Here is a 45459-nt window from a genome sequence, read left to right as displayed (position 1 = left end):
ATCCCTTACAGGTTGTACCCTCACTATTGATGCAATGGGCTGCCAAAGAGAAATAGTAAAGACTATAGTAGACCAAAAAGCTAACTATGTTATTGCTGCTAAAGGTAATCAAAAGGAATTATGGGAAGCGATCAAAGATACTGATCAGTTAGAGAAACCTTATAGTGTTGATATCACAGAGAATGTTGATCATGGAAGGGTAGAGAAACGTACAGCAAAAGTATTCAACAACTTAACCCACTTTGAAAAGGCTAACCAATGGAAAGATCTTTATTCTTTCATAGTCATAGAGAAAGAAAGTTACTCAAAAAGTACAAAAAAAACAGCTTGTGAAACTCGGTACTATATATCAAACCTGAATCTAAATGCACAGCAAGCCAATGATATAGTAAGAAGTCACTGGGGTATAGAAAACAAATTACATTGGTCTTTGGATGTGATTTTTGGAGAGGACTATTCAAGAAAAAGAACAGAAAACACCCCTGAAAACATGAATGTGATCATGAAAATTGTATTAACTCTTCTAAATCAAGAACAAACCTTCAAGAAAAGTAAAAACAAAAAACGACTCAAAGCATTGTTGAATACTAAATACAGAGAAAAAATCTTAGGGTTTTAAATGAAATTGCCCTGAGCAACTACCCTTTTGAATTCTTTATTGAATTCGATAATTTGGAATTCTGCTTCATCTCCTTTACCTAACTTACTTCCATCTTCTTTTTCAAGGTGACGAGAAGGAACAAAAGCAACGATATCTTCATTAAATTCGATCGTAGCACCTTTGTCTACAATATCACTGATTTTTGCAGTATGCTTAGTACCTAATGCAAATTCAGTTTCATATTTATCCCAAGGGTTATCTTCTGTTTGCTTATGTCCAAGGCTTAATTTACGTCCTTCAACATCCAACTCAAGAACTACAACTTCTAATGTATCTCCTACATTTGTAAAGTCTGATGGGTGCTTTATTTTCTTAGTCCAAGAAAGATCAGAGATGTAAATTAATCCATCGATACCTTCTTCTAACTCTACAAATACACCAAAGTTAGTGAAGTTACGCACAATACCGCTGTGTCTAGAACCTACAGGGTATTTTGAAGTAATATCTGTCCAAGGATCTGGAGTTAATTGCTTGATACCAAGAGACATTTTACGCTCTTCTCTATCAAGAGTAAGAATAACAGCTTCTACCTGATCTCCTACTTTTACAAAATCTTGTGCAGAACGTAAGTGAGTAGACCAAGACATTTCAGAAACGTGAATCAATCCTTCAACACCTTCTTCTACTTCAATAAACGCACCGTAATCTGCGATTACAACAACTTTACCTTTTACTTTATCACCAACCTTAAGGTCTTGATCAAGAGCTTCCCACGGATGTGGCTTTAACTGCTTAAGACCTAACTGAATACGTGTCTTAGCTTCATCAAAGTCTAAGATTACTACGTTTAGCTTCTGATCAAGCTCAACGATTTCATTAGGGTGATTAATTCTAGACCAAGAAAGGTCTGTAATATGTACTAATCCATCAACTCCTCCAAGATCAACGAATACACCATAAGAAGTAACATTCTTAACAGTACCTTCTAATACTTGACCTTTTTCTAATTGACCAATAATTTCTTTTTTCTGCTCTTCGATATCTGCTTCGATAAGCGCTTTATGAGAAACAACAACATTTTTGAACTCATGGTTAATCTTAACCACCTTAAATTCCATTGTTTTCCCTACATATGCATCATAATCACGAATTGGCTTCACATCGATTTGAGAACCTGGTAAGAATGCTTCGATACCAAATACATCAACGATCATACCTCCTTTAGTTCTGCATTTTACAAAACCGTTTACGATTTCTCCTGTATCGTGTGCTCCATTAACTCTATCCCATGCTTTGATTACACGAGCCTTACGGTGAGACAAGATTAACTGACCTGTAGCATCTTCACGCACATCAATTAATACTTCTACTTTATCACCAACCGCTAAGTTAGGATTGTAACGAAATTCGTTTAATGAGATTACACCTTCACTTTTTGCGTTGATGTCGATGATCGCATCACGATCTGTAATATTGATTACAGTTCCTTCTACTACTTCATCATTTAAGGTGTCAACAAAATTTTCTGCCACTAATTTCTCAAACTCTTCAAGTTTTGAATCTGCGATAGGATCAATACCCTCTTCGTAGTTGTGCCAGTTAAAATCTTTTAGAAATTGCTCAGGATTTGCTTGTTGAGGAGTCTCTGCTACTACTGCAGCTTCTACTTCCTGAACATCTGTGTTTTTTGTTTCTTCAGACATTGAAGATAAAATTTGTATCCTGTATATTATTGAGAATCAATGCGAAAATTATACAGAAGTATTAATTTAAATTAAATTGATCCCTTTTTAATTCTCTTACTCGCTAAAAAGGAGTGCAAAAGTACAATTTAATTTATTAGAAAACAAACACATAAAGAGTTTATAAAAACCTCTATTTGTTAGTTTTACTGATTATTTAGTTTTGATAATTGAATTTCTTTCCTAAATCCTGAACTTCAATCTTAACAACAGTATCCATAAACACCTTTCTTCTTAATTTCTACACAAACCTTATTCTCATAAACTTTCTATATAAATAGCTTATGACATAAAATGATAACTTCCAACAAACTTATCTCAGTCTATTAAATACAATAAGATCACATCTTTCTCTTAAAAAAACAATGAGATGTTTGTTTAAAACTTCACAATCTCAAATTCACTCCTTCTATTGATTTGATGATCATCTTCTGTACATGTTTTTGTATCACAATCTATCAAAGGTTGGCTTTCTCCAAATCCCTGGAATTGCATTCTTCTCGCATTAACATATCCAATAAGAGCCAAATAGTTTCTTGTAGATTCTGCCCTCTTTTCTGATAACACTTGGTTATATGAATCAGTCCCTCTACTATCCGTATGAGATCCAATTCTAATATAAACAGTTTTATATTTTTCTAATTTCAAAGCAAATTCGTCTAATACTTTTTTAGAATCTGCTCGTATATTCCACTTATCATAGTCAAAATATATAGGTGGTAAGTCAAAGTATAACTTACCATTTTTCTCAATTACCGGAGGTCCCTTTTTATCAGCAAGAAGCATCTCCCTAAGTTTCACTTTATTAATTTCGGTTTCTTTTACCTTTTCTTTGGTCGCGGTCTGTGTATTACTATTCTCTTCGTTTACAATATCGCTCTCGGTGCTTTTATCTTTATTGTCATTAGGATTCTGTACATCTTCGACAAGATCTTCACTACTTTCCCTATCCAAATAAATTACATACACCGCTTCATCTTTTTCCTTTACAACAACAGGTTTCGTTCTCGTTTTATAACCTTTTGCAGAAGCCTTAAAATCGTAACGCCCAGGAAAAAGCTTCATATCAAAACCAGCAATAGAATCTAATTGATTCTTATATACTTCTTTCTTATCTGCATCAAACAAAACAACTTCTGGGTTTGCTATATAATTATCAGTTGCAAAATCTCGTACCTCAAAACGCGCCATATATTCTCTAGGAAAAATATCTCCTATCTGATCAAACGCATAAATATCATCTCCTTTTTTAGAACGGTTAGAAGCAAAGAAACCTTTTGTTTCATTGTAATACGTCAAAGAAAAGTCATCATAACTCGAATTAATTGGTGCTCCCAGGTTGATAGGACTAGCAAACTCATCTTCAATTAGTTTAGCAACAAATATATCCATCATACCTAACCCTAAATGCCCGTTAGAAGAAAAGAACAAATGTCCTTCGTCTGACACAAAAGGGAATTGCTCTCTTTGACTGGTATTAATTTTTGCTCCCAAATTCTCTGGGTTACCATAACTACCATCTTCGTTTACCGCTACAGCATAGATATCAAAGCCACCATAACCTCCCGGCATATTAGAACTAAAATACAATGTTTTACCATCGCTACTTAACGACGGATGCTCTATCGAATAATTCACATCATTAAAAACCAGTTTTTCTGGTTTTGACCATTCTCCTTCTACCTTAACCGCTTTATATAGGTGAATAGCATTAGCATGAATACTATCAAATTTCTTTTTTCCTTTTTCAGAATTACTTTTGGATATATATATAGTATTTCCATCACTGGTAAAACAAAAATTACCCTCATGAAGTTTCGAATTCACTTCTTTGGAAAAAGTTTCTACTTCTGAAACGGGTTTATTATCCTTATCTACTTTTACTTTATAAATATCTAAAAAGGGACGATGTGTCCATTTAAATTTTTTATCCAAAGGACTATAAGCTGTTCTATCTGTAGTAAAATAGATACTACTATCTCTTTTAACTGCTCCAAATTCTGAAGCCTCAGAGTTAAAAGAAACCCGATCTATTGTATAGTCATCATCTTTTAACTTAAAATCTTCTATAATCGCAATAGCATCTTTTTTGTTAAAATCCGTAATCTCTTTTTCTGTATTGTATTTCTCAAGATAATCCAGAGATCGTTCATACTTCCCTAACGCAGAAAGTACTTGATACATCATAAAATCATACTTAGGATCATAGGTTTTGTCACTTTCATAAAACTTACCTGCTGTCAGTATTTTTAAATATCTATACGCTTGTTTATATTGAAATGTATTATAATAAGAAGTCGAAATATTATTAAGAATATGTTTCGAATACCCTTCTTGGTTTAATTCTTCTTCGTATTGAAGTGCCGCATTTATATAATCTCCTTTTTCAAAAAAACGGTCTGCTCTACTTTTTTTCTGCGAAAAAGCTAACTGAGTAATCAGTACAGTCAATATCAGTGTTATCTTAATCTTTATCATTTAGAAGAATCTTGGTGAAGAATATTTATTACTAAAATTAAGTAGATCGAAATTAAAAAGTAATATAATTTCGTGGCTTCCGTCATTATAATCGCCTAGATCACTAACACTAAAATCATAAGAATACCCTATTTTAAGGTTCTGAGTGATATTAAATCCGGCCAATGCTATAAAAGAATCGGTATATCGATACGAAACTCCTAATTCAAACTTATCATATAACAATGAATTTAATGAAAAATCAAAAGTTAAAGGAGAATCTATTACCTGTTTTATCACAGTAGATGGCTTTAATTTTACTTCATCAGAAATATCAACAACATATCCTAGGATACCATATATATGGGTTTTAGTTTCTGCCACTCCAACACCATCAATATCCACACTGCTAGGCAACAAATTAGGTGTTGAAACACCAGCATAAAAATTATGTGTAAACAGATATACTCCTGCTCCTACATTTAGATTGGTAGTAGCAGTATTATTAGCAAAAGCTGGATCGCTAATCACATCAGAATTGGATGGATCTATTTTTAAGCTATTGATACCTGCTTTTAATCCATAGGATAATCTTGCCTGATCAGAAATTTTGGTTATATATGCAAAATCAACATTAACATAATCATTGGTTACAGGGATTGCATCTCCTATTTTATCATTTACATAATTAACACTCAACTCTATCTTATCACTCATAGGAATGTTTGCAAATACGTTTGCTGTTTGAGGAGATCCTTCTATACCTGTCCATTGTTTCCTGTATAAAAGTCCAGTAGAAATCAAACCGCTCTGCCCTGTGGCATAAGCTGGATTTACTGTACTCATATTATACATATATTGCGAATATTGAGGTTCTTGCTGGGCATATGTTACCGAGCAGAAAACTACCGTTAGTATAAAAATTAACTTTAATTTCATGGTTTATCTGCTTAGGTAAAAACTACCTTGAATTGGTAAATTATTTTCAAAATTAGGGTTAAAAACATAAAAATAAGTTCCTGTAGGAAGGTCATCACCCAAACTCAACGAAACGTTACTTCCTCCTCTAAACTCCTCTGTATCGATATTTCCTTCGTACACCAGACTACCGTATCGGTTATAAATTTTTAAATCGAAATCAGGAAACGCTTCTGGTATATTATACGTTTCGTCAATCATCAAATCAAACGTATCATTTTGCCCATCACCATTAGGAGATACCCCATCTTGAAAATCCAGTGTACATAACTCTCCGTTTTTAAATTTTTCTCCAGTATTTAAAATAGTAATCTTAACCTCAAGGCGTTCTGATTCGCAATTATCAGCATCCACGGTAGCTACATAATAAACTTGTTGATCAAATAACAAAGGATTATCTATTATAGGTGTTTCACTTTCCAACGCATCATACCAATTATAATTTAAAACATCTACCTCTATATCCTCTAGTCGTTTTGCATCCAAAATACAAAACTCTGGATCAGGTACATTAGGTATGGGTAAGTCCACAATCTGCACAGATACAATTAGAGATGATTCATCACATGGTAGTGTATTTGCTATCACATACCTAAAATCATAAATATCATTGGTAAGTGTTTCGAACTCTAAAACTCCATCTGCACTTAGCGCCATGGTATTATCTGTATCTTCAAAAACACCAGTTCTTGGCGTATCTCTATCTAAAAGAGAATACAAATTCACACGACCATCTAGTTTACAAAAGGTTTCACTTCTATCGGTCCCAATAGTAACCGGGCTTACAATAGAAACAGTTATTGTTGATTCATCTGTACTTGCACATCCAGCACTACCGGGTACTGTATAGGTATAAACACCTTCTCCTAATATAGGTAACATGGTGTCATCCTGATCAAAAACACCCAAATGATCTCCATTAGAGTTATATCCAAAAGGACCGGTCCAACTTCCTGTTGTATCTGGGTTACCTCCTAAAAGATCAAAAAGTGTTACTGTAAGATCATCAGAACAAACCGTAATTGTACTACTTGTACCTGCATTAGACTCCGCATAAATAGTAAACTCTAAATCCGCAACATCAATACAACCATCTACACTATTGGTCGTATAGGTAAAATTAAACGTTTGTGAACCAGATATATTAGGAAACACAAATGGATTGGTAATTGTACCTGCTCCATCTGTCCATACACCAGTGGTAGCCACGGTACTCCCGTTAGTATTTAAAAGAGTTACAAGGTCTACCTGCCCTAACGATTCACATAGATGAACATCTATGGTATCTTCTCCTGCATAATCAAACGCTAAAATATCTATACTTACCAAAGTAGATTCTGCAGGACAAGGATGTGGACAATAATTAAGGTCGCCCATACTAGCAAATGGATCACATAAAGTATTAGTTGCATCACAATTTATATTGGGGTGTACCCCATATTCAAAAATATAGGTCCCGGGTTGTGCATTAACAACACTAATTTTTCCTCTATGAGAATAATCTTCATCACTTAATGTTAATAACCCCAGATCAGAAGGGCCAGAAACCAATCTCCAATTCGTTTTATAATCACTATTATATACAAAAGATTGCCCTCCTTCTACCGCAAAGTCTAATGTAGAGAACAAATCAAAAGTTGATGGATCTCTATTAATACATAACTGAGGTAAGTTAATTTGTATAAAAGGTCTTACTTGCTCATAAAACGTAAAAGGAATGGATGTAGACATATCATTACAAACAGCTGATCGTGATTCTGCTGTATAAGTAAAGTTATATGTAGCGCAACCAAATCTCAAATTATTTCCACCATCAATAAGATCATCATACACCTCTCTTAGGTTTACCATAGAATCTTGTTCATTAGAAATTTGCATGGTTGGATCATCAACAGCACTCCACACCCCTTCATTATCTTCTCCTACAAGATAAGCATCATCTCTAAGGTTTATATCAGCATCATACAATCCTGCTAATATATCATCTTCACAAATTTGTGTTGGATTTGCGGTTCCCGGATCAACCTGTCTAACTACAGAAATTCTGATAGTGGTTTCCTGAACAGGATCGCAAGGAGTCATTCCTGGCACTACATAAAACACCTCAAAAACTTCTTGATCTACTAATGGTAATCCTGGTTGGTAAGGAATTTCTGCATTAAATAAATGTCCATCATTAATTGCTATAAAATTAGGACTAGTCCCTCTGTACTCCCATACTCCATTAAGGTGTGGTGGCGGAATTCTTGAATCTGACACTAAAGCTTCGAAAAGATCAAACTGTCCTTCATCGCAAGTTTCAACATTTATATTATTAATCCCAAAAGGAGGTAAAGCAACTCCAGAATAAGGGCCTAAAACAAGCCTAACTGTCATTGCAGGGTCTGTACCACAGGTGGCATTTCTTAACTCGAAGGTATAATCATTTATATTGCTTAAGGTTGTCGAGTTTTGCAACGCCCACATAGCCAAGTTACCAGTGGCAGGATCAAAAGCACTAGTAAACCTTGGGTCTATAGACCAAACACCATCTACTACTGTAGTACCGGTTTCTATATAAATATTTATAATACCGTCTGGATCACCATTTATATCAAAATCTACATTCTCCATATCACATTGTGTAATATCAGGAAGCACCTGATTACATTGTGAATAAGAATGATAGCATGATACAAACAAGATGCTTAAAATAACTAGTTTTTTCCCCAAAAACACTAGTTTCTCATTTGTTAGTTTCAAAATTGATAGATTTAGAGAGCTAAATTATTAAATAAATCTTAATAAAATAATAACAATGAGTTGTTTTTACTGAAACTACTGCAATCTATCTCTTCTTTTAGCCTCTTGATTTCAAAACTTCTACAATATCATTTAATGCATATCCTTTGGCTTGTAGTAAGATTAAATAATGAAACAACAGGTCCGCACTTTCATTTAGAAAAAGGTTTTCATCATCATCTTTGGCTTCAATAACAACCTCTACAGCCTCTTCTCCAACCTTTTGCGCTATTTTGTTAATTCCTTTTCTAAATAAAGAAGCTACATACGACTTTTCATCTTCCTTATTTTCTTTTCTGTTCTTGATTACAGATTCTAATTCTGATAAAAAACCAAACTCCTGATTATTATCTTCTCCCCAACAAGTACCTGTTCCAGTATGGCAAGTTGGGCCAGCTGGATTTACAGTAATTAACAATGTATCATGATCACAATCATTTTTGATACTTACAAGATTCAAAAAATTACCACTCTCTTCACCTTTGGTCCACAAGCGTTGTTTAGAACGACTAAAAAAGGTTACTTTATTTGTTGCTATTGTTTTATCATAAGCTTCTTGATTCATATACCCTAACATCAATACGTTTTTTGTTAGTGCATCCTGAATAATTGCTGGTATCAGTCCGTCTTGATTTTTATTAAAGTCTATTTTCATGGCCATTTCCCCAACCATATTTCTTTTAAAGATGGTATTTTACGGGTATTTTAATTAATATTTCTTTTTAGTCAACTTTATGACAGTTTTCTAAAGTCTTACAGGAATATCATTACTCCGTAATTCTTGTTTCAGCTTTTTTATTTCAATTTCTTTAAAATGGAAAACGCTGGCCGCTAATGCTGCATCTGCCTTCCCTTCTTTAAAAGTATCCACAAAGTGTTCGATATTACCTGCACCTCCTGAAGCAATAATGGGTATATTAAGCTCTGCAGACAACCTTGCTAGTGCCCTATTTGCAAATCCATCTTTGGTACCGTCATTATCCATAGATGTAAATAAAATCTCTCCAGCTCCTCTTTCTTCTACTTCTTTTGCCCAATCAAACAAATTTAGCTCGGTAGGCACTTTACCTCCCACAAGATGCACAATCCATTCTCCATCTATTTGCTTTGCATCTATAGCTACTGTAATACACTGACTACCAAATTTACCTGATAAATCATTGATCAACTGAGGATTTTTTACAGCTGACGAATTTATAGAAACCTTATCTGCACCATTCTGTAATAATATATCTACATCTTCTATAGAAGAAATCCCTCCACCAACGGTAAATGGTATATTCACTTTCTCTGCTACTCTAAGCACCAAATCTGCCAAAGTTCTTCTTCTTTCTTCGGTAGCAGAAATATCCAAAAACACCAATTCATCGGCTCCAGTTTCAGAATATATTTGTGCTAATTCTACTGGGTCACCTGCATCTCTTAAATCTACGAAATTAACACCTTTTACGGTTCTTCCATTTTTAATATCCAGACACGGTATAATTCTTTTTGTTAACATATTAAGCGATTTTAGTGCCGTTTTCAACGTTTCTTTCCGTTTGTAACAATATTACTTCTTTATCTTCTCCTAATCCTCCTAAAACCAAGCACTCACTCATTAAGTTAGCAATTTGCTTTGGAGGAAAATTAACTACTGCAACTACCTGTTTCCCTACAATATCTTCGGGTTGGTATAACTTAGTAATCTGTGCTGAAGACTTTTTTACACCTAGAGCTCCAAAGTCAATACTCAACTTATAGGCAGGATTTCTAGCTTCTTCAAAAATTTCTGCAGTAAGAATGGTACCAACTCGTATATCTATTTTAGAAAAATCACTCCAGGATATTTGTTCTTTACTCATGATTATTAAGAATATAATTCTCTAATTGTTTTAGACTAATTCTATTTTCATAAATTGCTTTCCCGATAATAGTACCTTCACAACCTAATTCTGCAAGTCTAGGCAATTCATCAAATGTAGAAATCCCTCCAGAAGCTATTAATTTAAGATCGTTTGTTTGCGATAAAATCTTTGCATACAAATCAAAAGAAGGACCTTCTAACATTCCATCTTTACTTATATCGGTACAAATCACATAAGAGATTCCTTCCTTTTGATATCCTTGTATAAAAGGTATTAACTCTTCATCACTTTCTTCCTGCCATCCGCTTACAGCAATTTTTTCATTATGAGCATCAGCTCCCAAAATTATTTTGTTATTCCCAAATTTGGTAATCCAGGATTTAAAAGTTTCGGCATCTTTTACCGCAATACTTCCTCCTGTTATTTGATTTGCCCCACTTTCGAAAGCAATTTTTAAATCTTCGTCTGTTTTCAAACCACCTCCAAAATCAATTTTTAAGTTTGTTTTGGTAGCTATTTGTTCTAAAACACTATGATTTACTATATGCTTTGATTTAGCCCCATCCAAATCTACCAAATGCAGGTATTGGATTCCGTGCGCTTCAAATTCTTTTGCTACTTCAAGTGGGTTTTCGTTATATATTTTCTTTGTATCATAGTCTCCTTTAGAAAGCCTCACACATTTTCCATCTATGATATCTATTGCTGGTATGATTCTCATTGTTTTATGTATCTAGTTATTAGTATGGAGTACAAAGTATTAAGTTTTTTCAATACTTCTCTGTAATGCATAATTCATCTTCTTAAGCTCAGCACATAACTCTAATATTTCTTTAATTTTTCCTTTTGCAACAAATTTTAATCTTGTAATTAAAATTAACTGAGTCTCTAGTTCTGTTGTTGAACCATTAGCAATACTTAAAAACCGAACGAATTCTTTGCTTGAATTTCTTCCCGCTCCTTCGGCAATATTTGATGGTATAGAGACACTACTCCGTTTGATTTGAGCTATCAAACCAAACTTTTCTTCATCTGGTAACAATTTTGTGAGAGAGTATACTTGTTCAACTAATTTCATTGCTTTATTCCATATTTTTAATTCTTGGTATTTATTCATTTTCAATTATAAAACTTACAACTATGTACTCTTTACTTGATACTAAGAAAATTCAAAAGAATTTTCTCCCCTGTAACACTACTTTTTTCTGGGTGAAACTGGGTGCCGTAAAAATTATCTTTTTGCAAAGCTGTAGTATAGGTAACACCATATTGCGTTTGTCCTACCGTATCTTTGGTAACAGGAGCATAATAACTATGCACCAAATAGATATATTCTTTTTCTTCTACTTCATTAAATAAAACAGAATTAAGCGATTCGATTTGGTTCCAACCGATTTGTGGTACTTTTACTCCATGATTAAATCGCACTACATTAACATCAAAAATCCCTAATCCTTTTGTATCACCCTCTTCGGTATGATTGCACATAAGTTGCATCCCAAGGCAAATCCCTAATACAGGCTGTTTTAGCTCTGGCACCAACGTATCAAGTCCCGATTCTTTTAATTTACTCATTGCGCTACTAGCTTCTCCTACACCAGGAAAAATCACCTTATCAGCAGCTTTAATAACCTCTGGGTCATCGCTTAATATCGCCTCATATCCCAACCGTTGAATTGCAAATTTAATCGATTGAATATTTCCTGCTCCGTAATTGATAATTACTATTTTCAATTTGATTTCAGATTTATGATTTCGGATTTATGACCAATTTCAATCACTCTTCCTTCTTAATTCATGTATATTTATAAAACTCCTTTTGTACTTGGTAATACCATTTTATCGGGGTCTCTTTTTACTGCAACTTTAATAGCTTTTGCAAACGCCTTAAAAATTGCTTCTATCTTATGATGTTCGTTGGTTCCTTCTGCTTTTACATTTAGATTAGCTTTGGCTCCGTCTGTAAATGATTTAAAAAAATGATAAAACATTTCTGTAGGCATTTTACCAATCATTTCTCTTTTAAAATCGGCATCCCAAACCAACCAATTCCTTCCTCCAAAATCAATTGCTACCTGCGCCAAACAATCATCCATTGGCAAACAAAAACCGTAGCGCTCGATCCCTAGTTTATTCCCCAGAGCTTTGCTAAACACCTCACCTAATGCAATTGCTGTATCTTCGATGGTATGGTGTTCATCAACTTCTAAGTCACCTTTCACTTTTATATCCAAGTCCATTTGCCCATGACGTGCAATTTGATCCAGCATATGATCAAAAAACTCTAAACCAGTAGCAATATCGCTTTTACCGGTACCGTCGAGGTTTAATTTTATATAGATATCTGTTTCATTGGTTTTGCGAGAAATTTCGGCAGTGCGATCATTAAGTTTTAAAAACTCATAAATCTTTTGCCAATCATTCGTTTCTATGGCGATAAAATTATTTAGCTCGTCTTGTTCAATTGTAACTTCTCTAGTACCCAGATTGGTATGATCATTAATAAAAATCCCTTTGGATCCCAGATTTTTTGCCAATTCCATATCTGTTAATCGATCTCCAATAACAAAAGAGTTTTCTAGGTCATAATCCTCAGAAAAATACTCGGTAAGTAATCCTGTACGTGGTTTTCTTGTATTTGCATTTTCATGCGGAAAGGTTCTATCCAGAAATACTTTATCAAAAACAACTCCTTCGTTCTCGAATGAAGTCATTATGAAATTGTGAACCGGCCAAAAAGTATCTTCTGGAAAAGACTCTGTGCCTAATCCGTCCTGATTAGTAATCATTACCAATTCATAATCCAGTTCTTTAGCAATTTTACCTAAATAGGTAAATGCCTTTGGATAAAAAATCATTTTTTCGAACGCATCTATTTGCTCGTCATCTATCTCTTTGATGATCGTACCATCACGATCTATAAATAATACTTTCTTTTTCATAATATTTGACATATCTAATTTATGCCTCTTCTTTTTTACCTAATATTCTTTTTTTGAAGGCCACAAACAAACCTCCCAGTCCTATTGCAATAAATTTCCAAAATTTAAGAAGTAATGCAAAAAAACCAGCCTTAGCTAATACTTTTCCTGCTATCAAACCACCAATTCCGTACGCAGCTACTTCATCTATATTCGAATCAAAATCTTCATATCGGTACCCTTCTTTAAAATTAACACTACCCAGAACTGGATTTAAATTGGCAGTAACATCATCTAAAACTCCCATAGTACCAATCACATTAAGATTAATAAAACCTTTACGCCCCAAAACCCTTATATTATAATTTAAGGTATTTTCTTCTTCACCCTCGAATTTAAGTTCTTTTGCCCAATGTAATTTTTTATTTTGTTGATCATAAAAAGGATTGGCTGCCCACCCTATTAAATCGATAGTTGGATATCCTTGTTTTTTTCTTTCTGGATTTACGCTTTTTGTATCTTCTTGCATACTTTCCAGTAATTCATTATAATCTATATCATCTGCATCATCATCTTCTATATATCCTTCTTCAGAATAAGAAATTTCTACGGCATAAGAAACATCTACTGGTGATTCATTTTCTTTTACCAACATCCCTAACAAACCTTCGTTTCCAGAAGGAGGATTTCCCCATAAATCAGACAACACATATGCCGCTTGTTTTTTATTCAAAAACTTATATCCCGTCGGAACATTTAATAACGCCAAATCACCTTCTAAAACCACACTTCCTGTTTGGTAATCAAATGTATTATTAATACTATCGCTATACTTTTGAAATGCCAAAAGTAATTCTTTTTCATTTGTTGACTCTTCTGTTCTAGATTGTTCTTCTTGAGACCAACTGTTACTCGTCTGTAAACAAATCCAAAAAAACAGTAATCCCTTAATTGTAAATTCCCCCATTTGTTATATTTATAAAGTTTTTAATACTTCTATCAATTTTTTATTCTCTTTTTCTGTCCCCACAGTAAAACGCAATGTATTTTTACACAAAGGTTGCGTACTTCTATTACGAACTACAACTCCTGCTTTTAATAACTGATCATATCTTGCATCTGCATCATCGACCTTTGCCAGCACAAAATTAGCATCTGTTTTATATACTTCTTCTACAAAACTTATCTGATCTAATGTTTTTAGTAAAGTTGCTCTTTCTTTCAAAATAGCCGTTACCTCTGATCGTACCTGATCCTCGTTTAAAACACGTTCTAAAGCCCTTTTTTGCGTAAGTTCATTCACATTATAAGGCGGTTTAATTTTGTTTAAAACATCAATTATTTCTTCAGAAGCATAACATAACCCCAATCTAATACCTGCCAATCCATATGCTTTTGACAATGTCTGAGTTATAATCAGGTTTGGATATTGCTTAATTCTCGAAATCCAACTTTCTTTATCAGAAAAATCAATGTACGCCTCATCTATAACTACTATTCCTTTAAAGTTTTCCAGAATTCTAAAAATGCATTCTTCAGAAAAGGAGTTTCCTGTAGGGTTATTAGGAGAACAAAGAAAAATTATTTTTGATTTTTCATCTGTAGCTTCCAAAATAGAGGTAACGTTAGGCTGAAAATCATTTGACAACAAAACCTCTCGTTCTTCAATATTATTAATATTAGCCAGCACTTTATACATTCCGTAAGTAGGTGGCAACGTAATAATATTATCAATACCAGGTTCACAGAAAGCTCGATACAAAAGATCTAACACTTCATCACTACCATTACCAAGCAAGATATTACCTGGTAGCACTCCATTTTGTTTTGCAAGTACTGCCTTTAGGTTTCTTTGTTGAGGATCTGGATATCTGTTTACTCCATTCTCAAAAGGGTTTTCATTTGCATCTAGAAAAACCATATTTGTACCGTCAGAAACATACTCATCACGAGCAGATGAATATGGCTTTAGGCCTTTTACATTTTCTCGAATTATAGTATTTATATTAAATTGTATCGCGTTCATTGTTTGTTTAAAAGTATTATGCCAAGAGTAATTAATAATAAGTGTCTAAACCTTGTATAATGTACTTAATTATATATTCTTATTTTAGACTATTTAATCGTAAGGTTACTGCATTTTTATGAGCATGTAGCCCTTCTGCTTCTGCCATCAACTCTATTGCATTTCCTATATTTTCGATTCCTTTTTCTGTTATTTTCTGAAATGTCATTGATTTCATAAAACTATCCAGGTTTACACCACTATATTGTTTTGCGTATCCATTGGTAGGCAATGTATGATTGGTTCCCGAAGCATAATCCCCTGCACTTTCTGGTGTATAATTTCCTATAAATACAGATCCTGCATTTTCTATATTATTTATATAAAAATCATCATTAGACGTACAAATAATAAAATGTTCTGGTCCATATTCATTAATCAATGCTAAAGCCTGGGTGTGGTCTTCAACATAAATCAGTTTAGAGTTAGCAATGGCCGCCTCTGCAATTTCACGCCTTGGCAATACATTACATTGCTTAGTAACTTCATTTTCTACTTTTTCTATCAATGTTTTTGATGTAGAGACCAAAATCACTTGACTATCTTTACCATGTTCTGCTTGACTTAGCAAGTCTGAAGCAACAAAAGATGCGTTGGCTGTATCATCGGCAACGACCAAAAGTTCACTTGGACCCGCTGGCATATCGATTGCTACGCCAAATTTGGTAGCTAACTGCTTGGCAACGGTTACAAATTGATTTCCTGGTCCAAATATTTTGTATACTTTGGGAATGGTTTCTGTACCGAATGTCATCCCAGCTACCGCCTGAATACCTCCTACTTTACATATTTTTGTTACACCACATAAATTAGCAGTGTACAATATAGCAGGATTAATTTTTCCTTCCTTATCTGGAGGTGAGCATAGTACAATTTCTTTACAACCTGCAATATTTGCAGGAATTGCCAACATTAATATAGTAGAAAACAATGGTGCTGTTCCTCCCGGAATATACAATCCTACTTTTTGTATGGGTCTTTTCTCCTGCCAACATTCTACTCCATCTGTAGTTTCTATAGCAACTTTATCAGTTCTTTGAGCAGTATGAAAAGCTTCTATATTCGACTTTGCTAAAAGAATGGCATTTTTTAATTCTTGGCTTACTGATCTTTTTGCTTCTTCCACCTCACTATCTGTAACCAGTAATGTATCCAAAGCTACTTTATCAAATTTTTCGGTATACTTTTTAATAGCAATATCTCTATTGGCTTTGACTTCATCAAAAACTCCTAAAACAATGCTCTCTATATCAGCCACTGTCTGAGTTGGTCTTTTAAGTAACTCTGACCAAGTATTGTTATCTGGATTATATATCTTTTGCATATTACTACTGTTATTATCTATAAAACCATCTTTTCTATCGGGCATACCAAAATACCTTCGGCTCCTTCTTCTTTTAGTTCATCAAGAATATCCCAAAACTTATTCTTTTCTACTACAGTATGAATAGAGCTCCACCCCTCTTCTGCTAACGGAAGTACCGTTGGACTTCTCATACCTGGTAATATTCTAACAATATTTTCTATCTTATCATTAGGAGCATTTAATAATACGTATTTAGAATTTCTTGCTTTTAAAACTGCATTAATTCTAAACTGTAATTTTTCGAGTAGTTTTTTATTCTCTTCTGATATTTTAGGAGACACCGCCAATACAGCTTCAGAAGTAAGCATTACTTCTACTTCTTTTAGGTTATTTTTAAATAAAGTACTACCACTAGAAACAATATCGCAAATCGCATCTGCCAAACCAATATTAGGTGCAATCTCTACAGAGCCTGATATTTGGTGTAGTTCTGCTGTGATATCCTTATTTTTTAAATATTCTTTAACCGTATTAGGATAGGATGTAGCAATCCTTTTCCCATCCAAATCTTTTATAGAGTTATACTCAAACTCTTTGGGTACCGCCAAAGAAACTTTACACTTAGAAAAATTTAAACGCTCTGCGATTGTTATATCTTTTCCTTTTTCGATCAACACATTCTCTCCTATAATCGCAATGTCTACTACTCCATCTCTTAGGTATTGAGGAATATCCCCATTACGTAAAAACATAACTTCCATAGGAAAGTTACGAGTTTCGGCTTTAAGCTGATCCTTTCCATTATCAATAGAAATCCCACAGTCTTTCAATATTTTTACAGAATCTTCGTTGAGGCGTCCACTTTTTTGGATCGCAATTTTAATTTTTGACATGTTACTTTTGTTGTGTTTAAGCTATTCAAAAAAACAAGGTTTGTCTAAACAAAAAACCCGTCTGAACTTGCTCAAACGGGTTACTTTATTAATATGTTTTATACACATATCACACCTACCACGCCTGAGCGAAAATGTAAGAATGATGATGATGTAAATTTTTATTTTTCATTGATTTCGTAAATACGACGCGAATTTATAAAAAATATTTTTTTCTGAAACGCATTTGAACTTATTTTTTTGCTATTCATCTTTATAGCCTTATAAATCTTTAGAAAATATTCTTCATAATAGGTTGATAATAAACAATTTTATAACTTTAATACACTAACATTAATCAACAACATATGAAAAATTTAATTTCATTACTCATTTTCTTATTGTTTGCCTGGCTAGCAATGTGGTGGTACTATTCTTGCGACTGGTGCGCAAAAGATATTACTAATTCTACAACAGTGGTCAACGAAAAAGAAAATCTTGAAGCAGAAGCTTTGGCAAAAAAAGCTTTAGAGGACAGCATCGCTGCCGCAAAAAAAATGATGTCAGGCTTGTTTGTAAAAGATCTCGAAGATCAAGACATTTTTAGGTATCCCGATAACTTAAAAATTAACAATGAAAATGGAGATGTTTTTATCCCAGCTTCTTTACAAGACTTTGGTACAAAAATAGCGGATTATTTAGGTCAACATCAAGATCAGGAATTAATCATTTATGGATATGAAAATACATCTGAAAGAGATCAAAACCTGGAATATGGAGCAACAAGAGCCAATTTTATAAAAAATCTACTGGTAGAAGTTGGAATAAACCCTGATCGAATTGTGACCAAAGAGCTTCAAAAAAATTATGAGTACGATACTGATGGAAACTATAACGGTGGGATTGATTTAAAATTTAACACCTTAAACAAAGAAAGGCTTGCCGAAGTCGAAAAGAGCATTACCGACAAAGTATTATACTCAGAATTTGGGCAAAAGACTTTTCAACCAGACGCAACATTATCAAATTATACATTAGAACTAAAAAGTTACCTGGATAAACATCCTGATGAAGTTATTACAGTCACGGGGCACACAGATAATGTAGGCACTGAGGAAGCAAACCTATGGTATGGACAACAAAGAGCAAATAATGTAAAACAACATTTTATTTCTCAAGGAATTCCCAAGGAAAAAATAAAAGCTTTATCCGAAGGTGAGTTAAGTCCAATCGTTCCTAATGACAGTGACGAAAACAAAGCAAAAAATAGAAGAATAGAAATATCTGTAAACTAAAACAACTAAAACTATGTTAGATTTTTTAAACGAAGTAAACTGGTGGTGTCTACTATTATTATTATTTCTAGCTTTTTTGCTAGGTTGGTTATTATCTAAATGGGCCCTTAAAAACAAATACAAATCGGCCCTAGAAGAGTGCGAAAAAATGAACGATCTTCTTAAAAACAAACCTTACGAAAAGGCTAACTCTACTTTCTCTGGCACCAATACTTCTGCCGAGAATAAAGTCAAAGCTATTAAAACAATGGATCATGGAGGAATGCCATCTGAAGATAATAAACCCAAACCAACATTAAACTTTGAAAGTTTTGGAAAAGCAAATGCTTCTGAAAAAGATGATTTAAAACTTATTAGTGGTGTAGGGCCATTTATAGAAGAAAAGCTAAATAGTATTGGTATTTACACCTTTGAACAAATTAGTAAATTTACCAAAGAAGACATCGACACTGTTACAGAATTGATTCAGTTCTTTCCTGGTAGAATCGAGAGAGATAACTGGACAAAACAAGCCAGTAAACTAAAAGAAAACAAATAACAAGAAAAAATAAAACATTAGAAAAAGGGGGTGTGATGACGCCCTCTTTTTCTTTCTTACGATATCATTCTTTCATTTTAACGAAAACAGTAACAATCCAAATAAAATACGTTTGCCACCCAATTTGTAATTGTTTACTTTTATCACATAAAAAATTACATATGTCTGTAGCAAAAAAGGATTATAAGCGAGTTACTGTAAAATCTTTGGTCGAAATGAAGGCCAATAAAGAAAAGATATCTATGCTCACCGCTTATGATTACACCATGGCAAAAATCGTAGATGGTGCAGGAATCGATGTTATTTTGGTAGGCGACTCTGCCTCGAACGTCATGGCAGGTCATGAGACAACGCTTCCTATTACACTAGATCAAATGATTTACCATGCATCTTCTGTAATACGTGCTATTGATCGTGCACTGATTGTTGTAGACTTACCATTCGGAAGTTATCAAAGTGACCCTAAAGAAGCATTGCGATCTGCTATACGAATTATGAAAGAATCGGGAGGGCATTCTGTTAAACTAGAAGGCGGTAAAGAAATTAAGGAATCTATTAAACGAATTCTGAATGCAGGAATACCCGTGATGGGGCACCTAGGACTAACTCCTCAATCTATCTACAAGTTTGGAACCTATACCGTTCGAGCCAAAGAAGAAGAAGAAGCAAAAAAACTAAAAGAAGATGCACTGGTGTTACAAAAAATAGGATGTTTTGCTATTATACTAGAAAAAGTACCTGCAAAACTAGCAAAGGAAATTGCAGAGGTTTTAACAATTCCTGTCATAGGTATTGGTGCAGGAAATGGTGTTGATGGACAAGTACTAGTGACTCATGATATGCTAGGGATGACACACGAATTTAATCCTCGGTTTCTTAGGCGATACTTAGATTTATATAGCGATATGACAAATGCTTTCAAGCAATATGTTACCGATGTTAAAACGGTTAATTTTCCGAATGAAAATGAGCAATATTAGTTCTACTTATTCTTATTATTTTTAATCTCGATACATTGTCTATAAAAATACTTTCAAACAAAAACAATCTTCAGGTTTTATATGAGGATAATCATTTGATTATTGTTAACAAGCGCCCTGGAGACATTGTACAAGGAGACAAAACTGGTGACAAACCTCTTAGTGATATTGTTAAAGAATATATTGCAGACAAATATCACAAACCCGGTGCTGTATTTCTAGGTGTGGTACACAGATTAGATCGTCCTACTAGTGGTATTATTGTGTTTGCAAGAACAACCAAGGCATTGACTAGACTCAATGCTTTATTTGCAAACAAAGATGCTAAAAAAACGTATTGGACTGTGGTTAAAAACGCTCCTCCAAAACAGCAGGATACCTTGACACACTGGTTAAAACGTAACCCAAAACAAAACAAATCATACGCAAACCTAAAAAAAGTTCCCGATAGTAAGCAGGCTATTTTAGAATATCGGCAAATAAAAAAACTTATCAATTATTATCTTTTAGAAATTGACCTGCATACAGGCCGTCATCATCAAATTCGATCACAACTCTCTAGTATTGGTTGCTCTATTAAAGGTGATTTAAAATATGGAGCGGATCGCAGTAATAAAGATGGTAGTATTCATTTACATGCTCGAAAACTTAGTTTTATTCACCCTGTAAAAAAAGAGACACTTATCATAACAGCTCCTCTTCCTCCAGATCCTGTTTGGAATAATTGTAACTAAAAAACTTCTTATCTATTGTAAGAAGTTTTTTAGTTACAATTATTCTATAAAATAACCATATTACTTTACAACTTTTATATCAACTAGAAGTCTTGTCGCATTAATTGCTTTCAACTTAATAGCTCCCTTTTTCCCATCAGCATTTTCAAAAAGGATAATGTTATTCTTATAATCTGACAAACCTACACTATCATTATCATTTGTTACTTTTATTGCTGCTAAAGCCTTTGAATCTTTAATAGCATCAAATTCTGCTACTGTCATAGAAACATTTGTATGTTGAATTTTTGTTACTGTACCATTAGCAATTTCATTTACGGCAGAAGGGCTAGAAAACGCAATAAATGCTTGATTACTATCGCCTACTAAATCGATAATCTTAGAAGTTTCACTATCAATTGCTGACGCACCATACATTCTTCCTGTACTTGTGGCATAAAAACGAGCAGAATCATCTAATGAAAATTCGACGTCAGAAAAAACAGAGATAAGCTCTTCAGTTTCTGTAGTGTTTGTAGAATTAGAATCATCATCTTTGGAACATGATGTTACATACATTGCTAAAGCAAAAAAACAGATTAAAAATTTGAGTTTCATAAATAAATCTGGGTTAAAAAGTTAAAAAAATCTTAATTTCAGAAACACGAAGATATACTTTTTTAGAAAATACCAGAATTTTACTCCAAAAATATGGTCATTTTTTATAAGATCTTACACTTTCTATAACCACAGATGTTAGAATTAATATTCCACCAATTATCGTGGAGTATTCTGGATATTCTTTTAGAAATACGATCCCTAAAATGATACCATATACCGGCTGAACGCTACCTATAATACTTGCTGTGGTAGTCGAAAATCGCTTAAGACTATACAAAAACATGGTGTGCCCTATCGCAGTCGTAAGCAAAGCTAACACAAGAATATATGGCAATTGTGATACAATTCGAGAGCTATCCATAATAAAAATGGCTGGTAATAATAGTACCGACATAATCACCAACTGATACCACATTAACATTGAACCGTGATATACACCTACTTTAGTTTTCATGATTAAATTTCTTAGCGCGTAACAAAATGCAGAAAACACTCCTACTCCAACCGCTTTTGCATAACTATTTTCTAAACTAAAATCAGGGACTAAAAAATAAATTCCGATCAAAACCAATGCTCCTAAAACCAAATGCATTTTTTGAAATTTTACTTTTAACACCAAGGGCTCTAGAAAAGATGTAATCACAGGATATGTAAACAAGGATAACATTCCTATAGCAACATTAGACATTTTTAAGGAGTAAAAATAAGTAATCCAATGCAATCCCATTAAGATACCTCCTGCAATAACAGAAAGGCGATCTTTACTTTCTATTTTAAAAGAAATTTTTTTCCATTTACAAAACAGAAATAAGATACAACCGGCCAAAATCGCTCTAAAACATATAATAACTGGCACTGGCATATCTATATGTCTTCCTAATACCCCCGAAGTGCTTATAAAAAGCATAGCCAGATTTAACTCTAATACACTTCTTACATGTGTGGTTTGCCCTTTTGCCAATCTTTATTTTTTTATCGTATTAATGAAAAACTTGATTTAAATTCTTTGGTAATTCCTTCTTCTATATATTGTACTCTAAACCAGTAGTCACTAGATGGCAATACATTTCCGTTGTATGTTCCGTCCCAAATGCCTGATGCTCCTAAATCTGCCAGCAATTTACCATATCTATCAAAAATAGTCACATCTAATATGGTTACATTTTCACTACCTTCTATATCCCATAAATCATGAAAACCATCTCCATTAGGAGTAAAATACTCAGGATGGCTCACAATTTTTTCTACTTCGACCGCTAACTCACCACACATTTTAACATCTCGAACATAAACCATATGTTCTCCTCTAGAAACACCTTCAAAGATATTAGATTCTTGCCAATCTCCATTATCAATTCTAAATTCATATTGACCATTTCCTACTACAGTAACTTTTATCTTTGCATTGTTAGAAAATGCTCCTGATAATAATTCTGTAGAAGCACTTTCTGGAGGATAAGAAGCCACTACTTCTGTTGATTTTGACAGTTCACATCCTGTAACAATATCTGTTGCCACCACAGTATACACCCCAGGAGTATCTGGCAAAAAAGACGGTTGTGTTTCTCCGGCTATTTCGTTTTGAGGGGTTTGCGATGTACCCGTATACCATTTAAAAGTATAGTTTGCAGTAATTAGACCAGTATCGATCTCGTCTGTAGGCACTAAATTAATAAAGGTATCATCAGCATCCAGACACACAGCATATTCATCTTCAATAGGAATAGGGATAATTGGCAATGCAACCAAAGTGATATGTTCTCCTAACCCAAGACAAGAATTGGCAATTCCATTTTCTACCCTAACATATATGTTTTGATTGGCTGGAGAAGATTCATTTCGATAATTGGATATATCTGCAATAGCATTTTGTTCTGACAAAGCGTCTGCTTCATTCTGATAATATCGAATGGTTAAATTTTGTCCAGAAGAAAATAATTGTTCAATTTGAGCGGTAGCATCACTAAAATTAAATGTTGCCACTCCATCTGTAGGATCACTATCATTATTATCACATAAGGTATAGGTCAGATTAAAATTAGCTGGAATTTGTGTGGTAGAAACCTGTAAATCAACCCTAGCAGCTTCGAAACAATACGTAGTTTCTACTCTTGCATATACCGTACTGTTTGTGATTGTTGGATTTGGATATGCCGTAAAATTATTAATTCTCCCAGTCACTGTTCCATTAATTGCTTGTTGCTCGGTTAAATAATAGGTAAAAACCTCGTTCGCAGCATTATTAGAAACTAACGTATTAGCTTCTGACAAATTAAACAACGAAAAACCATCGGTATCATTATCACACTGTAGTAGAGTAACCGGATTTTGTACGTTTGGTGGTGTATCAAATTCGATTATTACAGATTCAGTCGTATTACAACCTCCAGAAATATCTATGTTCACGCTATATGTACCATCTTGAGTTACTTCTAACCGTGCACCGCCAGATAATATAGTCGTACCGTCTCCAGGAACTAACGGGTTACCGTCTTTCAACCAGTTATAAGTAGCACCCGTTCCCAAAGTTGCATCTAATACTATGGGAGTTCCTAAACATCCAGGGTTACCTCCAGCAATAGTTCGATCATCCCCAAGATCACCTCCTAAATCAAAACTTCCTGCGGCCAGAAACACTGCAGAATCGAACGATGTATCTCCATGATCTGCAATAACCAATTTTATAGTATATCTTTCATTAGCTACTACGCTGCCTGATGCTGTTAATACTTCTGTATACCCATTAAAGTTTATAGCACCTGTATTGCCTTGAGGAATTTTTGTATTGAAATAATTTTCATTTTGAGGTGGACATTCAGAATTGTTTCCTCCATCGTCATTAAAATCACCATCATTATTTAAATCCACTCCTGGGTGTACCGTTGTTACCTTTATTGGTACGGGTGGATTTGTTCCCGGTACTACAGCAAGATTGCGAGAATTACCAGCAGAATCTGTGAGTATAAAAGCAAAAACATCTGAAATAATACATGGAAAGCTTTGTGTATATTCTTCTGAAGCAAATAAAAAGTCAAAACTTATAAAATCAATAGTTGGAACAAATTCAAATTGAATGTACGTAGCATTAAATAATGATGAAGTTCCCGTAATTGCACCCAATTCGGTATCTCCTCCCCATCCTGCATCATTGCCATCGACTAATATAGCACTATTTGGTCCTCTAGCATTAATTGCAATACCAGTGCTTAAAATAACCCCTCTTTCTATTTCAAAATTAGAATTATTTGCTTCAAAATATCCAATCCCATTAAAACCTTGAGCCGTTCCTGTAGAAAAAGTGATATTTTCTACAACCGCACAAGGACTGTCTATCAATACATCTTCTACCAACTCTTGTACAGTAAATTGTTGATCATCTATGGTGACATTTGACTGAGATTTCAAAATTAAAGAACTAAAAACACAAAACAACAAAAACGTTTTTTCTAATCCTTCTTTTAACTTCATATGTATGTACTTTACAATAAATAATGTTAAAACAAAGTCGTGTATTCCAATCCTATGACTTTATTTATTACATATAAAACGTACCAAAAACCATACACCCTATCCTAACTTACAAGGCTTTAGACATGGCTATTGTTTTATGCTTACCTATTGTATTACTTAATACGCACAAAAAAACAGCATTAACTATTTAATAACAAACTTTTAACGTATTAACCCCTTTGCTTTTTCTTTAATAATATCTGCAACTGGTCGTCCTTCTATATTACTCTCTAACCACGATAGAATATCAAGATATAAAAAGGCTCTTTTTTCATAAGGGTGATTTTCGTACTGTTTTAAGTTTTTGTGTAATTTTTTAAATTCATCTTTGATTTGGTGAGGAAATATATCCCCTAGGTTTTTAAGAAACTTAATCATTTCTTTTTGCACCTGATGTAAGTCATTCATTTTTATCAAGAACCTATACGTTTCTTTTAACTGAGTTTCAAGATGATAATCCATGCCTGCTTCATAATGCGCAACCAAACTAAGAACTCTAGAGAAACACATTAGGTCTTCACGCATCTTTAATGATTTATTGGTGATAATTTTGGCTAAATATTCAATACATTTTTTATGATTTGCCATCCCAAAATACAAGCAACCAATTTTATAATAAAACACCATGATGTGGTGATCATCTAATCTATTTTTAAACTCTGATATACCAGCTAAAATTTCTCCAACGAGATATTCGCCTTCTTCAAAACTACCTTCCAGAAAATGAACATTTAGTTTATTATTATAAATGTATTGAAATTTCAATACTTCTATATTATCATCACTTGGAAACGAAGACTCAGAAATGGAGTGTTCAAATTTTTGCAATGTAGATTTTAGCTGCCCTTTATCTTTTATCAAAAATAAAGATTCTAATAAATAATGATTTCCTCGTAAGAAAAACACAGGGTTCTGATTCATCATTTTAGGATAGTCATAAAACAAGTCTACCCATTTTTTTGAGTACTTATAACATGACAAAAAATCCTGAATTATAAAACCATACCACAAATGAGCTTTATACAACCATAATTTTTCTCTAAAACCAAGTACATTCCACTCATACTTAGGTAATTTATTATCAAAATATTCTGTAACTATCTTATGTTCCTTATCATTTCTAACATATCCACTTTTAAGCATTAATCCATATAACTGTAATGACAAATTAGAAAGCTTACTTGTCAATACATTCTTCATACTTAACATTTTGGCTTCTACAGTTAGTTCGTCTGCTCTATTATTAATACTTCTTGTTATATACTGTGTTTCTATAACTTTCTCGAACTCTACAATTTCATAAGCAATATTATGTTCTTCATTTTCTTTTGCCAATGCCTTTGCTTTATCCAGAATTTTAAGACTTTGTTTATACAGTCCTTTATGATACAAAATAGAAGCAAAATCAAACTGTTCTCTTAGTTGGGTTCTTATGTTTTGATGTAAAGGACTTAACCGAAGACTCACCAATATTTGTTTATATAAATGAGCCTTTAAATTAGAAAGTTGTTGTTTTTTTACAATTCCTTTAGAAACAATAAGGTCTTCGTCCATATTGTCATTTTTATCTAAATGATTAAAAAGAGCTAGGAATTTTGAATCTGTATTTACTCCTAATCTACCAACATATACTTTAAATTGTCTTTTTTCTGACTTAGAAAGTGATTTTACCAGAATAAACAAAGGATCTTTTTGATCATTAGTCATTGTATGAAAATATGATATAATTAACTGATTAACAATATTTTAAGTTTTCAATAAAAGATTTTAGCATTGTAAAAGCTTTAATGAAACGCTTCTCTTTTGAATTAGCAAAATATAAATTCGTAAGAGATAAAAGAAACATCTTTTAATAATATTTTATAAAGATGATACTTTTTAAGGAACATATTAAAGCAAAATTCATTAAATACTATGAGTAGTAATAAAGTCCAAATTTTCGATACGACGCTTAGAGACGGAGAGCAAGTCCCAGGGTGTAAATTAAACACACAACAAAAATTAGTAATTGCAAAACAGCTCGATCTTTTGGGTGTTGATATTATTGAAGCTGGATTTCCTGTTTCTAGTCCTGGAGATTTTACCTCTGTAAATGAAATCGCTAAAATTGTTAAAAATGCAGCTGTTTGTGGACTTACCAGAGCAGTAGAAAAAGATATCAAGGTTGCAGCAGAAGCACTGCAGATTGCAAAAAGACCAAGAATCCATACAGGCATAGGTACTTCAGAATCTCATATTAAATATAAATTTAATTCTACCCAAGAAAAAGTTATAGAACGTGGGGTTGCTGCGGTAAAATATGCTAAATCATTTATTGAGGACATAGAGTTCTTTGCAGAAGATGCAGGACGAACAGATAATGAGTTTTTGGCTAGAATATGTGAAGCTGTTATTAAAGCTGGAGCTACAGTTCTTAATATCCCTGATACTACAGGGTATTGTTTACCAGAAGAATACGGTGCTAAAATAAAATACCTAAAAGAAAACGTAAAAGGAATCCATAATGTTACTATCTCGTGTCATTGCCATAATGATCTTGGACTAGCAACTGCAAATTCTATTGCAGGAGTAATGAACGGTGCAAGACAGATAGAATGTACAATTAATGGTATTGGAGAGCGTGCTGGTAATACTGCACTTGAAGAAGTGGTTATGATCATGAAACAACATCCTTATTTGAATATCACAACTGGAATTGATTCTAAATTGCTATATGAAACCAGTCAAATGGTATCTAATAATATGGGAATGATGGTACAACCCAACAAAGCCATTATCGGTGCCAATGCATTTGCTCATAGCTCTGGAATACATCAGGATGGTGTAATTAAAAACAGAGAAACTTATGAAATAATTGATCCCGAAGATGTTGGTGTAACTGAATCTGCAATTGTTCTAACTGCTAGAAGTGGTAGAGCTGCATTGGCGTATAGAGCCAAAAAAGTAGGCTACGAATTAACAAAACTTCAACTTGATGATGTTTATCCAAAGTTTTTGCAATATGCGGATAGCAAAAAAGAAGTTATCGATGAGGATATTCATGAAATTATGAAAGAAAATGATATTCCTATGGGAATAGTTGCATAATTATATAAATAGGAAACAACAAATTAAACCTGCAAGTCGTTATAATTACTTGCAGGTATTTTTTTATAGACAACATACAGAAATTATATAATACCAATTGTAAATTAACACCGTAAACTACATTATTGATTTTTTGGTGAATGCCTTGTATTAAAATATAAAAATTTGAAACCTCAAGAATTTAGCTTAATTTTAATACTATAACATAGACAATTAAAAAAAAGAAATGAAAAAAGCCACGCAATCTAGTTTTAAAAAACCTGTCTTTGCTATATTTTCTTTCTTACTCAAAATGTAATTAAAAATGAAACTAGACATTGCAGTATTATCCGGTGATGGGATTGGTCCAGAAGTAACTGCACAGGCAGTTAAAGCACTAGATGCTATAGCTCATAATTTTGACCATACATTTATTTTTAAAGAAGCATTGGTAGGTGCCATTGCTATAGATAAAACAGGAGATCCTCTTCCTGACAAAACCTTAGAGCTTTGTGCAAATACAGATGCTGTTTTATTTGGTGCAATAGGAGATCCAAAATATGACAATAATCCAGAAGCAAAGATTCGACCAGAGCAAGGTTTGCTTAAATTAAGAAAAGAACTAGGACTTTATGCCAATATTAGGCCTGTAAAAGCTTATGCTAGTCTCATTGATAAATCACCTCTAAAACCAGAAATTATAGAAGGAACTGATGTTACCATCTATCGTGAATTAACTGGTGGTATTTATTTTGGTAAAAAAACGCTAAATAAAGAAGGTACGGTTGCTTCTGATCTTTGTGAGTATTCTCAAAAAGAAATTGAGCGTGTTGCACACCTTGCATTCAAAGCTGCACAAACAAGAAGAAAAAAACTCACACTGGTTGATAAAGCAAATGTTTTAGAATCTTCTCGTTTATGGCGAAAAGTAGTTACAGAAATCTCTAAAGAATATGACGATGTAACTCTGGATTTTTTGTTTGTAGACAATGCCGCTATGCAAATGATTTTAAACCCTAGTCAATTTGATGTCATTCTTACCGAAAATATGTTTGGGGATATTATTTCTGACGAAGCCAGTGTAATTGGCGGGTCTATAGGTTTATTAGCTTCTGCATCTATCGGAGATACCTGTTGTATGTTCGAACCTATTCACGGGTCGTTTTCACAAGCCACAGGCAAAGGGATTGCAAATCCAATTGCTGCTATACTATCTGCAGCCATGATGTTAGAGCATTTTGATCTAATAGACGAAGCTAATGCTATTAGAAACGCGGTAGAAAAAGCTCTGGAGTTAAACATAACCACTTCGGATATAAATAGTACTAACCCAATAACTACAGAAAAAGTTGGAGATTTTATTGCTGATTATATTTTGAATCCTGAAGATTCTAATATCAATTTTGAAAATATTCATGTAGGCCAATCTACCATTATTTAGTTTATATTTTAGATATTAAGGTAAATCTAAACCGATTTATGAATTTCAAAAATCTATTTTTCTTTTGTTCTCTTTTGTTTAGTACAACAGTATTTACTCAAAAAATTACTTGTTCACCAAAGGATAAAGAAATCTTTTCAGAAAAAATTATTGCCCTACAAAAAATGAATATTTCTAATAATTCATTAGGCAAAAAAATTGCCCATATAGGAGCATCTTTTATAGGCACTCCTTATGTCGCCAAAACGTTAGAAATTAATTCTAAAGAAAGACTTGTTATTAACCTACAAGGATTAGATTGCACCACTTTTGTAGAAAATGTGTTGGCATTAGGATTTATGCTTCACGATCAAAAAAAAGACTTTGAAACATACACTGCATTCTTGGAAAAAATACGATATAGAGACGGCAAACTAAACGGATATGCTTCTAGATTACATTATTTTTCTGAATGGATTAGTAATAATGAAGAAAAAAAACTCATAAAAAATGTTACCGATCAAATTGGTGGTCAAGACATTGATAAACAAATCAACTTTATGAGTACCCATCGCTCTCTTTATCCTTATCTTGAGGACGATACAAATTATACCAAAATACAGCAATCAGAAATCAAAATTAGCGAATCTCCTATCTGTTTTTTACCAAAAAACAAGATTGTAGAAAATGAAAATTTGATCAAGACAGGTGATATTATTGCACTTACTACTTCTATCAATGGGCTGGATATAACACATACCGGATTTGCCTTACGTAAAGAAAGTGGTCGTATTCATTTATTACATGCTTCTTCTAAAGGACAGGTAGAAATATCAGAACTGCCGCTAGCAGACTATTTAGAAGGTATTAAACACAATACTGGTATTATTGTATCTAGAGTACGGCAGTAAGCATATTTCTTACCTAAATTAAGTCAATGAAATATCGTGAAATATTAATTTTAAAAAAAAGAACCATATTTGTATTTTCTTCCTACCCATAGATACATAGATCATAATTAAGGCAACGTAGACGTAATTGGAAACCGTACACTATAATTTTTTTCAGCTACTTATTTTATTTGGTTCTTTACAAGGGTTAATTTTTACCTGTATTGTATGCTTTGTCAAGAAGTACAAATCTACTAGTGCCATCTTCTTAGGGCTTACCGTATTTTTCTTATCAATTAGCAATATACAACACATGTTGATTGATGTAGATTATTTTACAGATTCATCAATTATAAAGAGAGTTTACATCCCTTGGCAATGGTTAGTCGCCCCCATGTTTTATCTTTTTGCTCATAATTTTTTAAAGCAAAAAACACTTTCAAAAAAAATGTTTCTCTTTCTTACAACTCCCTTTGTTATAGTATCTATAGCTCATATTGTTCAATTACTATATCAAACTTATATAAACCCTGATCATGTAATTACCAAATATTATCAGCGAGGCCTTTTTTTATACACCAACCTACTTTCTTTTGTATACGTTCCTATTGTTATTTACTTAATGTTTAGAACAATCTTACAGTATGAAGAAAAACACAATGACACATTAGAAAAAATAAAACTGGAAATCAAGTGGTTAAAAAATTTAATCTACATTGGTATTGGCATTGTTACATTGGGTGCATTATCCATTATTATTGTAATTATTTTAGTTCCCAAAGAACATTATTATGCCTATCCCTTTTTTATCTCTTTATCCTTATCGATTTATTGGGTAGGATATGTAGGGGTTTATAAATCTTCTTCACATAAACAATTAGAAAAGATACTTTCAGAAGACCCTATCAAAAAAACCGGACACGATACTTTTGCAAAGATCCATAAATATATCATTTCTGAAAAGAGATATTTATTAAGTAGCACCAATTTAAATACCATTGCCAAACAGTTTGATATTAGTACAGGATATTTATCCAAACTTGTAAATCAACATACCCAAAAGAACTTTAGTGATTTTATTAATGAATTACGGGTAGCTGAAGCAAAAAAAATACTTACTCATATCGAATATAAAAAGTATACCATAGAGTCTATAGGGTTAGAATGTGGTTTTAAATCCAAATCTAATTTTTATACCGTTTTCAAAAAATTCACTGGACAAACCCCAAATCAGTATAAAAAATCGAAAAAAAAAGAGTCCTGAATCTTAAACTACTTGAAGATACAGGACAAATCAACCTCAATAAAGCTATTTATTTCTATGGTTTTACCATAGTTTTACACCAACAATTTTACAGTATCAAATAACAATCGCTTTTATTTATAAAACAATACATCCATATGAAAAAGTTATTAGTCATTTCTTTATTTTTTGCAGCTACAATGGGGGTTTTTGCTCAGCATTATATACAAACCACCTCTAATACTGTTGGAGCTACTCAAGACATTACTCATACCAAAACACTATCTATTGGACATACCAATACACTTACTTGGGGTCAAGCTAGATTAAATTTGTATTCAACCTGGGGCAATTGGATGTCGTTGGTAGATGGATATAAAAAAGATGTATATAGTTTCGCAAATCCAAATAACGGAGGACGTCTGGAACTATTTATTCATGATGGAGTTACCAATACCAATAATTGGGGTGTTTTTACCGTAAGACGAGATGGAAATATAGGTATGGGAACCACAAATCCTCTTACCAAATTACATGTAAACGGTAATACCACAATAGAAGGCACTTTACAAATGGATAAAAGTGCCATTTTAGGTGAAAAGGTAACCAATGGATTTCTTTTACAATTAGGAAAGGTTGTTGCTGGTACAATAAGAAGAAATTTTGAATGGTATATTTCAAACGATGGTGTTTTATCAAATTATGTATTAGACAACAAAGGTAAGAATAGGCATATTGCTAATTATCATACCGATGGAACCGAAATTTCATATCGAGCAATAGATGGAAGTGAGTTTTTTAAAATTTATAGTGGTGATGATGTAAATTATCTACAAATGGGAAGGTCAAATTCTAGATTAAGAATAGGTCAGTGGGCTGGATACTTACCCGATCAAGCTATGGTTATTAAAGGGCATTCTACCTTGGAAGGAGATTTAGCAACCACTGGTAAAGTAGGCATAGGAACTTCTACTCCTCAAGAAAAATTACAAATTGGTAACGCCATTACTTTTCATGACGGAGGGCATGAAATTATGAGCTTTAATTATAGTCCAGGTGGTACCAATAAAGATTTGGATGCTTCAAGATACGCTTCAGAAATCAGATTCGATCCTAACCTAGGAAACTTAAGACTAGGGACCTCTTCTACCAAAACAAATGCACCACAAACTCGTATGTACATTACCAAAGACGGAAATGTAGGAATAGGATCAGATGCCTCTGATCCAAATTATAAATTATCGGTAAAAGGTAAAGTAAGAGCTAGAGAAGTTACCGTATATACCAATTGGTCTGATTATGTTTTTTATGATAATTACCAACTACCTACCCTAAAAGAAGTAGAACAACATATTGTAGAAAAAGGACATTTGATTAACATCCCATCTGCCAAAGAGGTAGAAGAAAATGGGGTGAAACTAGGTGAAATCAATGCCAAGCTATTAGAAAAAATAGAAGAACTGACCTTATATACCATTGCTCAAGAGAAAAAACTACAAACGCAAGAAGAAAGACTTCAGAAACTAGAAGCATTCATCAACAAACAATAAAGACATAGCTCTCAAAACATTATAAAATGAACAAATTAGCATTACCCATTGCTATCATCGCATTGATAGCAACAGTGGGGTCCTTTTTCTTTTCTCAGTCATCATCAGAATTAGTATATGTAGATGTCAATAAATTAATAGAAGGATATAAACGTACTAAAATTGTAAAAGCCGAATTCGATAAAAAAGCTACTACGATGAAAGCCAATGTCGATAGCTTGATATCAGATTGGCAAAAAGAGCTAAAGGGCTACGAAAAAGAGCGTAGCGGTATGAGTAAAAAAGAACTAGAACTAAAACAGCAACTGTTAAGTAACAAACAACAGCAAATCAACAATTACCAAAAAGCGGTACAAAAGCAATTGCAGGAAGAAGATAAAAAAGTGACCCAGACGGTAATTAACGATATCAATGATTTTGTAAAAGAATATGGTAAACAGCAAGGTTACAAAGTCATTTTTGGTGCCACCGGTAGTGGTACCATCATGTATGGCGAAGAAACTGCCGATATTACAGATAAAATCTTAGCTGCGTTAAACACAGAATTCGAAGGAAAATAATACAAATAACATTGTTAAGAAAAGTCCGAAGAATAGGTAGGGTAAGGTATGATCGGTAAACAATTGTCAATAATTAGTTATAGATCATCGCTTCGGGCTTTCTTTTTAGATTATTAATACAAATGATACAACAAAAACAGTACATATTCATTTTTGGTCTACTGCTCCTACTCTATTCTTGTACGACCACAACTTTAGATAGTGAAGAAGCACTGTGGCAATACATTAAGATCCCTGATCATGGGTATATGCATACCAAAACTATTAACGGTGTTGATTTTTCTTTGGTGTATAAACCTACGGACCTTTTGGTAGCACAAGAACTTTCGGGTCCTATTACCACAGCCAAAGTGGATAGTTTACGAAATAAGTACAGTAAATATATGTATTACAGCCTATCGATGTCTAAAAATAATCAGGAGTTATTAAGCAATGTGGCGGGGGGCAAACAACGTTTTGGGGCCATGGTAAACAGGCTTGCCTTTGGGATGGAACAAAGAATACATCTGTATACACCCAAAAAAGATACCATTGCTATGGCAGATTATAGCTACCCCAGAATGTATGGTATGAGTGGTGCTACTACCCTACTATTGGTATATCCAAAAGAAGAAAAGATTACCAACGAAGAACATATAACGATTACTATCGAAGATCTGGGGTTTTATACGGGCGAAGTAAAGTTTAAAATCCCAACCGATATTATTAGAAACGAACCTAAATTAAGATTTGAATAGTTCAGAAGACCGAAGTCAGAGGTCGAAAGAATCATCAGACGACTTCGGACACAAAATAACTCAAAAAACACCCGACTTCGGACTTCCGACTTCGGACATAATAGAAACAACATTCTATGAATACAACAGTAAAAGCTTTCTTTCAAAAAAAACCTCCGACTTCGAACACCCGACTCCGGACTTCGAGCCTCGGACATCAAGCCTCAAACCGTCACCGGGTAATTGCGATCTTTTTTACCATTACCTTTTTACAAACCTTGATCCCATACAATCAACTATGGGCCAATAATAATGGGCCCAAATCACCAGAAGCATCAACTTTTGAACCAGTTGATGCAACTGATATGGTCAATCTATTAACTGGGGATATGTCCTATGTATTACCCCTACTTAATGTACCTTCTCCAGAAGGAGGATATCCCTTGGCATTATCGTATCATGCAGGTATTGCAATGGATCAAGAAGCATCTTGGGTAGGGTTAGGATGGAATCTTAACCCAGGAGCAATCAATCGTACTCTTAACAAAGTACCTGATGATTGGTATAAGGTTAAGACGTATAATATAATGTCTAGTGGAGCAAATATTAGTTACAGAGGTACTTTAAGTGTAGGGTTTGATCAATTAGGAGGGTCTATAGGTCTTTACGTTAATTATTCAGAGAATAGAGCATTTAACGGTGAAACAGAGTATAGTACAGATGTTGGAGTAACTGCAAGTGTCGGAATCGGAGGAGAAAATTCTCCTCTGTCTATTAATGGTAGTGTAGGAACCGACGGTGTAAGTGTCGGACTTGGATTTAAACATTTAAATACTGGTAATGATGCTACAGGGTTTAATTTGAATGCTTCACTAAGTCAATCTTTTAAAAATGGTTCTACAACCTTATCGGCTTCAGGGTATGGTACTGGATTTTCGTTAAATTCGTCTACAGGGTTAAGCGGATCTGTTTTAGGTCGGTCGGTCGGAATAAACAACTCGAATAATGGATCTACAGCAGCTAACTTATCCACAAGAAATTACGGAATCGTTACTCCTTGGGTAAACCTTACGCTTTCTATTCAAAAAGCATGGTTTTTTGAAAGAGATTTTACAATACATCAAGGAAGTTTGTATGGTGGTGATTTGAAAAAAGTTTTAAGTGAAGCTCTTTTTGATTGGAAAATAGACTATGACGGATATGAATCTATAAATCCGCAAGAGAGTTTTAATGAAAGTAGGGAAGGAAACTTTACTAATGTAAGTTATGATAATTATTCTGTTTCGGGACAAGGGATTTCAGGAACAATTAAACCTTACGTTTTTGAAAAGAATGGTTATATATGTAATAAAGAAGCCATTCTTAATGGTACAACTAATGAATATTCAGCTATTGTTGGAGGATATCCAATTCAAAATTATTTTGAAAAAAATGTGGATGGACCTTCGAAAAAAGATGTTCATTTTTATTTTGATAATGAGTTTTCATCTTATTTGAATATTGATTCGGATAACTGGAAAACAGACCCTCTTACTATTGCTAGACCAACGGTATTTGATTATAGTACCAATAATAATGTGTTCCAAACTTCATTATATAATAACGACAATGATACTTATAATGATACTTATAATGATGATTCAAGTAGATGGAAAAAAGGGAATTATGTTGAAACTTATACAAATGAGCAAATCAATAATAATCCAGAATTAGTATTATCTACAAATGCTTTTGATAGAAATTCTGTAAATATTCCTGTAAAAGGCATCGGAGCCTATAAAATTACTGCAATTGATGGTAAAACATATCATTATACTATTCCGGTATATCAACACGAACAATTTTCTAAAACTGCACATAAGGATTATTCAATAGAAGATAATTTTACAGAAAATCAGCAACTAGATTCATATGCAACGCATTGGTTGTTAACAGGGATTACTGGTCCTGATTATATAGATGTAAACAATGATAATACATTATCTAAAGGAGATTATGGTTATTGGGTTTCTTTTGATTACGGAAAATGGAGTGATGGATATATGTGGAGAACACCCACTGAAGGTGAAAGAGTGTTTGAAAATACAAAGACTTATTCATGGGGGATTAAAGATTTATACTATTTGAATAAAATAAAAACAAGAACACATACAGCTTTATTTATAAAGGGAAGTCGGAAAGATAATTATGGTAGCTCTATTTCTGTACCATCTCAAAATGTAAATGATTTTAAGAGGTATGAAGATGTACATTACAAGAAGAGGGTTAAAGGAAGTGATGGGTATTGGTATTTTAATGGTATTTATAAAAATAGATTATCACCATACGGTTTATTAGGAGCTGGACGTTCAGATTATGATATTAACTATAATGTAAAAAAACATAAAACACTTAAACTTGATAAAATTATTATTGTAAAAAATAATAGCGAATATAGTAATGTTTCTTCTAGCAATGTTTCACAAGAAGCGGATAAAAACATTGGACGTATCCAAATAAAAACGGAGTTTAGATCTTATGATACGGGGGGGAAACTAATTTCTACGGTACATGAAACAATACATGATAAAAGTTGGAAAGGGGAATATTATAAAAACGTCTTGGATGCTCAGGATATTGAGAAAAATGCCCCTAATATTTATGATGATGCATTAGAGGTAATCAACTTTAATTATGATGAAAACTATCCATTAGCAACTGCAACACCTAACTCTACTGCTACATCAAAAGGTAGGTTGACACTTACATCTGTGGATATGGCAGGAAAAAAAGGCAAGAGCTTAATTCCTCCATATAAATTTGACTACTACAGCAAGTCAGCTATGTTTGATAAAGATAATGTTGATCCTTGGGGATATTATGAAAATAAACCAGCTGTTTGGAGTCTAAATGAAATAACAACACCTACTGGAGGTAAAGTTTCTATAGAATATGAAGAAGATGTTTATAGAGAAATTGTCAAAACTAATAAGGTGTTTTCTGATAAGCTGAAGTTTAAATTTACTGTAGACAATAAAGGTGATAAATATGTACATCTTAGTAATATTGACAATTCAACAGATAAGGTAGATTTCAGAGAACATTTTGATACTAATTCTAATGCTTATGTAGATGTTCTTTACTGGAGACACCCTAAAGGTAAAGCTCACCGTATGGGGGATGTAGCAAAATATTGCCCGGTAACATCTGTGAATGAAAATTTGGTTGTTTTTAAAATCCCTAATGTACATACTAGTCCAGACGTAAGGCGTGGAGTTAATTGTAAAAAAAACCTATGGGTTTTTTACAATAGAGTAGAGCACTTATACAATCAATGGTATACAAAAAAAGATGAAAATAGTTGTGGAGACCCAAGAACTACTAGTGACGGAACACGTATGAGATACAAATTCTATTCGAATAAAAGTAATGATGGGGTTAATAATGGTGGTGGATTAAGAGTGAAAAAACTTAGTCTTTCTAATGATAATAATGAAACTTTTGAATCCCACTATACATATAATAATCCAATAACAAATGAGAATTCGGGAACTACTCCATATGCTCCCGCACATTATACAAAAAATATCCCGTTTTTATCAGAACTTCCTGCTCCCTATGTGTTATATCAATATGTAAATGTAGATAAGTACACATCAAATAATAAACTTGCAGGTTCAACTAGATACAAATTTAATACCATTCAGAATTTTAGAAATTATGGGAATGGGTTTATGATGGATGATTTTTTATCCTTAAGAGAATATCAAGATATAGATAAAAATGATGTAAACCTTTTAATACCTACTGCAGGTGCAAAGGATACAGAAGGAAAAAATCCAGAGAGGGTAGATATAAACTTTACAAGACATCGATTAGAAGATAATACTTCTTCTATAGGAGCATTATTACATTCTAAACAATATAATTCTAAAAACCAATTAATATCATCTACCGAGAATGAATACATGTTAGATTCAAATAGACAAGGTTTTGTGCAGGAAACATTTAAAAAGGTGAAATTAAGCATTCAATCCGGTAGGAAAGCAAAGTATTTTGTTAATGCCTCTAGTAAATTAAAAAAGCTTAAAGTATTAAAGCATTCTAAGATAACTCAAGGTAATTTTAGTTTTATAACATCGCCAAAAAACTTTGATCCCTTTACAGGAAAAGCATTAGAAGAACACAAAATCTCTAGCGATGGTACAATTCACAAAACAAGAAATATTGCAGCCTATACTCTTCCAGAATATTCAGGAGAATTAGATAAAGATGCTAATGGTATTCCAGATGGGTACGGAATGGGATCCAAAGTTGATAATCCAACCAATAAAAATATGCTTATACAACAAGCTATTAACCTTACTCAAATAAAAGGTAGTCGAGGACAATGGAAAACCATAGGTGCAGATATTATTACTTGGAATAAAGATTGGAGCTATCGTGATTATTTGGATAGAACTTTTGTACCAAGAAAAGAAAATGAAAAGATATGGCGTACGCATAAAACCTTTGCTTGGAAAGGACCTATTGAAAACGATGGCTCATATGCTGGATACCTAGGAGACTTTGATAGCTTTAACTGGGAGGATACAAATAATCAAAGTAATGATAAATGGATAAATACATCTAGTATTAATCTTTATAGTCATCACTCGGCGGTACTAGAAGCTTCTGATATTAATGGAAACCAAATTACTACTAAAATGACAGACAATCAAACCAAAATCGCAGCAGTATGTAATACTAGTTATCATGAGATGTTTTATTCAGGAGCCGAATATCAAATAGAGAATACCAAGCATTTAGATTTTGGAGTTATCGGAAGTAAATTTCGTAACAGTACCATGGCACATACAGGGAACTATTCTTTAAAACTTAGCGAAGGAGATAAAGGATTTTTAGTTTTCATAAGACATTCTGATCCGAGTCAAATAAAAAAATATAAGATTTCGGTATGGGTAAATAAAGAAAACGCTAATAAGGCTAGGTTGCATATTAATGGAGAAAATAAATTTTTTAATGGAGAACGTCTTCTTGCTGGTAATTGGATTTTACTAAATCATTATGAAGAACTACCTAGTTATGCAGATATACATATTACTGCTGTAGGAGGAACCGTATATGCAGATGATTTTAGGGTACACCCTATACAATCTAAAATGACTAGCTATGTTTATAATGAATGGGATGAACTTACCTATATCCTTGGTTCTAATAACCTAGCGACTCGATATGAATATGATGATGTCGGAAGATTGCATAAAACATATACAGAAGTAGTTAACACTTCTACCATTACCGGAGGTTTTAAAGAAATCAGTAAAAACACATATAACTATAAAAATCAACAATAATTATGAAAAACAACATCAAGTTTACATTTTTTATAGTATTTGTAGCACTTTGTAATATAAGTGTGTTTTCTCAACACGGGTGTCATAAAACAGTTAATGGATCATTAAGTTTTGATGGATCTAGTGAGCAATCACAAAACGTAAGTATCAATACCATACCAGAAGGGTGTGTTGGCAGTAGTTTAGGAATTGATGCAGGGGTTCCTAATTGGGCTATTATCGATCAGAATGGAGATTATATTACAGTTACTTGTCTGCCAAATAATACTGGTGCTTGTAGAAGTACAGAAGTGTTTTTTAATGATGGAACTAATAATCCTTTTATAGATCCTAGTCCTAGGGGTAGTATCAAAATCACACAAACTACAACCAATATCGAAAATATAAATTGGATTCAAAATGAGCAGCGTGATATTAATGGTAAAGTGATTTCAAAAAGTAGAAACTATTTTGATATTTTAGGAAAAAATATCCAAGCACAAAGTGTAGATATTAAAACAGGAAAAACATGGGTGTCTCAAACTATGTATGATTCAAATGCTAGACCTGCCCTACAAACACTTGATGCTCCTACAGATATTTGTACAATAGGAGGGTTCCAGTATAAAGATGATTTTGTTATGGATACTAATAATAATCCATTTACAAAATCAAGTTTTGAAACTTCTGTAGAAAACCCATCAGAAGTAGCTAATAATGAACATACCGTTGGTTGGTATTATAGCGAATCCAATACAGATCAGGAACATCCTGGTAATAGTTATCAAGATAAAACAACTAGACCATATTCACGTACCATTTATAGTGAACTTAATCCTGGTACTGTATTAAAAACAATTGGTGGTAATAAAATTGATAATGAATGGAAAAATGGATATACTTTTTCTATGCCAGTCGGACAGGAATTATCACAACAAGATGCTTTTAATAATGTTAGGTATAACTCCCATAAAATAATCAAAACAGTGTCTAGAGATGTACATGGGATAGAAAATGTTGTATTTACAGATACCGATGGTAATACATTGGCAACAGCAAGAAGTGGAAATGAAGAAGATAGAATCGATAACAATCGTGTTTCTAAAGTTGCTATAGGAGAGCAAGGTTATGTAGATGTACATATTCCGGTAGGACGAACTGGGATTCAATTAGAAGGGCATGCTTTAATTCCTTTAGATATTTATAATCTTATTACTGAGGAAAAGATTACTATAAGCAGCCGTCTACTCCCTAATGGATTTTACCGAATTGCAGTACGTGAAACTACTAACTATATAGCAAATACTGTAAAAGTACAGTATCCCGAAAATTATTATGATTATAGTTTAAATGAGTATGATAAAGCAGGGCGTTTAAAAAACTCAAAGCAACCTCTTAACCATCTAGAGAGTATATTTAACTATAACTCTCTAGGGCAATTAGAAAATACAACTAGTCCAGATGAAGGGGATACTAAATTTAAATATCGTAAAGATGGACAAATACGATACTCACAAAACAGTAAACAAGCGGTTAGCAACCAAATCTCCTATACAAATTATGATGATTTGGGACGTCCAATAGAAAGTGGGTTACTTACAGGACTGGGTCCTATAAACATTGATTTATTTGATCCGGACAGACCAATTCATACAGGTATTAGAAGCGAGCAACACTTTACTGTATATGACGAAGCGGATCATGCTGGGTTGATGGATTTAGTTATTAATGAGCCACGAATAGGTAATTATCATGAAAACCAAAATTTTGTAGCTGGTAATGTAGCCAAAACCTATATTCTTAATCAAGTAACAGTTATTAAAACAAGTACTTGGTATAGTTATGATATCTATGGACGTGTTATCTGGATGGTTCAAAAAATAGAAGGATTAGATGGAGCCAAAACTATCGATTATGAATATGACGAGGTATCTGGGCAAGTGACCAAAGTGTATTACCAAAAACACCACCCTACCGAGCAGTTTATACATCGATATACCTATGATCCCGATGATTATAGCCTCGTAAAAGTAGAAACATCTACCAATGATAGTAATTATACAGAGCATGCGGTTTATGACTACTACGAAACCGGAGCTTTAAAACGTTTAAATCTAGCCCAAGGCCTACAAGGAATCGATTATGTCTATAACCTAAACGGAGCCTTAAAAAGTATAAATCACCCCAATCTAAACAACTCCAGCGACCCAGGAGGAGATAGCAATGACCTTTTTGGGATGAGTCTGCACTACTACCAGGGTGATTATTTACGTAATACCCCCACACCAGTACCTAGTATGACCAGTGGTATAAATCAGTATAATGGTAATATCAAAGCCATTGAAACCAATACCAACAGAACGGGTACCGTAGCAACGCCCAATACCTACCATTATCGATACAACCGCAATAACTGGATGACCGATGCACGTTACGATTATCAGGGTAATTTTGATGAGCAATATAATGCTACAGAAACATTTTCTACGGTGATTCCCACAAATACCACAGAAAAACAAAAAGCTACCCAAAAGATTACATGGTCGACTGGTTTTAAAGCTACCGAAGGCAGCTATGTAAATGCCAGAATAGTACCCGAAGGTACTTCTGACGGGGATTATGATGTATCGGGGATTTCCTATGATGCAAATGGAAATATCCAAAGTCTTTACCGTAACAAGAATGAAGAAAACGGTAGCAATGCCATGGATCAATTATCGTATACTTATAAAACTGATAAACCCAATCAATTATTAAGGGTAAATGATGCCGTAGGAGATGTTGTCGGTGCAGATGATATAGGAGACCAAAGTGGTGAAAACTATGAGTACAATAGTATAGGGCAATTGGTAAAAAATAATGAAGAAAACATTTCTTATCTTTACAACGCTAGCGGACTGGTTACTCAAGTAAATAAGGATAATCAACCCCTAGTGAAGTTCTTTTACAACGACAAAGGGCATAGAGTTCGTAAAGAGTCCTATACCCCAAGCAACGGAAACTTAAGCTATACTGAGCATTATGTACGTGATGCCGCAGGAACGCCCATGGCGATTTATCGCGATGGTACTGTGGTAGAAAATACGATTTATGGGGCAAGCCGATTAGGAGTTAGAAAGTCTGATGGTAACCATCTATACCAACTCACAGATCATTTGGGCAATGTACGAGCTGTGGTAAGTAGAACTAGTACAGGACAAGCCATGGCATTGACCAGTGCTACCGATTATTATCCTTTTGGGATGCCAATGCCTGGGCGTGATCTGAAAGGAGATTACCGCTACGCCTATCAAGGACAGGAAGTAGATCCCGAAACTGGGAAGGAAGCTTTTGAGCTTAGATTATGGGATAGCAGGATTGGACGTTGGTTGACTACGGATCCGTATGGACAATATTATTCCCCTTATCTTGGAATGGGAAATAATCCTATATCAATGATAGATCCTGATGGTGGGATGTCTACTTGTACTGATGCCGAAGGGAATAGTATACCTTGTGATTCTGTAAATCAGACCTATACTAATGCTGAAAACAATTTAGATGAAGTTTGGATTTCTAATAAATTCGAAGTAAAAGAAGACTGGCTTAATAGTATGCACTGGGAGTCACACTGGAGTGGTTTTTCTGATAATTTTAATGCTGGTTGGGCAAGTTGGGATCAAGATGGGGTAGCTAATTTTTGGATGGATTTTGCATCTACCACAATTGGAAATACTTTAATGTCGTTTGGACCTCTAGAATTTATAATGGGAGCTTCTCAAGTTTCTTATGGACCTAGTAGAGCAGTAACTATGACACGAAAAAGTGCTGAAGTTATTGGGAGTTCTCTTACAATGAGAAGATCTACGGTATATAGGATTGCTAAAGAAGCTGGAATAGGTTTAAAAGGAGTAAGAATAAAATTTCTTAAAGGAAGTGAATTTGCTAATGCTCCATTTGTTGGTGTTGCTTATAAAAACACTATTGCTTTAACACCTCAAGCATTTAAAAACACATCTGAATTAATAAAAACTTTAGCCCATGAAAGAACTCACATAATGCAATTTAAAATATTTGGAGAGAAATTTGTTAGAAATGGTGCGAATTCACCTTTATTTGAGGAAGCAGCTTATGGTATTGAAAACACATTTATAAATTTTTGGAAAAATGCTAGATAATTGGTTAAAAATTTCTCTTGTTGCTTTAAAATCTAAAACAGATAATTTCATAGCTAATGGGAATAATTTTAAGTTTAGGATATTCAAGTTTAAAAATAGTAGTAATGGTTTTATGACTATTTGGAATAGTGAGACATTAAATGCTTTTACAATTTCAAGAATGAAAATTACGACAGAAATATTAACCGATGTTATTGAACTTGATATGGATACTTATAATCCTGATGATCAAAATTATTTACCTGAAAATTTAGTTTTTGAAGATTCAAAACCTTATTAGTTTAACTAGCTCTTCAAAGAATGATTAAATAAAAACGAAAAAAGCTGTGCGAACGTCTGTGACTGCTACCGATTATTATCCTTTTGGGATGCCAATGCCTAATCGAAACCTGAAAGGTGATTATAGATATGCATATCAAGGACAAGAAGTAGATCCTGAAACTGGGAAAGAAGCTTTTGAACTGAGACTTTGGGATAGCAGAATTGGGCGGTGGTTGACTACGGATCCTTATAGACAGTTTGCATCACCTTATTTGGGGATGGGCAACAATCCTATTACGATGGTTGACCCAGCTCTTCGAAGAATGATTAAATAAAAACAAAAACGCTGTGCGAACGTCTGTGACTTCGCACGTTTAACACATGACAAAAACAACAAAAGCTGTAATACCTTAAAACATGTCACAGTTTTTTTTAGACTCTACGAAGTTGCAAACTTCGTAGAGCATTCACATAAAAAAACAGCACGCTGTGCGTACATCTATGACTTCGCACGTTTAATAAACGACAAAAACAACAAAAGCTGTGATACTATAAAACGTGTCACAGTTTTTTTATACACTACGAAGTTAGAAACTTCGCAGAGCATTCACGTAAAAAACAGCAAGCTGCGCGAATGTCTATGACTTCGCACGTTTAACACACGACAAAAACAACAAAAGCTGCGATACCATAAAACATGTCACAGATTTTTTAGATACTACGAAGTTTCAAACTTCGCAGAGCATTCACGTAAAAAAACAGTAAGCTATGAGAACGTCTGTGACTTCGCACGTTTAATGACAAAAACAACAAAAACTGTGATGCCATAAAACGTGTCACAGCTTTTTTTAGATACTACGAAGTTTCAAACTTCGCAGAGCATTCACGTAAAAAACAGCAAGCTGTGCGAACGCCAGCTCTTCGAAGAATGAATAACTAAACCACCCTGCACTGGAAGTGCAGGGGTTTGTTTTACTAGGGACTAAAGTCCCTAAGCCTATTCTAATATAAAATTAGAATTATCATTCTTATCATGTCGATGATGTTCTAAATA

At 33.5% G+C, this 45459-nt stretch carries 35 protein-coding genes; 16 read left to right on the top strand and 19 right to left on the bottom strand.

Features of this window, described 5'->3' with window-relative positions; translation table 11 throughout:
* On the top strand, nucleotides 1-619 hold a 619-nt coding region (locus ABW636_RS20020; protein ID WP_367591863.1), incomplete at its 5' end, for an ISAs1 family transposase.
* Here ABW636_RS20020 and rpsA read toward each other — a convergent pair.
* From rpsA to hisG, 15 genes are all read right to left on the bottom strand, one after another.
* Nucleotides 616-2304 carry a 30S ribosomal protein S1 gene (gene rpsA, locus ABW636_RS20015; RefSeq protein ID WP_367591862.1) on the bottom strand — a complete coding sequence of 563 codons (1689 nt, stop codon included), beginning with the start codon at nucleotides 2302-2304 and terminating at the stop codon, nucleotides 616-618. The two genes, ABW636_RS20020 and rpsA, sit on opposite strands and share 4 nt — an antisense overlap.
* A 417-nt stretch (nucleotides 2305-2721) precedes the next feature.
* Nucleotides 2722-4821 carry an OmpA family protein gene (locus tag ABW636_RS20010; RefSeq protein ID WP_367591861.1) on the bottom strand — a complete coding sequence of 700 codons (2100 nt, stop codon included), beginning with the start codon at nucleotides 4819-4821 and terminating at the stop codon, nucleotides 2722-2724.
* Nucleotides 4822-5739, bottom strand: a complete 918-nt coding sequence (locus tag ABW636_RS20005) for a PorP/SprF family type IX secretion system membrane protein (RefSeq protein WP_367591860.1) — start codon at nucleotides 5737-5739, stop codon at nucleotides 4822-4824.
* Nucleotides 5740-5742: 3 nt separating this feature from the next.
* Complete coding sequence (locus ABW636_RS20000) at nucleotides 5743-8520, bottom strand: T9SS type B sorting domain-containing protein (RefSeq protein ID WP_367591859.1); 2778 nt, start codon at nucleotides 8518-8520, stop codon at nucleotides 5743-5745.
* Between the two features lie 97 nt (nucleotides 8521-8617).
* On the bottom strand, nucleotides 8618-9214 hold the full coding sequence (hisIE, locus tag ABW636_RS19995; protein WP_367591865.1) for a bifunctional phosphoribosyl-AMP cyclohydrolase/phosphoribosyl-ATP diphosphatase HisIE: 597 nt from the start codon (nucleotides 9212-9214) through the stop codon (nucleotides 8618-8620).
* A 90-nt stretch (nucleotides 9215-9304) separates the two neighbouring features.
* Complete coding sequence (hisF, locus tag ABW636_RS19990; protein WP_367591858.1) at nucleotides 9305-10060, bottom strand: imidazole glycerol phosphate synthase subunit HisF; 756 nt, start codon at nucleotides 10058-10060, stop codon at nucleotides 9305-9307.
* A gap of 1 nt (nucleotide 10061) precedes the next feature.
* Nucleotides 10062-10403: a tRNA-binding protein gene (locus tag ABW636_RS19985; protein WP_367591857.1), complete on the bottom strand. Its 342-nt coding sequence runs from the start codon at nucleotides 10401-10403 to the stop codon at nucleotides 10062-10064.
* Nucleotides 10396-11127, bottom strand: a complete 732-nt coding sequence (hisA, locus tag ABW636_RS19980) for a 1-(5-phosphoribosyl)-5-[(5-phosphoribosylamino)methylideneamino]imidazole-4-carboxamide isomerase (RefSeq protein ID WP_367591856.1) — start codon at nucleotides 11125-11127, stop codon at nucleotides 10396-10398. The genes ABW636_RS19985 and hisA overlap by 8 nt, the downstream gene beginning before the upstream one ends.
* 39 nt (nucleotides 11128-11166) lie before the next feature.
* Entirely contained in the window at nucleotides 11167-11523 is a 357-nt protein-coding gene (locus ABW636_RS19975; protein WP_367591855.1) for a four helix bundle protein, read from the bottom strand.
* 32 nt (nucleotides 11524-11555) lie between these two features.
* Nucleotides 11556-12140 carry an imidazole glycerol phosphate synthase subunit HisH gene (gene hisH, locus ABW636_RS19970; RefSeq protein WP_367591854.1) on the bottom strand — a complete coding sequence of 195 codons (585 nt, stop codon included), beginning with the start codon at nucleotides 12138-12140 and terminating at the stop codon, nucleotides 11556-11558.
* Between the two features lie 71 nt (nucleotides 12141-12211).
* Entirely contained in the window at nucleotides 12212-13348 is a 1137-nt protein-coding gene (gene hisB / locus ABW636_RS19965; protein ID WP_367591853.1) for a bifunctional histidinol-phosphatase/imidazoleglycerol-phosphate dehydratase HisB, read from the bottom strand.
* 19 nt (nucleotides 13349-13367) lie between these two features.
* Nucleotides 13368-14294 carry a DUF2167 domain-containing protein gene (locus tag ABW636_RS19960; protein ID WP_367591852.1) on the bottom strand — a complete coding sequence of 309 codons (927 nt, stop codon included), beginning with the start codon at nucleotides 14292-14294 and terminating at the stop codon, nucleotides 13368-13370.
* A 9-nt stretch (nucleotides 14295-14303) separates the two neighbouring features.
* Complete coding sequence (gene hisC / locus ABW636_RS19955) at nucleotides 14304-15353, bottom strand: histidinol-phosphate transaminase (RefSeq protein WP_367591851.1); 1050 nt, start codon at nucleotides 15351-15353, stop codon at nucleotides 14304-14306.
* Between the two features lie 79 nt (nucleotides 15354-15432).
* The gene (gene hisD / locus ABW636_RS19950) at nucleotides 15433-16716 is read right to left on the bottom strand and encodes a histidinol dehydrogenase (protein ID WP_367591864.1); all 1284 of its coding nucleotides are present in this window, start codon (nucleotides 16714-16716) and stop codon (nucleotides 15433-15435) included.
* A 17-nt stretch (nucleotides 16717-16733) separates the two neighbouring features.
* A complete protein-coding gene (hisG, locus tag ABW636_RS19945; RefSeq protein WP_367591850.1) occupies nucleotides 16734-17591 on the bottom strand; it encodes an ATP phosphoribosyltransferase in 858 nt (285 codons plus the stop codon).
* A 347-nt stretch (nucleotides 17592-17938) separates the two neighbouring features.
* Here hisG and ABW636_RS19940 point away from each other — a divergent pair, with 347 nt between their 5' ends.
* The 4 genes from ABW636_RS19940 (at nucleotide 17939) to ABW636_RS19925 (ending at nucleotide 21117) form a co-directional block, all read left to right on the top strand.
* The gene (locus ABW636_RS19940) at nucleotides 17939-18865 is read left to right on the top strand and encodes an OmpA family protein (RefSeq protein ID WP_367591849.1); all 927 of its coding nucleotides are present in this window, start codon (nucleotides 17939-17941) and stop codon (nucleotides 18863-18865) included.
* A gap of 13 nt (nucleotides 18866-18878) precedes the next feature.
* Complete coding sequence (locus ABW636_RS19935) at nucleotides 18879-19403, top strand: helix-hairpin-helix domain-containing protein (protein WP_367591848.1); 525 nt, start codon at nucleotides 18879-18881, stop codon at nucleotides 19401-19403.
* A 161-nt stretch (nucleotides 19404-19564) separates the two neighbouring features.
* Nucleotides 19565-20383 carry a 3-methyl-2-oxobutanoate hydroxymethyltransferase gene (panB, locus tag ABW636_RS19930; RefSeq protein WP_367591847.1) on the top strand — a complete coding sequence of 273 codons (819 nt, stop codon included), beginning with the start codon at nucleotides 19565-19567 and terminating at the stop codon, nucleotides 20381-20383.
* Nucleotides 20384-20418: 35 nt separating this feature from the next.
* Nucleotides 20419-21117, top strand: coding sequence for an RluA family pseudouridine synthase (locus tag ABW636_RS19925; RefSeq protein ID WP_367591846.1), 699 nt, complete (start codon nucleotides 20419-20421; stop codon nucleotides 21115-21117).
* A gap of 60 nt (nucleotides 21118-21177) precedes the next feature.
* Here the strand turns inward: ABW636_RS19925 and ABW636_RS19920 are convergent, their stop codons facing one another.
* From ABW636_RS19920 to ABW636_RS19905, 4 genes are all read right to left on the bottom strand, one after another.
* On the bottom strand, nucleotides 21178-21714 hold the full coding sequence (locus ABW636_RS19920; RefSeq protein WP_367591845.1) for a hypothetical protein: 537 nt from the start codon (nucleotides 21712-21714) through the stop codon (nucleotides 21178-21180).
* A gap of 97 nt (nucleotides 21715-21811) precedes the next feature.
* Nucleotides 21812-22678, bottom strand: a complete 867-nt coding sequence (locus ABW636_RS19915; protein WP_367591844.1) for a DMT family transporter — start codon at nucleotides 22676-22678, stop codon at nucleotides 21812-21814.
* Between the two features lie 11 nt (nucleotides 22679-22689).
* Nucleotides 22690-25185, bottom strand: a complete 2496-nt coding sequence (locus ABW636_RS19910; RefSeq protein ID WP_367591843.1) for a T9SS type B sorting domain-containing protein — start codon at nucleotides 25183-25185, stop codon at nucleotides 22690-22692.
* A 204-nt stretch (nucleotides 25186-25389) separates the two neighbouring features.
* A complete protein-coding gene (locus ABW636_RS19905; RefSeq protein ID WP_367591842.1) occupies nucleotides 25390-26934 on the bottom strand; it encodes a hypothetical protein in 1545 nt (514 codons plus the stop codon).
* Between the two features lie 207 nt (nucleotides 26935-27141).
* Between ABW636_RS19905 and ABW636_RS19900 the strand changes: the two genes are divergently transcribed.
* The 11 genes from ABW636_RS19900 to ABW636_RS19850 all read left to right on the top strand — a co-directional run bounded on the left by ABW636_RS19900 (nucleotide 27142) and on the right by ABW636_RS19850 (nucleotide 44740).
* On the top strand, nucleotides 27142-28314 hold the full coding sequence (locus ABW636_RS19900) for a 2-isopropylmalate synthase (RefSeq protein ID WP_367591841.1): 1173 nt from the start codon (nucleotides 27142-27144) through the stop codon (nucleotides 28312-28314).
* A 304-nt stretch (nucleotides 28315-28618) separates the two neighbouring features.
* Entirely contained in the window at nucleotides 28619-29734 is a 1116-nt protein-coding gene (leuB, locus tag ABW636_RS19895; protein WP_367591840.1) for a 3-isopropylmalate dehydrogenase, read from the top strand.
* Between the two features lie 38 nt (nucleotides 29735-29772).
* Nucleotides 29773-30624 (top strand): N-acetylmuramoyl-L-alanine amidase-like domain-containing protein, encoded by an 852-nt coding sequence (locus tag ABW636_RS19890; RefSeq protein ID WP_367591839.1) that lies wholly within the window; start codon nucleotides 29773-29775, stop codon nucleotides 30622-30624.
* A gap of 427 nt (nucleotides 30625-31051) precedes the next feature.
* Entirely contained in the window at nucleotides 31052-31867 is an 816-nt protein-coding gene (locus ABW636_RS19885; RefSeq protein WP_367591838.1) for a helix-turn-helix domain-containing protein, read from the top strand.
* A 137-nt stretch (nucleotides 31868-32004) separates the two neighbouring features.
* On the top strand, nucleotides 32005-33396 hold the full coding sequence (locus ABW636_RS19880; RefSeq protein ID WP_367591837.1) for a hypothetical protein: 1392 nt from the start codon (nucleotides 32005-32007) through the stop codon (nucleotides 33394-33396).
* A 26-nt stretch (nucleotides 33397-33422) separates the two neighbouring features.
* Nucleotides 33423-33956: an OmpH/Skp family outer membrane protein gene (locus tag ABW636_RS19875; RefSeq protein ID WP_367591836.1), complete on the top strand. Its 534-nt coding sequence runs from the start codon at nucleotides 33423-33425 to the stop codon at nucleotides 33954-33956.
* A gap of 122 nt (nucleotides 33957-34078) precedes the next feature.
* Nucleotides 34079-34693 carry a hypothetical protein gene (locus tag ABW636_RS19870; RefSeq protein ID WP_367591835.1) on the top strand — a complete coding sequence of 205 codons (615 nt, stop codon included), beginning with the start codon at nucleotides 34079-34081 and terminating at the stop codon, nucleotides 34691-34693.
* Between the two features lie 116 nt (nucleotides 34694-34809).
* The gene (locus ABW636_RS19865; RefSeq protein ID WP_367591834.1) at nucleotides 34810-40008 is read left to right on the top strand and encodes a hypothetical protein; all 5199 of its coding nucleotides are present in this window, start codon (nucleotides 34810-34812) and stop codon (nucleotides 40006-40008) included.
* Between the two features lie 2 nt (nucleotides 40009-40010).
* Entirely contained in the window at nucleotides 40011-44144 is a 4134-nt protein-coding gene (locus ABW636_RS19860) for an RHS repeat domain-containing protein (protein WP_367591833.1), read from the top strand.
* Nucleotides 44134-44424, top strand: coding sequence for a hypothetical protein (locus ABW636_RS19855; RefSeq protein ID WP_367591832.1), 291 nt, complete (start codon nucleotides 44134-44136; stop codon nucleotides 44422-44424). The genes ABW636_RS19860 and ABW636_RS19855 overlap by 11 nt, the downstream gene beginning before the upstream one ends.
* A gap of 46 nt (nucleotides 44425-44470) precedes the next feature.
* Entirely contained in the window at nucleotides 44471-44740 is a 270-nt protein-coding gene (locus ABW636_RS19850; protein WP_367591831.1) for an RHS repeat-associated core domain-containing protein, read from the top strand.
* Nucleotides 44741-45459: the final 719 nt, after the last annotated feature.

The sequence above is a fragment of the Aquimarina discodermiae genome (genome assembly GCF_040786235.1).
In the GTDB taxonomy this organism is placed as follows: domain Bacteria; phylum Bacteroidota; class Bacteroidia; order Flavobacteriales; family Flavobacteriaceae; genus Aquimarina.
This window is presented reverse-complemented; position numbering and strand designations above follow the sequence as displayed.

Bases quoted from the DNA above. Each gene is read 5' to 3' on its own strand.
- ABW636_RS20005 (WP_367591860.1), bottom strand. From the start codon at position 5,739: ATGAAATTAAAGTTAATTTTTATACTAACGGTAGTTTTCTGCTCGGTA.
- rpsA (WP_367591862.1), bottom strand. From the start codon at position 2,304: ATGTCTGAAGAAACAAAAAACACAGATGTTCAGGAAGTAGAAGCTGCA.
- ABW636_RS19900 (WP_367591841.1), top strand. From the start codon at position 27,142: ATGAGTAGTAATAAAGTCCAAATTTTCGATACGACGCTTAGAGACGGA.
- hisB (WP_367591853.1), bottom strand. From the start codon at position 13,348: ATGAAAAAGAAAGTATTATTTATAGATCGTGATGGTACGATCATCAAA.
- panB (WP_367591847.1), top strand. From the start codon at position 19,565: ATGTCTGTAGCAAAAAAGGATTATAAGCGAGTTACTGTAAAATCTTTG.
- ABW636_RS19985 (WP_367591857.1), bottom strand. From the start codon at position 10,403: ATGAGTAAAGAACAAATATCCTGGAGTGATTTTTCTAAAATAGATATA.
- ABW636_RS20010 (WP_367591861.1), bottom strand. From the start codon at position 4,821: ATGATAAAGATTAAGATAACACTGATATTGACTGTACTGATTACTCAG.
- ABW636_RS19910 (WP_367591843.1), bottom strand. From the start codon at position 25,185: ATGAAGTTAAAAGAAGGATTAGAAAAAACGTTTTTGTTGTTTTGTGTT.
- ABW636_RS19880 (WP_367591837.1), top strand. From the start codon at position 32,005: ATGAAAAAGTTATTAGTCATTTCTTTATTTTTTGCAGCTACAATGGGG.
- hisG (WP_367591850.1), bottom strand. From the start codon at position 17,591: ATGTCAAAAATTAAAATTGCGATCCAAAAAAGTGGACGCCTCAACGAA.
- hisC (WP_367591851.1), bottom strand. From the start codon at position 15,353: ATGAACGCGATACAATTTAATATAAATACTATAATTCGAGAAAATGTA.
- ABW636_RS19890 (WP_367591839.1), top strand. From the start codon at position 29,773: ATGAATTTCAAAAATCTATTTTTCTTTTGTTCTCTTTTGTTTAGTACA.
- hisD (WP_367591864.1), bottom strand. From the start codon at position 16,716: ATGCAAAAGATATATAATCCAGATAACAATACTTGGTCAGAGTTACTT.
- hisA (WP_367591856.1), bottom strand. From the start codon at position 11,127: ATGAGAATCATACCAGCAATAGATATCATAGATGGAAAATGTGTGAGG.
- ABW636_RS19960 (WP_367591852.1), bottom strand. From the start codon at position 14,294: ATGGGGGAATTTACAATTAAGGGATTACTGTTTTTTTGGATTTGTTTA.
- ABW636_RS19935 (WP_367591848.1), top strand. From the start codon at position 18,879: ATGTTAGATTTTTTAAACGAAGTAAACTGGTGGTGTCTACTATTATTA.
- hisIE (WP_367591865.1), bottom strand. From the start codon at position 9,214: ATGAAAATAGACTTTAATAAAAATCAAGACGGACTGATACCAGCAATT.
- ABW636_RS19860 (WP_367591833.1), top strand. From the start codon at position 40,011: ATGAAAAACAACATCAAGTTTACATTTTTTATAGTATTTGTAGCACTT.
- ABW636_RS19905 (WP_367591842.1), bottom strand. From the start codon at position 26,934: ATGACTAATGATCAAAAAGATCCTTTGTTTATTCTGGTAAAATCACTT.
- ABW636_RS19870 (WP_367591835.1), top strand. From the start codon at position 34,079: ATGATACAACAAAAACAGTACATATTCATTTTTGGTCTACTGCTCCTA.
- leuB (WP_367591840.1), top strand. From the start codon at position 28,619: ATGAAACTAGACATTGCAGTATTATCCGGTGATGGGATTGGTCCAGAA.
- ABW636_RS19865 (WP_367591834.1), top strand. From the start codon at position 34,810: ATGAATACAACAGTAAAAGCTTTCTTTCAAAAAAAACCTCCGACTTCG.
- ABW636_RS19875 (WP_367591836.1), top strand. From the start codon at position 33,423: ATGAACAAATTAGCATTACCCATTGCTATCATCGCATTGATAGCAACA.
- ABW636_RS19940 (WP_367591849.1), top strand. From the start codon at position 17,939: ATGAAAAATTTAATTTCATTACTCATTTTCTTATTGTTTGCCTGGCTA.
- ABW636_RS19975 (WP_367591855.1), bottom strand. From the start codon at position 11,523: ATGAATAAATACCAAGAATTAAAAATATGGAATAAAGCAATGAAATTA.
- ABW636_RS19885 (WP_367591838.1), top strand. From the start codon at position 31,052: ATGTTTCTCTTTCTTACAACTCCCTTTGTTATAGTATCTATAGCTCAT.
- ABW636_RS19920 (WP_367591845.1), bottom strand. From the start codon at position 21,714: ATGAAACTCAAATTTTTAATCTGTTTTTTTGCTTTAGCAATGTATGTA.
- hisF (WP_367591858.1), bottom strand. From the start codon at position 10,060: ATGTTAACAAAAAGAATTATACCGTGTCTGGATATTAAAAATGGAAGA.
- ABW636_RS19855 (WP_367591832.1), top strand. From the start codon at position 44,134: ATGCTAGATAATTGGTTAAAAATTTCTCTTGTTGCTTTAAAATCTAAA.